This window comes from Amycolatopsis sp. 505, assembly GCF_031625235.1.
GTDB lineage: Bacteria > Actinomycetota > Actinomycetes > Mycobacteriales > Pseudonocardiaceae > Amycolatopsis.
The window spans coordinates 901,071-957,071 of the sequence record NZ_JACKQP010000002.1 but is presented as its reverse complement, the minus strand read 5'-3'; the positions used below and the strand labels follow the sequence as shown (position 1 = coordinate 957,071).

General features: G+C 70.5%; 56 protein-coding genes and 1 tRNA gene (1 of these 57 cut by a window edge). 37 read left to right on the top strand and 20 right to left on the bottom strand.

Annotated elements, in window-relative coordinates:
* The 4 genes from H5965_RS11650 to mug all read right to left on the bottom strand — a co-directional run.
* A protein-coding gene (locus tag H5965_RS11650) for a GlsB/YeaQ/YmgE family stress response membrane protein (RefSeq protein ID WP_176173976.1) crosses the window boundary here: on the bottom strand, nt 1-118 show its 5' portion. Its footprint begins 158 nt before the window's first position; only the first 118 of its 276 coding nucleotides appear in the window; it begins with the start codon at nt 116-118; its stop codon lies beyond the left edge, outside the window.
* Nucleotides 119-255: 137 nt separating this feature from the next.
* Nucleotides 256-2,091: an acyl-CoA dehydrogenase gene (locus tag H5965_RS11645; RefSeq protein ID WP_310969609.1), complete on the bottom strand. Its 1,836-nt coding sequence runs from the start codon at nt 2,089-2,091 to the stop codon at nt 256-258.
* 159 nt (nt 2,092-2,250) lie between these two features.
* A complete protein-coding gene (locus H5965_RS11640) occupies nt 2,251-3,036 on the bottom strand; it encodes a response regulator transcription factor (protein WP_310969608.1) in 786 nt (261 codons plus the stop codon).
* A 261-nt stretch (nt 3,037-3,297) separates the two neighbouring features.
* Nucleotides 3,298-3,858: a G/U mismatch-specific DNA glycosylase gene (gene mug / locus H5965_RS11635; RefSeq protein ID WP_310969607.1), complete on the bottom strand. Its 561-nt coding sequence runs from the start codon at nt 3,856-3,858 to the stop codon at nt 3,298-3,300.
* A 194-nt stretch (nt 3,859-4,052) separates the two neighbouring features.
* On the opposite strand from mug, the gene H5965_RS11630 reads away from it, so the two are divergent.
* Complete coding sequence (locus tag H5965_RS11630) at nt 4,053-4,229, top strand: hypothetical protein (protein ID WP_003058066.1); 177 nt, start codon at nt 4,053-4,055, stop codon at nt 4,227-4,229.
* On the opposite strand, the gene H5965_RS11625 is transcribed toward H5965_RS11630, so the two are convergent.
* On the bottom strand, nt 4,170-4,796 hold the full coding sequence (locus H5965_RS11625; protein WP_310969606.1) for a VanZ family protein: 627 nt from the start codon (nt 4,794-4,796) through the stop codon (nt 4,170-4,172). The two genes, H5965_RS11630 and H5965_RS11625, sit on opposite strands and share 60 nt — an antisense overlap.
* A 208-nt stretch (nt 4,797-5,004) precedes the next feature.
* Between H5965_RS11625 and H5965_RS11620 the strand changes: the two genes are divergently transcribed.
* The 4 genes from H5965_RS11620 to H5965_RS11605 all read left to right on the top strand — a co-directional run bounded on the left by H5965_RS11620 (nt 5,005) and on the right by H5965_RS11605 (nt 9,073).
* Nucleotides 5,005-6,084 (top strand): Gfo/Idh/MocA family oxidoreductase, encoded by a 1,080-nt coding sequence (locus H5965_RS11620; protein WP_310969605.1) that lies wholly within the window; start codon nt 5,005-5,007, stop codon nt 6,082-6,084.
* Nucleotides 6,085-6,122: 38 nt separating this feature from the next.
* Nucleotides 6,123-6,902: an alpha/beta fold hydrolase gene (locus H5965_RS11615; protein WP_310969604.1), complete on the top strand. Its 780-nt coding sequence runs from the start codon at nt 6,123-6,125 to the stop codon at nt 6,900-6,902.
* A gap of 114 nt (nt 6,903-7,016) precedes the next feature.
* Nucleotides 7,017-8,708 carry a bifunctional metallophosphatase/5'-nucleotidase gene (locus tag H5965_RS11610; RefSeq protein ID WP_310969603.1) on the top strand — a complete coding sequence of 564 codons (1,692 nt, stop codon included), beginning with the start codon at nt 7,017-7,019 and terminating at the stop codon, nt 8,706-8,708.
* Nucleotides 8,709-8,746: 38 nt separating this feature from the next.
* On the top strand, nt 8,747-9,073 hold the full coding sequence (locus H5965_RS11605; RefSeq protein ID WP_310969602.1) for an MmcQ/YjbR family DNA-binding protein: 327 nt from the start codon (nt 8,747-8,749) through the stop codon (nt 9,071-9,073).
* Here H5965_RS11605 and H5965_RS11600 read toward each other — a convergent pair.
* On the bottom strand, nt 9,066-9,593 hold the full coding sequence (locus H5965_RS11600; protein ID WP_310969601.1) for a GNAT family protein: 528 nt from the start codon (nt 9,591-9,593) through the stop codon (nt 9,066-9,068). The genes H5965_RS11605 and H5965_RS11600 overlap by 8 nt on opposite strands.
* A 2-nt stretch (nt 9,594-9,595) precedes the next feature.
* Nucleotides 9,596-9,973 (bottom strand): nitroreductase family deazaflavin-dependent oxidoreductase, encoded by a 378-nt coding sequence (locus H5965_RS11595; RefSeq protein WP_310969600.1) that lies wholly within the window; start codon nt 9,971-9,973, stop codon nt 9,596-9,598.
* Nucleotides 9,974-10,059: 86 nt separating this feature from the next.
* On the opposite strand from H5965_RS11595, the gene H5965_RS11590 reads away from it, so the two are divergent.
* Nucleotides 10,060-10,710 (top strand): hypothetical protein, encoded by a 651-nt coding sequence (locus H5965_RS11590; protein WP_310969599.1) that lies wholly within the window; start codon nt 10,060-10,062, stop codon nt 10,708-10,710.
* Here H5965_RS11590 and H5965_RS11585 read toward each other — a convergent pair.
* Nucleotides 10,707-11,906: a cytochrome P450 gene (locus tag H5965_RS11585; RefSeq protein ID WP_310969598.1), complete on the bottom strand. Its 1,200-nt coding sequence runs from the start codon at nt 11,904-11,906 to the stop codon at nt 10,707-10,709. The two genes, H5965_RS11590 and H5965_RS11585, sit on opposite strands and share 4 nt — an antisense overlap.
* A 118-nt stretch (nt 11,907-12,024) precedes the next feature.
* On the opposite strand from H5965_RS11585, the gene H5965_RS11580 reads away from it, so the two are divergent.
* Together H5965_RS11580 and H5965_RS11575 are read left to right on the top strand one after the other, a co-directional pair.
* Nucleotides 12,025-12,375 carry a YciI family protein gene (locus H5965_RS11580; RefSeq protein WP_310969597.1) on the top strand — a complete coding sequence of 117 codons (351 nt, stop codon included), beginning with the start codon at nt 12,025-12,027 and terminating at the stop codon, nt 12,373-12,375.
* The gene (locus H5965_RS11575) at nt 12,372-13,598 is read left to right on the top strand and encodes a DUF6596 domain-containing protein (RefSeq protein ID WP_310969596.1); all 1,227 of its coding nucleotides are present in this window, start codon (nt 12,372-12,374) and stop codon (nt 13,596-13,598) included. Before H5965_RS11580 ends, H5965_RS11575 begins: the two co-directional genes overlap by 4 nt.
* Here the strand turns inward: H5965_RS11575 and H5965_RS11570 are convergent.
* A tRNA-Gly gene (locus tag H5965_RS11570) sits at nt 13,590-13,660 on the bottom strand. The two genes, H5965_RS11575 and H5965_RS11570, sit on opposite strands and share 9 nt — an antisense overlap.
* A gap of 110 nt (nt 13,661-13,770) precedes the next feature.
* On the opposite strand from H5965_RS11570, the gene H5965_RS11565 reads away from it, so the two are divergent.
* Together H5965_RS11565 and dcd are read left to right on the top strand one after the other, a co-directional pair.
* Nucleotides 13,771-14,964, top strand: coding sequence for an oxygenase MpaB family protein (locus tag H5965_RS11565; RefSeq protein ID WP_310969595.1), 1,194 nt, complete (start codon nt 13,771-13,773; stop codon nt 14,962-14,964).
* A 22-nt stretch (nt 14,965-14,986) separates the two neighbouring features.
* Nucleotides 14,987-15,568: a dCTP deaminase gene (dcd, locus tag H5965_RS11560; RefSeq protein ID WP_003058109.1), complete on the top strand. Its 582-nt coding sequence runs from the start codon at nt 14,987-14,989 to the stop codon at nt 15,566-15,568.
* Here dcd and H5965_RS11555 read toward each other — a convergent pair.
* A complete protein-coding gene (locus tag H5965_RS11555; RefSeq protein WP_310969594.1) occupies nt 15,565-16,758 on the bottom strand; it encodes an NAD(P)/FAD-dependent oxidoreductase in 1,194 nt (397 codons plus the stop codon). The two genes, dcd and H5965_RS11555, sit on opposite strands and share 4 nt — an antisense overlap.
* A 73-nt stretch (nt 16,759-16,831) precedes the next feature.
* Here H5965_RS11555 and H5965_RS11550 point away from each other — a divergent pair, with 73 nt between their 5' ends.
* The 3 genes from H5965_RS11550 (at nt 16,832) to H5965_RS11540 (ending at nt 22,631) form a co-directional block, all read left to right on the top strand.
* Nucleotides 16,832-17,308 carry a MarR family transcriptional regulator gene (locus H5965_RS11550; RefSeq protein WP_310969593.1) on the top strand — a complete coding sequence of 159 codons (477 nt, stop codon included), beginning with the start codon at nt 16,832-16,834 and terminating at the stop codon, nt 17,306-17,308.
* A 105-nt stretch (nt 17,309-17,413) separates the two neighbouring features.
* On the top strand, nt 17,414-21,784 hold the full coding sequence (locus H5965_RS11545) for a hypothetical protein (RefSeq protein WP_396136893.1): 4,371 nt from the start codon (nt 17,414-17,416) through the stop codon (nt 21,782-21,784).
* Nucleotides 21,785-21,929: 145 nt separating this feature from the next.
* Complete coding sequence (locus H5965_RS11540; RefSeq protein WP_310969591.1) at nt 21,930-22,631, top strand: CAP domain-containing protein; 702 nt, start codon at nt 21,930-21,932, stop codon at nt 22,629-22,631.
* Nucleotides 22,632-22,638: 7 nt separating this feature from the next.
* Here the strand turns inward: H5965_RS11540 and H5965_RS11535 are convergent, their stop codons facing one another.
* The 3 genes from H5965_RS11535 to H5965_RS11525 all read right to left on the bottom strand — a co-directional run bounded on the left by H5965_RS11535 (nt 22,639) and on the right by H5965_RS11525 (nt 26,618).
* The gene (locus tag H5965_RS11535) at nt 22,639-23,640 is read right to left on the bottom strand and encodes a cation diffusion facilitator family transporter (protein ID WP_310969590.1); all 1,002 of its coding nucleotides are present in this window, start codon (nt 23,638-23,640) and stop codon (nt 22,639-22,641) included.
* A gap of 17 nt (nt 23,641-23,657) precedes the next feature.
* On the bottom strand, nt 23,658-24,086 hold the full coding sequence (locus tag H5965_RS11530; RefSeq protein WP_310969589.1) for a DUF742 domain-containing protein: 429 nt from the start codon (nt 24,084-24,086) through the stop codon (nt 23,658-23,660).
* A 318-nt stretch (nt 24,087-24,404) separates the two neighbouring features.
* Entirely contained in the window at nt 24,405-26,618 is a 2,214-nt protein-coding gene (locus H5965_RS11525; protein WP_310969588.1) for a (Fe-S)-binding protein, read from the bottom strand.
* Nucleotides 26,619-26,774: 156 nt separating this feature from the next.
* Here H5965_RS11525 and H5965_RS11520 point away from each other — a divergent pair, with 156 nt between their 5' ends.
* Nucleotides 26,775-27,335 (top strand): TetR/AcrR family transcriptional regulator, encoded by a 561-nt coding sequence (locus H5965_RS11520; RefSeq protein WP_167384557.1) that lies wholly within the window; start codon nt 26,775-26,777, stop codon nt 27,333-27,335.
* A 21-nt stretch (nt 27,336-27,356) separates the two neighbouring features.
* A complete protein-coding gene (locus H5965_RS11515) occupies nt 27,357-27,794 on the top strand; it encodes a GNAT family N-acetyltransferase (RefSeq protein ID WP_310969587.1) in 438 nt (145 codons plus the stop codon).
* A gap of 27 nt (nt 27,795-27,821) precedes the next feature.
* Here the strand turns inward: H5965_RS11515 and H5965_RS11510 are convergent, their stop codons facing one another.
* Nucleotides 27,822-28,355, bottom strand: a complete 534-nt coding sequence (locus H5965_RS11510) for a YbhB/YbcL family Raf kinase inhibitor-like protein (protein WP_310969586.1) — start codon at nt 28,353-28,355, stop codon at nt 27,822-27,824.
* A gap of 174 nt (nt 28,356-28,529) precedes the next feature.
* Between H5965_RS11510 and H5965_RS11505 the strand changes: the two genes are divergently transcribed.
* From H5965_RS11505 to H5965_RS11475, 7 genes are all read left to right on the top strand, one after another.
* Entirely contained in the window at nt 28,530-29,300 is a 771-nt protein-coding gene (locus H5965_RS11505) for a DUF4097 family beta strand repeat-containing protein (protein ID WP_310969585.1), read from the top strand.
* 28 nt (nt 29,301-29,328) lie between these two features.
* A complete protein-coding gene (locus tag H5965_RS11500) occupies nt 29,329-29,562 on the top strand; it encodes a hypothetical protein (protein WP_310969584.1) in 234 nt (77 codons plus the stop codon).
* A gap of 66 nt (nt 29,563-29,628) precedes the next feature.
* Nucleotides 29,629-31,083 (top strand): alpha/beta hydrolase, encoded by a 1,455-nt coding sequence (locus H5965_RS11495; protein ID WP_310969583.1) that lies wholly within the window; start codon nt 29,629-29,631, stop codon nt 31,081-31,083.
* 216 nt (nt 31,084-31,299) lie between these two features.
* Nucleotides 31,300-33,177, top strand: coding sequence for a molecular chaperone DnaK (dnaK, locus tag H5965_RS11490; RefSeq protein ID WP_310969582.1), 1,878 nt, complete (start codon nt 31,300-31,302; stop codon nt 33,175-33,177).
* Nucleotides 33,174-33,872, top strand: coding sequence for a nucleotide exchange factor GrpE (gene grpE / locus H5965_RS11485; RefSeq protein WP_310969581.1), 699 nt, complete (start codon nt 33,174-33,176; stop codon nt 33,870-33,872). Before dnaK ends, grpE begins: the two co-directional genes overlap by 4 nt.
* 30 nt (nt 33,873-33,902) lie before the next feature.
* On the top strand, nt 33,903-35,072 hold the full coding sequence (dnaJ, locus tag H5965_RS11480; RefSeq protein WP_310969580.1) for a molecular chaperone DnaJ: 1,170 nt from the start codon (nt 33,903-33,905) through the stop codon (nt 35,070-35,072).
* Nucleotides 35,073-35,077: 5 nt separating this feature from the next.
* Nucleotides 35,078-35,503 (top strand): heat shock protein transcriptional repressor HspR, encoded by a 426-nt coding sequence (locus tag H5965_RS11475; protein ID WP_310969698.1) that lies wholly within the window; start codon nt 35,078-35,080, stop codon nt 35,501-35,503.
* Between the two features lie 277 nt (nt 35,504-35,780).
* Here the strand turns inward: H5965_RS11475 and H5965_RS11470 are convergent, their stop codons facing one another.
* The 4 genes from H5965_RS11470 to H5965_RS11455 all read right to left on the bottom strand — a co-directional run bounded on the left by H5965_RS11470 (nt 35,781) and on the right by H5965_RS11455 (nt 39,886).
* Nucleotides 35,781-36,305 carry a DUF305 domain-containing protein gene (locus tag H5965_RS11470; protein WP_310969579.1) on the bottom strand — a complete coding sequence of 175 codons (525 nt, stop codon included), beginning with the start codon at nt 36,303-36,305 and terminating at the stop codon, nt 35,781-35,783.
* Nucleotides 36,302-37,054 (bottom strand): lytic polysaccharide monooxygenase, encoded by a 753-nt coding sequence (locus tag H5965_RS11465; RefSeq protein WP_310969578.1) that lies wholly within the window; start codon nt 37,052-37,054, stop codon nt 36,302-36,304. Before H5965_RS11465 ends, H5965_RS11470 begins: the two co-directional genes overlap by 4 nt.
* Nucleotides 37,055-37,260: 206 nt before the next feature.
* Nucleotides 37,261-38,364, bottom strand: coding sequence for a globin domain-containing protein (locus H5965_RS11460; protein ID WP_310969697.1), 1,104 nt, complete (start codon nt 38,362-38,364; stop codon nt 37,261-37,263).
* A gap of 346 nt (nt 38,365-38,710) precedes the next feature.
* Nucleotides 38,711-39,886: a globin domain-containing protein gene (locus tag H5965_RS11455; RefSeq protein WP_310969577.1), complete on the bottom strand. Its 1,176-nt coding sequence runs from the start codon at nt 39,884-39,886 to the stop codon at nt 38,711-38,713.
* Between the two features lie 244 nt (nt 39,887-40,130).
* Between H5965_RS11455 and H5965_RS11450 the strand changes: the two genes are divergently transcribed.
* The 4 genes from H5965_RS11450 (at nt 40,131) to H5965_RS11435 (ending at nt 45,564) form a co-directional block, all read left to right on the top strand.
* The gene (locus H5965_RS11450) at nt 40,131-40,616 is read left to right on the top strand and encodes a MarR family winged helix-turn-helix transcriptional regulator (RefSeq protein WP_310969576.1); all 486 of its coding nucleotides are present in this window, start codon (nt 40,131-40,133) and stop codon (nt 40,614-40,616) included.
* Between the two features lie 99 nt (nt 40,617-40,715).
* Nucleotides 40,716-41,903, top strand: a complete 1,188-nt coding sequence (locus H5965_RS11445) for an MFS transporter (protein ID WP_310969575.1) — start codon at nt 40,716-40,718, stop codon at nt 41,901-41,903.
* A 98-nt stretch (nt 41,904-42,001) separates the two neighbouring features.
* Nucleotides 42,002-44,599, top strand: a complete 2,598-nt coding sequence (gene clpB / locus H5965_RS11440) for an ATP-dependent chaperone ClpB (protein ID WP_310969574.1) — start codon at nt 42,002-42,004, stop codon at nt 44,597-44,599.
* 161 nt (nt 44,600-44,760) lie between these two features.
* Complete coding sequence (locus H5965_RS11435) at nt 44,761-45,564, top strand: hypothetical protein (protein ID WP_310969573.1); 804 nt, start codon at nt 44,761-44,763, stop codon at nt 45,562-45,564.
* Here the strand turns inward: H5965_RS11435 and H5965_RS11430 are convergent.
* Nucleotides 45,561-46,490 carry a hypothetical protein gene (locus H5965_RS11430; protein ID WP_310969572.1) on the bottom strand — a complete coding sequence of 310 codons (930 nt, stop codon included), beginning with the start codon at nt 46,488-46,490 and terminating at the stop codon, nt 45,561-45,563. The two genes, H5965_RS11435 and H5965_RS11430, sit on opposite strands and share 4 nt — an antisense overlap.
* 69 nt (nt 46,491-46,559) lie before the next feature.
* Between H5965_RS11430 and H5965_RS11425 the strand changes: the two genes are divergently transcribed.
* The 11 genes from H5965_RS11425 (at nt 46,560) to H5965_RS11375 (ending at nt 54,992) form a co-directional block, all read left to right on the top strand.
* Nucleotides 46,560-47,318, top strand: a complete 759-nt coding sequence (locus tag H5965_RS11425) for an SDR family oxidoreductase (RefSeq protein WP_310969571.1) — start codon at nt 46,560-46,562, stop codon at nt 47,316-47,318.
* 75 nt (nt 47,319-47,393) lie between these two features.
* The gene (locus tag H5965_RS11420; RefSeq protein ID WP_310969570.1) at nt 47,394-48,149 is read left to right on the top strand and encodes an ABC transporter ATP-binding protein; all 756 of its coding nucleotides are present in this window, start codon (nt 47,394-47,396) and stop codon (nt 48,147-48,149) included.
* Nucleotides 48,149-50,596, top strand: coding sequence for an ABC transporter permease (locus H5965_RS11415; protein ID WP_310969569.1), 2,448 nt, complete (start codon nt 48,149-48,151; stop codon nt 50,594-50,596). Before H5965_RS11420 ends, H5965_RS11415 begins: the two co-directional genes overlap by 1 nt.
* A 27-nt stretch (nt 50,597-50,623) precedes the next feature.
* Nucleotides 50,624-51,187: an orotate phosphoribosyltransferase gene (pyrE, locus tag H5965_RS11410; RefSeq protein WP_013230857.1), complete on the top strand. Its 564-nt coding sequence runs from the start codon at nt 50,624-50,626 to the stop codon at nt 51,185-51,187.
* A 195-nt stretch (nt 51,188-51,382) separates the two neighbouring features.
* Nucleotides 51,383-51,934: an RNA polymerase sigma factor gene (locus tag H5965_RS11405; protein ID WP_310969568.1), complete on the top strand. Its 552-nt coding sequence runs from the start codon at nt 51,383-51,385 to the stop codon at nt 51,932-51,934.
* Entirely contained in the window at nt 51,925-52,497 is a 573-nt protein-coding gene (locus H5965_RS11400) for an Asp23/Gls24 family envelope stress response protein (RefSeq protein ID WP_310969567.1), read from the top strand. The genes H5965_RS11405 and H5965_RS11400 overlap by 10 nt, the downstream gene beginning before the upstream one ends.
* Complete coding sequence (locus tag H5965_RS11395; RefSeq protein WP_310969566.1) at nt 52,494-52,856, top strand: Asp23/Gls24 family envelope stress response protein; 363 nt, start codon at nt 52,494-52,496, stop codon at nt 52,854-52,856. Before H5965_RS11400 ends, H5965_RS11395 begins: the two co-directional genes overlap by 4 nt.
* A complete protein-coding gene (locus H5965_RS11390; RefSeq protein WP_310969565.1) occupies nt 52,853-53,146 on the top strand; it encodes a hypothetical protein in 294 nt (97 codons plus the stop codon). The genes H5965_RS11395 and H5965_RS11390 overlap by 4 nt, the downstream gene beginning before the upstream one ends.
* A 76-nt stretch (nt 53,147-53,222) precedes the next feature.
* The gene (locus tag H5965_RS11385; protein WP_310969564.1) at nt 53,223-53,627 is read left to right on the top strand and encodes an Asp23/Gls24 family envelope stress response protein; all 405 of its coding nucleotides are present in this window, start codon (nt 53,223-53,225) and stop codon (nt 53,625-53,627) included.
* A gap of 310 nt (nt 53,628-53,937) precedes the next feature.
* A complete protein-coding gene (locus H5965_RS11380) occupies nt 53,938-54,327 on the top strand; it encodes a DUF2784 domain-containing protein (RefSeq protein ID WP_310969563.1) in 390 nt (129 codons plus the stop codon).
* A 14-nt stretch (nt 54,328-54,341) separates the two neighbouring features.
* A complete protein-coding gene (locus tag H5965_RS11375) occupies nt 54,342-54,992 on the top strand; it encodes an RNA methyltransferase (RefSeq protein WP_310969562.1) in 651 nt (216 codons plus the stop codon).
* A 1-nt stretch (nt 54,993) separates the two neighbouring features.
* Here H5965_RS11375 and H5965_RS11370 read toward each other — a convergent pair whose 3' ends face one another.
* A complete protein-coding gene (locus H5965_RS11370; protein WP_310969561.1) occupies nt 54,994-55,962 on the bottom strand; it encodes a cellulase family glycosylhydrolase in 969 nt (322 codons plus the stop codon).
* Nucleotides 55,963-56,001 lie beyond the last annotated feature (39 nt).

The window sequence follows — 56,001 nt, the reverse complement described above, 5'->3', positions numbered from 1 at the left end:
TACCGATCACGATGGTCAGCCAGATCGGGATGTTCTGCTTGCCGGGAGCGACCAGCCGGCCCAGAACGCCGATGATCAGCCCGACGATGATGGCGCTGATGATGCCGGCGACAGTCATCACTTTCTCCTCTCGGTGATCGCGGGTCCGGCCACTCGGTCCCGCGAACTCGCAGACGGAATTCCCCGGCTTCCCGACCCCGAAACGCGAAGGGCCCCTTCCCGGGTGGGAAGGGGCCCTTCGGCCGAACGCGTTGATCAGAACGCGGCTTCGTCGATCTCCATGAGCGCGTTGTCGGCGGCCTCCACGATGGCGCGGCGGGCGGTCAGCTCCGGCAGCACCTGCTTCGAGAAGAACGAGGCCACGGCGATCTTGCCCTCGTAGAACGGGACGTCCTTGGCGGACGCGCCCGCGTCGAGCTTGCCGATGGCGACCTCGGCGTGCTTGAGCAGCTGCCAGCCGATGAGCAGGTCACCGACCGACATCAGCAGGCGGACCGTGTGCTGGCCGACCTTGTTGATGCTCTGCGGGTCATTCTGCGACGCGGTCAGGTAGCCGATCAGCGAGCCGAGCATGCCCTGGGTGTCCTCGAGGGCCTGCTTGAGCAGCGCGCGCTCGTTCTTGAGCCGGCCGTTGCCCGCCTCGGACTCGATGAACTTGGTGATCTCGCCGGCCACAAAGGCCAGCGACTGGCCCTTGTCGCGGACGATCTTCCGGAAGAAGAAGTCCAGCGACTGGATGGCCGTGGTGCCCTCGTACAGCGAGTCGATCTTGGCGTCGCGGATGTACTGCTCGATCGGGTAGTCCTGCAGGAAGCCGGAGCCGCCCAGCGTCTGCAGCGACTGTACGAGCTGCTCGGTGGCGCGCTCGGAGCCGACGCCCTTGACGATCGGCAGCAGCAGGTCGTTGACGCCGTGCGCGAGCTTCTGGTCGCCCTCGCCGGTCCACAGCTGGTCCTGGAAGGAGGCGGTGTACAGGTAGACCGCGCGCAGGCCCTCGGCGTACGCCTTCTGCAGCATCAGCGAGCGGCGGACGTCCGGGTGGTGCGTGATGGTGACGCGCGGGGCGGTCTTGTTCAGCATGTTCGGCAGGTCGGCGCCCTGGACGCGCTCCTTGGCGTACTCGAGCGCGTTGAGGTAACCCGTCGACAGCGTCGCGATGGCCTTCGTGCCGACCATCATCCGGGCGTACTCGATGACCTGGAACATCTGCGCGATGCCGTCGTGCACCTCGCCGAGCAGCCAGCCCTTGGCCGGGGTGCCGTGCTGGCCGAAGGTCAGCTCGCAGGTCGTCGAGGCCTTGATGCCCATCTTGTGCTCGACGCCGGTGACGAAGGCGCCGTTGCGCTCGCCCAGCTCACCGGTCTTGGTGTCGAAGTGGAACTTCGGCACGAGGAACAGCGACAGGCCCTTGGTGCCCGGCTTGGTCTCGATGCCCGGGCCCTCGGGGCGGGCCAGCACGAGGTGCATGATGTTTTCGCTCATGTCGTGCTCGGCGGAGGTGATGAACCGCTTCACGCCGTCGATGTGCCAGGAGCCGTCCTCCTGCTTGGTGGCCTTGGTGCGGCCCGCGCCGACGTCGGAGCCGGCGTCCGGCTCGGTCAGCACCATGGTGGCGCCCCAGGCCCGGTCGATCATGATCCGGGCCCAGTGCTTCTGCTCTTCGGTGCCGTTCTTGTCGACGATCATGGCGAAGTTCGGGCCCGCCATGTACATGAACAGCGGGGCGTTCGCGCCGAGGATGAGCTCGGACGCCGCCCACTGCACCGTCGGGGGGAGACCGAAGCCGCCGAGGTCGTTGGTCAGGCCGAGCCGCCACCATTCGCCCTCGATGAGCTGCTGGTAGCTCTTCTTGAAGGACTCGGGGATCTTGACGCTGAACGTCTTCGGGTCGTACACGGGCGGGTTGCGGTCGGCGTCGGCGAAGGACTCGGCGAGCGGGCCGGTCGCGAGCTTGTTCAGCTCGGACAGCACCCCGCGGGCGGTCTCTTCGTCGGATTCGGCGAGCACACCCTTGCCCAGGCGCTCCTGCACGCCGAGTACCTCGAAGAGGTTGAACTCCAGGTCTCGGACGTTGCTCTTGTAGTGGCCCATGTCGTCACTCCAATGTGTTCGGCTCCCCGGCCGGGCACATGTTCGCCTTACTCGCCGGTAACTTCAGGATATTACCTGCGGGTAACCAGGGCAAGCAGATCCGCACTTCCGAGTATCGGAAATCCACTCGAATGTTGTCTTCTTCCTGGGGATGAGACGTCAGCGGTGGCCCGGGATCGCCGTTGTGTCCGCCGTCACCGGGACGTAGCCGTCTTCGGGCCGGGCGATCAGGATCCCGCTGCGGAAGGCGATCGTCACGGCATGTGTCCGGTCCCGGGCGGAAAGCTTGCGCAGGATGCTCTTCACGTGGGTCCGGACGGTTTCGACGGACAGGAACAGCAGCTTCGCGATCGCCGAGTTTTCGAGCCCTTCGGCGACCAGCTGGAGGACTTGGTACTCGCGCCTGGACAGCGGCATCCCGCCGCGCGGCGACGGCGGGCTGTCGTGGGCGAGGTCGCCCTTCGGGGCGGTCGTGCGCTTCGGCCGGGCGGTCAGGGCGGCCAGCGCCGGGTCGATGTAACGGCGTTCGCTGTGCGCCCGCCGGATCGCTTCGGCGAGCCGGCGTGAATCGATCGACCGCGGCACGATCGCGTGCGCGCCCGCGGCGATCGCGGCGGCGAGGTACTGCTGGGTGCGATTCGTGTCACGGATCAGGGTGACCAGGATCAGCGCCGGGTCGCCGGCGTTGAGCAGCTTGGTCAGGTGGCAGTTGGGGTCCAGCGCCGAGTCCAGGACGACGACGTCCGGTTTGACCTGTTCGCAGAGCTGCAGGGCGGCGTGGTGGCTGGCGGCCTGCCCGGCCCAGTGCAACCCCTGGCTGCGGTGCACGAGCGCGGCGAGACCGTCGCGGAAGATGGGCACCGGATCGACGACCGCCACGCCGAGGCTGCGCGCGCCTGGTCCGGCGGGCCCCGCGGGCCTGCGGGTGGGCTCGATGCCGTGCATCGCGGGCCTCCGTCTCTGCGCCGTCGCTCCTGGGACGCCTCCCGGCGCCGCCCGGTCCCCCTGCCAGGACCGGTCAGAAGTGACTCCTCCTGCTTGGTACGAGTCGCGATTGCGCAGCTCATGACGCCAAATCCCCCTCATGGCCCAATCCGCCGGTCACAGCAAACTTTCCGTAGAAGACGATCTTGGAGAGCTGGCTCGGCCGGGCGGGAAGGGGCCTGAAGGGGCAGTCGGCGCTACTGAGGGTGGCCCGCAGTCCGTTCAACGATTTCGACAGTCTTCGGATGCGGTCCGAAGCAGGGCGAACTCGGCCGCCAGGCCGGCCGGTGTCCAGTGCGCGTTGAGCCCGCTCGGGTTGGGAAGCACCCACACCCGGGTGTCACCTATCCGGTGCTCCTGACGGCCGACGCGCGCCTTCGGGGAGCCGAACGCGGTCCGGTAGGCGGTGATCCCGACAACGGCCAGCCACCGCGGCCGGTACTCGAGGACTTTGGCGGTCAAGATCTGCCCGCCTTCGCGGAGCTCGTCGTCGGTGAGCTCGTCGGCGCGGGCGGTGGTCCGGGCGACGACGTTCGTGATGCCGAGGCGGAGTTCGAGGAGCCGGTCCTGCTCGCTGGGTGCGTAGAGCCGCGGGGTGAAGCCGCCGCCGTGGAGGGCGGGCCAGAAGCGGTTGCCGGGGCGGGCGAAGTGCTGGCCGAGGGCGCCGGAGTAGAGGCCGGGGTTGATGCCGCAGAAGAGGACGTCGAGGTCCGGGGCGATGACGTCGGGGATGGTGGCGTTGTGCGCCGCGGCCAGCTGGTCCTTCGTGGGTCGGGTGCTCACGGATCCAGTTTCCGGCACGCTCGGGACGTGGAGGTCACCGCGGACGGCACGCCCTTCTGACCTCGGCTGATTCGTCTTCGGCGGCCGGCTTCCCGCCCATCGGCCCTGCCCGCCGTCGCGGGGGGTAGCGGATTCGGTACTGACCTGCGTAACCTGTGTGATCTCCCGCACAGCGCCGTACCGAGGAGGATTTCGTGCAGCTTCCGATCGTCCTCGGGCTGGTCGCGCTGGTCCTGGCCGTCGCCGCGCTCGTCGTCGTGCTGGAAGACCGGCGGGCCGCCAAGCGGGCTGCCCTGCAGCGGAAAGCGCGGCTAGCGCGTCTCGGCGAGGTGGACCCGCTCGCTCCGGGCCGGCTGCACGTCGACCGTTGAACGCAGGAGCGTCAGCAGCAACGCCCCGAACACCCAGCCGGCCACCGCGCCGAGCGTGTTGTTCATGAGGTCGTCGACGTCGAAGATGCGGTAGACGTACGGTGCCGTGCCGAAGTTCGCCGTGAGCTGCGTGACCTCGATGAACAGGGACGCCGCGAAGCCGATCAGCGCGGTGCCGGTCAGGCCTCGGCGCCAGAGGATCCGCGCGAACACCCCGAGCGGGACGAACAGCAGCACGTTCAAGCACGCCTGCTGGAACGTCTGCGTCGTTAACCACTCCCCGCCGTGCTTGAGCAGCTCCGTGTGGATGTCGGCGATCCACTGGAACGGGTGCAGCTGCACGGTCTGCGTCAGCCGGCGCGTGCCGGGCCCGGGCAGCGGGAGGAAGACGACCGCGAGCGTCATGCAGCCGTAGAGCAGCACCGCCGCCGTGGTCGCGAGCCCGCGCGGGCGCAGGCGGCCGTGGTGGGCGAGCTGGGTGATCAGCTGCGGCACGAGGACCACGGCCCACAGCGCGAGGAACCCGATGAAGCCGTACTGCAGGGCTGTGAGCTGTGCGTTCGTCATGCCACCGACGTTATGGATCTTGCCGCCGGTGCCGCTTCGGTCGATGAGCCCGCGCTCCTCGGCCACTCGGCCGACCTGTCCGGAGCCGATCGGCGGGCCGCGGGTGACCGATGTCATGTCGGCGTAACCGGATGCGCCTTGCGCCGATACGGGAATGGGCACGACGCTCGGCGCGTCGGACTCTTTGCAGGCAACGAAAGGAACCCCCATGGCACCGGTCCGGGTCGGCATCGTCGGGCTCAGCGCGAACGGCGGCTGGGCCGCGACCGCGCACGTGCCCGCGCTGGCCGCGGTGGACGGCTACGAACTCCGCGCGCTCGCCGGCAGCACCGCAGAGTCCGCGCGGGTGGCCGGGGAGAAGTACGGCGTGCCGCTGACCTTCGGCGACGCCGGGGAGCTCGCCCGGCACCCGGAGGTCGACCTCGTCGTGGTCGCCGTGAAGGTGCCGGAGCACCGGGCGCTCATCGAGCCGGCGCTCGCCGCGGGCAAGCAGGTGCTGAGCGAGTGGCCGCTCGGCGTCAGCCTGGCCGAAACCGAGGCGCTGGCCGAAGCCGCCCGGGAGAAGACGACCGCGGTCGGCCTGCAGGGGCGCTCGGCGCCGGCGTTGCGCTACCTGCGCGACCTCATCAAGGACGGCTACGTCGGCCGCGTGCTTTCGACGTCGCTCATCGCTTCGGGCGCGAATTGGGGTTCCAGCGTGCGGGCCGGCCGCGACTACCAGCTGCACGCCGCGGGCGGGGCGACGATGCTGACCATCCCGTTCGCGCACACCGCCGACACCCTCGCCATGGTCCTCGGCGGCTTCGCCGAGCTCTCGGCGACGATGGCGACCGTCCGGCCGCGGGTGCGCGACGAGGTCACCGGCGAGTCCGTCGAAATGACCGCGCCGGACCAGATCGCCGTCAGCGGCGTCCTGGACGGGGGCGCCGTCGCGTCGGTGCACCTGCGCGGCGGGACGTCGCCGGCCACGAACTTCCACTGGGAGATCAACGGCACCGAAGGCACGCTGGTCGTCGAGGCCGCGGATCCGCTGTTCTGGATCGCGAAGCTGACGCTGCGCGGCAGCCGGACCGGCACGCTCGAGAAGCTCACCGTGCCCGCGCGGTACGAGCTGCCGCAGCTGGCCGGCCGCAGCGCCGAGCCGTCGTACAACGTCGCGCACGCCTACGCCCGCCACCTCAAGGGCGACCTGCCGGACTTCGCGCACGCCCTGCGCGTGCACCGGGTGCTCGACGCCGTCCAGCGGTCGGCCGACAGTGGCGCCAGGGTCGTGCTGGACGCAAAGTAACTGTTACTGCCGGTCGTAGTTTCCGTTACCCTCGGGTCATGGACGACGTTGTCTACGACCGCGCGGGCCGCGGCGAGCCGCTGGTGCTGATCCACGGCATCGGCCACCGCCGCCAGGCGTGGGCGCCGGTGTTCCCGCTGCTCACGGCCCAGCGCGACGTCATCGCCGTCGACCTGCCCGGCTTCGGCGAGTCGCCCGAACCGGCCGGCGGGTACGGCATCGAGCCGGCGCTGGTGATGTTCAAGGAGCTCTTCACCGACCTCAGGCTCGACCGGCCGCACGTGGCCGGCAACTCGCTCGGCGGCCTGCTCTCGCTGGCCCTCGGGCAGGCCGGGCTGGTCCGCAGCGTCACGGCGTTGTCGCCCGCCGGGCTGTGGACCCGGCCCCAGAAGATCTACGCGATCGCGACGCTCAAGGCCCACCGCGCCCTCGCCCGGCGCACGCCGCCGCACGTCGTGCGCCGCATCGCCGCGACGGCGTCCGGGCGCCGCGCCCTCACCGGGATGATCGTCGGACGTCCCGAGCTGCAGACTCCCGACACCGTCGTCGAGGACGCCCACGCGCTCGCCACCGCCCCGGGCTTCGAGCCGACCGCGGCGCAGTCCCGCGGGGACTTCCAGTTCACCGGCCCGGTCACCGGTGTCCCGGTGACCGTCGCCTGGGCCGAGCGCGACCGGATCCTCGCCCGGCCGCGCCTTGCCGACCTGCGGAAAGTCGCGCCGCACGGGGTGTTCCGGCTGCTGCCCGGCTGCGGGCACGTGCCGATGAACGACGACCCGGCGCTCGTCGCGCGGGTGCTGCTCGACGGAAGCCGTTAGGTGACATTCGCTTTACGTCCGTCTTTTGACCCTGGTAGGTGACTGCTCCGCGAGGCAGAATCCTCCGCCGTGCGCCCGTTCGGGGACCCTGGGCGCGAATCGGAGGAAACACTCATGAGGCTTTCGACCCGGCTTGCGGTATTGGCCGCGGCCGCGCTGGCGACGACGGCGGTGACCACCGCACCCGCGTCCGCGGGCCAGCGCCCGGATCCCACCGCCGACGTCCGGATCATCGGGTTCAACGACCTGCACGGCAACCTGGAGCCGCCGTCCGGTTCCAGCGGGCGCGTGGTGCAGTCGGACGGGACCACTGTGGACGCCGGCGGCGCCGCTTACCTGGCCACGCACGTGAAGCAGCTGCGGGCGCAGGTGGCCAACTCGTTCGTCGTGTCCGCCGGTGACAACATCGGCGCGTCGCCGGTGGTTTCGGCGCTGTTCCACGACGAGCCGACCATCGACTTCCTGAACATGCTGGGCGTCAGCACGTCCGTCGTCGGCAACCACGAGTTCGACGAGGGCTACAAGGAACTGCAGCGCATGCAGTTCGGCGGCTGCCACCCGACCGACGGTTGCCAGTTCGAGAAGCCCTTCAAGGGTGCGAACTTCCCGTTCATCGGGTCCAATGTGTACTTCACCAACGGCCTGCCCGCGCTGTTGCCGTTCACCGTCAAGTTCGAGGGCGGCATCCCGGTCGGCGTCATCGGCGCCACGCTGAAGGACCTGCCGACCGTCGTCACGCCGGAGGCCATCAAGGGCCTGAAGTTCGGTGACGAGGTCGAGGCGATCAACCGGACCGCGAACCTGCTCGACTTCTTCGGCGTCAAGGCCCAGGTCGTGCTGATGCACCAGGGCGACGGCACCGAGGTCGAGGGCCCGAACGACTGCAAGCTGCGCCCCGGCCCGGCCGCCGCGATCGCCGCCGCGGTGACGCCGAAGGTCGACGCGTTCTTCACCGGGCACAGCCACCAGCAGTACAACTGCGTGATCAACGACCCGGCCGGCCAGCCGCGCCCGGTCATCCAGGGCTCGTCGTTCGGCCGGCTGCTGTCGGTGGTGGACCTGAAGATCAGCCGCAAGACGCGGGACGTCGTGCGGTCGCAGACCAAGGCGTTCAACGAGATCGTGACCCGCACGGTCACGCCGGACCCGGCCGTGGCCGCGCTGGTCGCCGACGCCAAGACCAAGTCCGCCCCGATCGCGAACAAGCAGGTCGGCACCATCACCGCGGACCTGCCGGCGGCGGGCAACGCGGCCGGCGAGTCGCCGCTCGGCGACGTCATCGCCGACGCGCAGCTCGCGGGCACGCAGGCGAACAACGCGGTCATCGCCATGACCAACCCGGGCGGCATCCGCGCCGACCTGACGTACAAGTCGTCGCCGAACGGCGAGGGCGACGGCGTGGTGACCTACGGCGAGGCGTTCACCGTCCAGCCGTTCGCGAACATCATGCAGACGATCACGCTGACCGGCGCGAACCTGAAGAACGTGCTGGAGCAGCAGTGGCAGGGCTCGGCGACGCGCTTCCTGCAGATCTCGAGCTCGCTGCACTACAGCTACTCGGCGTCGGCGCCGCAGGGCTCGCGGATCTCGGGCATCACGGTCAACGGCACGCCGGTCGACCCGGCGGCGTCGTACCGCGTGTCGGTGAACAACTTCCTCGCCGCCGGCGGGGACGGCTTCACCGAGTTCACCAAGGGCACCAACCTCTCCGGTGGCCCGGTGGACCTCGACGCCCTGATCGCCTACCTGGGTGCTCACCCGAACCTGGCCCCGCCCGCGGCGGACCGGATCACCCGTCTGCCGTAGGTCCGGTTTCTCCAAGACACCGGGTCGACAATGAACCCATGACGACCTGGGAAGACGTCGTCGGCCTCGCCTCCGCGCTGCCGGAGGTCGAGGCGTCGACGTGGTATCGCACGCCCGCGCTGAAGGTGGCGGGCAAGGGGTTCGCGCGGCTGCGCACCGAGGCCGAAGGCGGCCTGGTCGTGCTGTGCGGGCTCGACGAGAAGGCCGCGTTGCTGGAATCCGGCGACGCGGCCTTCTTCACGACCCCGCACTACGACGGGCACGGCTCGATCATCGTCGACCTAGAGCGGGTGGACGTCGATCAGCTGCGTGAGCTGCTCGAAGAGGCGTGGCGGCGGAAGGCGCCACGCCGGCTGCTCACTTGAGTTCGCCGCGCAGCATGCTCATCAGGATCATGTCGTGGCGCTCGCCTTCGGCGTCGATGAAGGACTCGCGGTGGCGGCCCTCCTCGACGAAGCCGATCTTGCGGTAGACGTGCCGGGCGGCCTCGTTTTCCGCGACGACCCACAGCGTGATCTGGTGCAGCCGCATGGCGTTGAAGCCGTAGCGGCACATCATGCGCAGGGCCTCGGTGCCGTAGCCGCCGCCCCGGTATGCGGCGTCGCCGATGTAGACGTCCAGGTAGGCCTCGCCGACCTCGGGCTCGGTGTCCCGCAGGTCGATGACGCCGATGAGCTTGCGCTCGGCCTTGGCCTCGATGCCGAGGACGACCTTTTCGTAGGAGTTGAGCGCGCGTTCTTCGCAGCGCTTGCGCACCTGGGCCAGCGAGAGCGGGTGTTCGTTGTTCATCCAGCGGCCGACCTCGGGATCGTAGGTCCACGGGTGCAGCCGTTCGGCGTCCTCCGGTTCCAGCGCGCGCAGCCGGACGAGTTCCCCCTCGATCATCACTACTCCCGTTTCACCAGCAGAAAGTCGTTGACGTTGAGCAGGCCGAGGAACTGCCGCACGGGGGTCGGCATCGCTCGGCGCGACTCATCATGCACGAGTTCGGGTGAATGCACGCGGTAATTTTTCCGCTGGGTGATGATGGTGCCACTCTCCGCGGCGAGCACGTTCTTCACCCAGTCGGTGTCCGGACCGTAGGTGAGCGCGATGACGAAGCCGTCATCGGTGCGGAAGACGTTCAGTGGCGTGCGGTACTCCTTGCCGGATTTGCGTCCTGTGTGGACGAGCATGCCGAAGCCCGGAGCCCAGTTCACGACGTACTTGTTGATCCGGTTGGTCACCACGCGGTTGAAGCGGGCGAGTCCCTTGGGCAGCACCATGACCCGATAATATCAACGCACGATGAATTAATCGAGCGGTGACCCCGGCTCGCGGCTCGAGGTCGCCCGATGGTGGGATATGGCGCATGTCGACCGCATGGCCGTTGCGCCAGGACCCGGAAGGGCCGGTCATCATCGCGCTGGCCCTGGTGAACGACCCCGACGCGCTGGGCTTCGTCGTCCTGGACGACGAGGACGACTGGTTTATCAGCGACGGCACCGAGCTGTCCGACGACGTGCTGGTCAACCGCGAGAGCTTCGGCAAGATGTCGCTGCGCGAAGCCGTTGAACTGCTGCCGCAGCTGGGCGCGCTGAAGGACCTGCCGACCGGGATGGCCGCCGACTGGGATCCCGAGCGCCGCACGTGGCTGCTCTCGTCCGTGACCGGCTCCGACGACGAAGACGAGGACGTCCGGCTGCTCGCCCAGCGCCGCGCGGCCTGGAAGTTCGAAGGCTCGCCGGACGACGAGGCCCAGATCAGCAGCGGCCTCACCGAGATCCCGACCGGCCCCGAGCAGCCGGTGCGCGCGGTCCGTCAGGTCGTCCGCGAGCAGGACGGCACCTGGCTGTTCGTCGGCTTCGAGGTCCCCGAAGCGGAGGACTTCGAGGTCGAGGGCCTGGAGCTGGAGCACGTCGCGAACCTGTACCCGGACGTCCGCACGGTGCTGAAGGCCGCGCCGGGGCAGGTCTACGACCGCGCGACGCCGGACTCGGACTGGGAGCTCGTCGAAGGTTAGAGCTCGATCGGGAGGTGGAAGAGCCCGCGCGTGATCGGGCTCGGCCACCAGGTCAGCTCCTCTTCGGGGACGGCGAGGCGGGCCGTCGGAAGACGCCTGAGCAGGGTCTCGAAGGCGACGTCGGCCTGCAGCCGGGCCAGGGCCGCGCCGATGCACAGGTGCGGCCCGGCGCCGAAGGCGATGTGCCGCCGTTCTCCGGCACGCTGTCCCGGCCGGAAGGCGTCCGGTTCCGCGAACGCCACGGGGTCGCGGTCGGCGGCCAGCACCGAAACGAGGATCGGGTCGCCCGGCCGCATCAGCCGGCCACCGATCTCGACGTCTTCGGTGGGGAATCGCCAGGTCGCGTTCTGCAGCGGCGCGTGCAGCCGGAGCGTCTCCTCGATGACGGCGGCGCGGTGCCGCGGATCGGTTCTTGCTCTGGCCGCTTCGCCGGGGTGGGTCAGCAGCGCGAGCGCGCCGGTCGCGATCAGCCCGACGGTCGTCTCGTGGCCGCCGATCAGGATGAGGAACGCCGTCGACGTCACCTCGTCCGCGGAGAGCGTGCCGGTGGCCTCCTGGGCGACGAGGTCGCTGATCAGGTCGGTGCCGCGGGTCGCCCGCTTGGCCTCGACGACCTCGGTGACCAGCCGTTCCAGCACGTCGGTGGCTTCGCGGACCTTGGAGCCGTCGGTGTCGTCGGCGGAGTCGATGACGAGCGACCACTCGTGCACGTCCTCGCGGTGGGACCCGGGCACCCCGAGCAGGTCGCAGATGATCGCGATCGGCAGCGGGTAGGCGAGGTCGGCGACCAGGTCGCCCTGCCCGCGCGCTTCGACGACGTCGAGCAGGCCGTCGGTCACCTGCTGGGCGCGCTCGCGCAGGCGCTGCATCCGGCGCGGCCCGAACGCGCCGGCGCAGGCGCGCCGCAACCGGGTGTGCTCGGGCGGATCGGTGTTGATCATGTTGGACGCCAGCGACGGCCGGTGGTCGAGCGGCAGGCCCATGCCCGCGCGCTGCCACTGCTCGTTGCCGGCGGACGGGCTCTTGACCAGGGCCGGGTGGTTGAGCGCCGTGACCGCGTCGTCGTACCGCGTGATCAGCCAGGCCCAGGTGCCGGTGGGGAAGTCGAGCCGGTGCGGCGGTCGTTCGCGCAGCCAGGCGTAGGCCGGTGAGGGGTCGCGATCGAAGTCCGGACCGAACAGCGCGGGCTCTCCCATGCGTCCACCCTGCCCGCCGAACTTTCTCCGCGACAAGTGTCCCGGCGCGGGTGCGCCCGTTCGTCCTTACAGTGAAAGCCGGCGATCGGCGCCGGTCAGGACCTGCGAGGAGCACCTCATGCCCAAGTACGCCGCGATCATCTACGCCACCGACATCGACCCGACCACGCCCGAAGCCACGGACATGATGAAGGACTACGACGAGTTCGGCGCGGGGGCGGCGGCGGTGATCCGCGGCGGCGCGGCCCTGTACCCGACGGCGACGGCGACGACGGTCCGCGTCACCGGCGGCAAGGGCGGCGACGTCGTCACCAGCGACGGCCCGTACGCGGAGACGAAGGAAGCCCTCACCGGCTTCTACCTGCTCGAGTGCGCCGACCTCGACGAGGCGGTCAAGGTCGCGTCGCGGATCCCGGGCGCCTGGGACGGCGCGATCGAGGTCCGGCCGGTCGTCGACTTCGGCAAGTGACCGGCGCCGGGGACGCGGTCGCGCGGCTGGTCCGGGACGAGGGCACCGGGGTACTGGCCACGCTGGTCCGCGTCACCGGCAGTGTCGACCTGGCCGAGGACGCGGTCCAGGACGCCGTCGTGCGCGCGCTGGAGACGTGGCCGCGCGACGGCGTCCCGGCCAATCCCCGCGGCTGGCTGCTGGTGGCGGCCCGCCACCGCGCGGTCGACGTCGTCCGCCGCGAGGCGAAGCGGCAGGGGAAGGAGGCCGTCGCGATGCCGGCGATCGATCCGAGCCCGGACCCGGTGTCGGTCCGCGACGACCTGCTGCGGCTGGTGTTCACGTGCTGCCACCCGGCGTTGTCGCTGGACGCCCAGGTGGCGTTGGCGCTTCGGACGTTGGGCGGGTTGTCGACCGCGGAGGTCGCCCGGGGCTTGCTGGTGCCCGAAGCGACGATGGCGAAGCGGCTGACGCGCGCGAAGCAGAAGATCGCGCAGGCGCGGATTCCGTATCGGGTGCCCGCGGCGGAGGAGTTGCCGTCCCGCTTGGCCGGCGTCGCGTCGACGGTGTACCTGATCTTCAACGAGGGCTACACGGGCCGTGTTTCGTTGCTGGCGGAGGGCGTCCGGCTGGCGCGTTTGCTGGTTTCGCTGATGCCGGACGAGCCGACGGCGCTGGGGCTGCTCGCGTTGGTCCTGCTGCAGGACGCCCGCCGCGCGGCGCGTTTCTCTTCGGGGGTACCGGTGTTGCTGTCCGCACAGGACCGTTCGCGGTGGGACGCGGCGCTGATCAAGGAAGGCGTCGAGCTGGTCGGCCGGGGCCTGCGCCGGACGCCGTCGGTGCCGAACGCGTACGTGGTCCAGGCGGCGATCGCGGCGTGCCACGACCTCGCGCCGTCTTACGAGGAGACGAACTGGGACGCGGTGATTTCCTGGTACGACGTGTTGTTGTCGGTCCAGGACACCCCGGTGGTTCGCTTGAACCGCGCGGCAGCGGTCGCGGAGCGGGACGGACCTGCGTCGGCATTGGCGCTGGTGGACGCGCTGGCCGGGTTGGAGGACTACCCCTGGTGGCACGCGTCACGGGCGGAGTTGTTGCACCGCTTGGGTTCCCCGTCGGCGTTCGACGCGCTGGAGCGGGCGGAGAAAACCGGGCTGCCTGCGGCTCATGTGGCGCATTTGCGAGCCAGAATGGAAAGCGAAAACCCCGGGCAGAACGCCCGGGGTTTCGATGAGAGCGGATGACGGGAATCGAACCCGCGTATTCAGCTTGGGAAGCTGATGTTCTACCATTGAACTACATCCGCAGTGCGTCGTCAGCATACACGGCACCGTGATCCCCTTGTCCAGCGCCCTCCTCCTTGACTCGTGCACGTCAAGTGACAACACTTGTTGTCGACTGGTGGAGGTGAGCGTCATGGACGAGCCCGAACTGTTCCGGCAAGGCGGGTTCCGGCTGGCCCAGCGGCTGTTCATCGAGGGTGACATCCGGGGTGACGAGCGGCAGGTCGCGCGGCTGCGGGAGTTCGCCCAGGTGCAGGACAGGCTCGCGGACGACGTCGTCGCCTGGATGGCGCAGCAGCCCAAGGGGCGGGGGCGAGCCTTCTTCGAAGAGGCGCTGGTGGACCGGGCCGCCGCGGCCGGGCCGCTCAAGGACTTCTTCGACCAGGTCGACGCCAAGCCCTACTGGGTCGACGACGAGCGGCTCGAGCGCGGCGCGAGAGCCATCACGCGGGCCGGGTTGCTGGGGCTCTTCCCGCTCGGGGACATGTCGCTGATGGGCGGCTATCTCGCCTCGCGCGCCACGAAATCGCTGGTCGGGACCGGGGAGATCGAATACAAGGCCACGCGGCGGCTCGTCGAGACCGCCGCCTGGTGGATCGACGTCACCACGCCCGGCGCCCTCGAGCACGGTGAGAAGGGGTACGCCTCCGCGCTGCGGATCCGGCTCGTGCACGCCCACGTGCGCGCCGCCATGAACCGGCGGGACGACTGGGACTACGCCGCCTGGGATCGGCCCGTCAACCAGGTGCAGACCGCCGGGACGCTGCTGCTCTTCTCGCTCGTCTACGTCTTCGGCACGCAGCTGCTCGGCCTCCGTTACTCGGTCCGCGAGCGCGGCGACATCCTGCACCTCTGGCGCTACATCGGCTGGCTCATGGGCGTCGACGACGAGCTGCTGCCCACCTCCGAAGAGGACGCCTGGCGCCTGCTCTGGCTGCTCGCGGCGACCGAGTTCATCCCGGACGACGACTCGAAGCGGCTCGCCAAGGCGTTGATCGAGGCCAACGCCGCCGTCGGCGAGGGGCGCGGGGCCGTGGGAAAGGTGCTTTCGCACGTTTCGGTCGCCGTGCACTCGTCGATCAGCCGGCTCGTGCTCGGGAAGACGAACGCCGACTTCCTCGGCCTGCCGAACGACCCGGTCGCGCAGGCCGCGATCGTCGCCGTCGCGGGGGTCAACTTCGCCGCCGAGACCGTGCGGCGGTTCATCCCCGGGGCCACCGCGCTGCAGGAGCGGATCGGCCAGGCCGGGCGCCGCGGGTACGTGAAGCGGCTCGAGAAGATCTTCGCGCCGGACACGACGTACGCGCAGCACATGCGGGCCGCGTGAACCCACCGGATAGGCTTCGGCCGTGCTGCTCAGTGACCGTGACCTCCGCAAAGAGCTCGACGCCGGCCGGCTCGGCATCGACCCCTTCGATGCCGGCATGGTCCAGCCGTCCAGCATCGACGTCCGGCTCGACCGGTTCTTCCGCGTCTTCGACAACAGCAAGTACACCCACATCGACCCGCAGCTGCAGCAGGACGAGCTGACCTCGCTGGTCGAGAAGGAGGGCGACGAGCCCTTCGTGCTGCACCCCGGCGAGTTCGTCCTCGGCTCGACGTTCGAGCTCGTCACCCTGGCCGACGACCTGGCCGGCCGCCTCGAGGGCAAGTCGTCGCTCGGCCGCCTCGGGCTGCTCACGCACTCGACCGCCGGGTTCATCGACCCCGGCTTCTCCGGGCACATCACCCTGGAACTGTCGAACGTCGCCAACCTGCCGATCACGCTCTGGCCCGGCATGAAGATCGGCCAGCTGTGCATCTTCCGGCTGTCGAGCTCGGCCGAGCACCCGTACGGCTCCAGCGAAGCCGGGTCCCGCTACCAGGGACAGCGCGGCCCGACCCCGAGCCGCGCGTACAAGAACTTCCACCGCGTCGACACCTGGCGCTAAGCGGCGACCTTCTCGTCCCAGTCGATGTGGTGGTTCCACATGAAGGCGTTCGGGTCCTCGTCGAACGGCTTCGAGAACACCCGCTTGATGAAGAAGTCGCGGACCACGCGCCCGACCGGGCCGATCACCTTCTGGTCGCCGTTGCGCTTCCCGGCCGCGACCACCGCTTCGACGCGCCCGCGCCGCAAGCTCTCGTAGGTGGCCAGCGCGCGCTCGACGTCGGGCACGTCGCGGAGGCATTTGCCCAGCGTGACGGCGTCTTCGATGGCCATCGAGGCGCCCTGGCCCGCCGCCGGTGACGTCGCGTGCGCCGCGTCGCCGATGATCACCATGCGGCCGCGGTGCCAGACCGGGACCGTCGGGAAGTCGTACGTCGGCCAGGCCGGGTAGAGCTCCCGCGTCGCGCGGATGATCTCGGTGGCCGGCGTCCGGTCGCGGGCCACCAGGTGCAGGAGCTCGGCGCGCAGCTTCTCCCCGGCGAGCGTGGCCAGTTCGGACGCGGTCGGTTCGGTCTTGCGGGCCGGGTTCGCGAACCACCAGACGCGACCGTCCGCGCTGACGACGTGGCAGAAGAACACGCGCTTGCCGAACACCATGTTCAGCACGCCCGGCTCGTCCGGCAGGTCGAGGCCTTCGGCGAACCCGCCGGTGTTGAGCAGCGGCACGTACCGCGGTGCCGGCGCGTCCGGGTCGATGATCGTGCGGACCCGGGAGCGGAGGCCGTCGGCGCCGATCAGAAGGTCGCCCTCGATGTGCGAGCCGTCGGCGAAGTCCGCTCTGACGTGCGTGTCCGTCTGGCTCGCGCCGATCAGCCGCTTGCCGTACTCGACGCGGATGCCGCGTCGCGCGGCTTCGTCGCGCAGGGCGACGTAGAGGTCGGAACGCAGGACGGTCTGGCTCACCGTGCCGTCCGGGAGAGTGCCGCCCAAGGGGAATTCGGCGAGCTTCGTGCCGTTGCCGAGCCCGATCGACATCCGCGGCGAGTCGAAGCCCGCGCTGCGGACGACGTCCTTGAGGCCCAGCGGGAGCAGCGCGTCCAAGCCGTTGACGGCCAGCGTCAGGAACGCGCCGACGCCCTCGGCGCCGCGGTCGTAGGCCTCGAACAGCAGCGGCTCGTGCCCGGCTTCGTGCAGGGCGATGGCCGTGATCGTGCCCGCGACGCCGCCCCCGATGATCAGTGCCCTTGTCATATCGTTCGCCCCCTCGAATGTCTTAGAAACTAATTCGTTCTGTCGAACTAAAGAGTGGGCTAGGCTGGTCGCCGTGTCAAGCGAGCGAACGGAACTCGTCGAAGAAGTCCTGCTCAGGTCGCGGGAGCTGTCGACGGAGACGGTCATGTTCCACACCGCCATCTCCGAGACCCGGGGGCTGTCGGCGGTGGAGAGCAAGGTCCTGGACTACCTCGCGCGCTTCGGCCCGCAGACGCCGAAGGACCTCGCGCGCCTGTCGGGACTCGCGCCGGCGTCGGTGACGGCGATGATCGACCGGCTGGAGCACAAGGGCATCGTCAACCGCGAGCCGCACCCGGACGATCGGCGCAAGGTCCTCATCGCCCTGGACCTGCGGTCCATCGTGAGCGGCCTGCACCTGTGGGACCACCTGGTGAAAGGCATGTACGAGCTCTGCGACCGCTACACCGACGACCAGCTCCGGACGATCATCGGGTTCGTCCGGGCCGCCACCGTCCTCACCCACGAGTCGACGGCGAAGCTGACCGGCTCCGACTCCACGAACGAGTGAGTTTGAAGGCGTAAAACCGGGTCTCGTGCCACGCTCCCAAGGTCGTCTCGGCCCCGGAGGTGGCGAGGAGTGCCGTTGCCCGAAAGACCGCTTCGCCCGATTCTCGTGCTGGCACTGGTCTTCCTGGCCTCGGCCGTCGTACCGGCGGCGGGCGCGGCCGCCGCCGGTACGTTCGCCGTCGGCTACGACGACGTGGTCTACGGCGACTTCGCCTACGCGGGCAACGGCGTCCTGCGCTGCCCGGTCACCGCCGACGGCGCACCGGCCGGCGGGACGGTCGCGACCCCGGCGGCGTGCGCGAACACCGCCGACCGCAAGGACACCCTGGCCAACGACGACTTCTTCATGCAGTGGGCCGACGTCGACACCGACCCGGCGACGTTCGACTCGGCGAGGGCGTCGGTGGGCATCCCGCCGGGGGCTCGCGTCGTCTTCGCCCGGCTGAACTGGGCCGGCAGCGTGAGCTGCGGACCCTCGGCTGTCGCGCCGCCCGGAACGCCCGCGAAGCAGAACGTCCGGCTTTCCGTCGGCAGTGCGGAATCCGTGGACATCGCGCCGTCGGGGTACGCCGAAGACGGCGGGTATTACTCGGCGCACGCCGACGTGACCGGCCGCTTCGCCGGTGTCCCTTCGGTTTTCGACGTGACGGTCGGCAATGTCTGGGCGTTGAAGGGCTTCGACTGCGTCGGCGGCTGGTCGGTCGCGCTGGTCTACGCCTACCCCGAGCGCAACGCGGACTACGCGCCGCACAAGCGCAAGGTGGTCATCTACGACGGCCACGCCCGGCAGACCCCAGGCGCCCCGCCGGCCGAAACGACGATCGCCGGCTTCCGCGCGGCTGCCGCCGACGCGCACCTCGGCGTCACGGCGTACGACGGCGACTGGGGCAGATCCGGCGACCAGTTCCTGGTCGACGGCACCCCGGCCGCCGAGCCCGCGACCGGCGGCACGTCGAACTTCTTCATCTCCAACGCCGACAACGCCGCGCTACCGAACAACTTCAGCGTCGACGCGAAGGCGTTCAACGTCGACAGCGTCCATGCCGGCGCAACGAGCGTGAAGCTCGGCGTCGTCACCAGCGGCGACGACGTCCTGGCGCAGAACCTGGCGTTTTCGGTGCCGGTGCCCGAACTCCAGATCGCCGTGCGCGCGACCCAGCCGAAGACGCACGCCGGCGAGCCGGTGCCGTTCGCCGTCGTGGTGACCAACCCGGGCGACGTCCCGGCGTCCGGCGTCGAGGTCACCGACCCGGCCGTTCCGGAGTGCGCGAAACCGCTCGGCACGCTCGCACCCGGCCAGACGGTGACCTATTCGTGCACCGGCACCGCACCGCCCGACGACTTCACGAACACCGCGAAGGTCACCGGCACGAGCGCGCTCGGCGACGCCCTTGACGGAGTCGCGAGCGCACGCGTCGACGTCCTGCACCCGGCGCTGGGCATGACGAAGACGGCCGACCGGCCCGCGTACCGCGCCGGCGACCTCGCGACCTTCACGATCAAAGTCACGAACACCGGCGACACCGGGCTCTCCGGCCTCCAGGTGACCGACCCGAAGACGCCGGCGTGCGCGCTCACCGGAGCGCTCGCGCCGGGCGAATCCCGCACGACGACGTGCACCGCGAAGGCCCCGATCGCCGAGGGCGTCAACACGGCGAGCGCGCTGGCCGCCGACGAGCTCGGCAAGCAGGTCACGGCGACGGCCGACGCGCCGGCGCCGACGATCGCGCCCGCGGTCGAGGTCACCAAGACCGCGGACCGGCCGGTGATCCACGCCGGGGACGCCGTCACGTGGACGGTCGCGGTCCGCAACACCGGCGACAGCCCGCTGGCCCCGGTCAAGGTCACCGACGACACGACGACGGCGTGCGCGCGCACGTTCGCCGGCCTACCGGCGGGCGCGACGCAGACGTACACGTGTTCGGCGAACCCCTCCCGCACCACGACGTCCCAGGCGACGGCGACCGGCACCGACCTCTCCGGCCGGCCCGTGACAGCCACCGCGTCGGAGACGGTCACGGTGATCATCCCGGCGCTGACCCTCACCGCGGTCGCCACGCCGAGTGTCGCCCGCGCCGGCGACCCGATCACCTACACGCTGACCGTCGCCAACGCCGGCGACGCACCGCTGACCGAGGTGGCGGTGGCCCACGACGTCCCCGCGTGTGCCAAGGCGATCGGCCCCCTGGCCCCGGGCGGGACGACTACGTACACGTGCACCGCGCCGGCCCCACCGGACGACGTGGCCACCACGGCCACGGCCACCGGCCAGGACCAACTCGGCCGCACGCTGAAGGTCACCGACGACGCGGCGGTGGACGTGATCCACCCGGCACTCCGGCTGGCGGTCCGCGCGACACCGGCCGCGGTCCGCGAAGGCGACCCGGTGACGTGGACGGTCACCGCGGCCAACACGGGCGACGTGCCGCTGACGGAGGTCACGGTCGCGGACGCCGAGGTCCCGTCGTGCGCGAAGCGGTTCGGCACGCTCCAGCCGCAGGCGCAGCAGGAGGCGACGTGCACGACGATCGCGGGCCCGGCTGGGTTCGCGAACAAGCCGACGCTGACCGGCACCGACCCCACGGCCCGCCCGGTGACGGCGGCCGCCGAGGCCACGTTCGCGGTCCAGCACCCGGCTGTCGCGATCGCCGCGGAGGTGACGGGCGGCCCGTTCCGCGAGGGCGACAAGGTGCCGTTCCGGATCACCGTCCGCAACGCCGGCGACGTGCCGCTGACCGGCCTCCGAGTGACGGACACACAGGCCACGGGCGCACGAGCCGCGCCCACCAGCTGCACCCAAACCCTCGACGGCACCCTCGACCCCGGCGCCACCCGGGACTTCGCCTGCACCACGACCGCTCCGGCCGACGACGTCACCCGGACCCTCCGGGTCGTCGCCACGCCGCCCGTCGGACCCGACGTCACCGCCGGTGCCAGTGCCGGCCTCGACGTGATCCACCCCGCCATCGCCGTCACGCGGACCGTCGATGCCGCCGTCGTGCACGTCAGCGACTCGGTGACCTCGACCATCACCGTCACCAACACCGGTGACACCCCGCTCCAGGACGTCTCCGTCGACGATCCGCTGGCCCGGGACTGCACCAAATCCCTGGGCCGGCTCGAACCGCGGGCGAAGCACACCTACAGCTGCACCCAAGCCGCCGGTGACACGGACTTCACCGCCGTCGCGAACGTCACTGGGACCGATGCCACGAACCGGCAGGTGAGCGCCTCCGCCGGCGCCGCCGTCGACGTCATCCACCCCGCGCTCAGCCTCACCAACGACGCCACGCCCACGCGCGTCCGCCAAGGCGATACCGTCACGTTCACCCTCGTCGTCGCGAACACCGGTGACGTCCCGCTGACCGATGTGTCCCTTGTGGACAACCGGACTCCGGCGTGCGCTCACTCCATCGGCACCCTCCTTCCCGGCGCCAGCCAGCGCCGCTCCTGCACGGTAAACGCCGGCACCGACAGTTTCGTGAGCTCCGCCACCGCAAGTGCCACCGATCCGGTGAAACGCCAGGTCAGTGCGACCGACGATGCCTCGTACACGGTCCTGCACCCCGCCCTCGCGCTCACTCAGGACATCCACGGCGGTCCCTTCCGGCCCGGCGACACCGTGACCTCCACCCTCATCGTCACCAACACCGGCGACGTCCCGCTGACCGCCGTCAACGTCCAAGCCGAGTCCTGCACCAAGGCTTTCGACCAGCTCGAAGCCGGTGCCGCGCAGAAGTTCGACTGCACCACGACCGCCCCCGCCGACGACGAAGCCGGCGCCGCGAAGGCGACGGCGGACGCCCCGGTCGGCCCACCGGTCACGGCGACGGACACCGACGAGATCGACGTCATCCACCCGGCTGTGCAGCTCACCGTCGACCCGACACCCAAGACCGTTCGCGCGGGCGACGACGTCACCTTCATAATCACCGCGCGCAACACCGGCGACGTCCCGCTCACCGCCGTGTCTATTGTGGACAAGTTACGCGAGCAATCGACCTGCGCGAACAAGCTGGACACCGTTGAAGCCGGAGCGGTGAAGACCTACACCTGCACCCGCAAAGCAGCCGCCGACGACTTCGGCCAAACCCTCGAGATCACCGGAATTGACCCTACCGGTCGCACCGTGCAATCAGCCGGTGACGCAAAAGTCGACGTCGTCCACCCCGAGATCGCCGTGATGAATGACGCCGCACCTTACGAAGTCCGCGCAGGCGACACCGTCACGTTTTCGATCCTCGTCAAGAACACCGGCGACGTCCCGCTCGCCGGCGTGACGGTCGTCGACGACCACACGCCCTCCTGTGCGCATACCGCAGAGGAACTGGCCGTGGACGCCGAAATCTCGTACTCCTGCACAACGACGGCGGGCAAAGTTGGCTTCACAGGCAAAGCAACCGCCACCGGTCAAGACCCGACCCGTCGTCCGGTGACAGCTTCCGGTGAAGCGACGTTCGTCGTCCGGATGAGCTGAACGGAGTAACGCGCAAGCGGCCGATTGCCCCGAAAACCGTGCCTGTCGCCGACGGGAAATGTGACCAGTGCGTTCGTAGGGTTCTCGCCTTAATTGTTCCGTGATACGTTCCTGCGCCGTGTCCCCCATTGGTGAACGTGCTCACGTGGTGATGGTGTCACTCAGTGTGCTGCTCGGCGTTTTTTCCGCCGCCGCAGGCACCTGGATGGCCACCGCCGAAGGAAACACCGCCGAGCTCGGCGCCGCGGCGCTCGTCCTGCCCAACGCGCCCGCCGGCGCCGGCAGCGGCAGCGGAACCGACCTCGCCGGCGGCCAGGTCCAGACCACCGACCCCGGTCAGCCCGCCGCCCCCACGACCTCGGCCCCCACCCCGACGACGTCCAGCGCGGCACCCACGCCGACCGAGACGTCCGCGGCCCCGCAGCCTTCGACGTCCGAAGCCCCGCCGCCGACCACCAAGCCCGCGGCCCGGGTCGCGCCTTCGGTGGCCGCCCAGGTCGTCACGCTGGTCAACGACGAGCGCGCCAAGGCCGGCTGCTCCCCGCTGGCCGAGGAATCGCACGTCACGAAGGCCGCGCAGGACTTCAGCGACAAGATGTCGGCCGAGGACTTCTTCTCGCACACCAGCCCGGACGGCACGACGTTCGACCAGCGCATCAAGCAGGCTGGTTACTCGAAGCCGGGCGCGGAGAACATCGCGCGCGGGCAGACGTCCGCGGCGCAGGTCATGGACTCCTGGATGAACTCCGAAGGCCACCGCGCCAACATCCTGAACTGCTCGCTCAAGAAGATCGGCGTCGGCGTCACCACCGACGGCTGGTACTGGGTCCAGGACTTCGGTTACTGACGGCCGCTCACGGCTTGCTCCACCGCTCGGCGATGTCGCCGTAGCGCGCCAGCACCGTCGCCCGCAGCTCCGGGTCCGACCGCGGCACCGGCTCGATGAACACCTCGGTGACGTCGTGGAACTTCTCCGTCAGCTCCGACGCGAGCCGGACGCACGCGCGTTCGAGGTCCGCGGCGCCCAGAGAGTCGTCGAAGTCCACGCGCGTACAGACCAGCACCTGGTCGGTCCCCATCAGCATGGTCTGCAGGTCGACGACGGCCTCGATCTCCGGCGCGTCGGTCAGGTGGTCGCGCACGCCGCGGACGATGTTCGGGTCGGCCTGGCGCCCGACCAGCAGGCCGCGGTTGGTGCGGCCGAGCAGGTAGGCGACGCAGGCGAGCAGGAGGCCGATGGCGATCGACGCGATGCCGTCCCAGACCTCGGAGCCGGTGAGCTGGTGCAGCCCGATGCCGCCGAACGCGAGCAGCAGGCCGACCAGTGCCGCCGAGTCCTCGAACAGCACGGTCTTCGGCGTCGGGTCGTCGATGAGCCGCAGGTACGTCCACAGCGAGCGGTTCTCCGCCCGGGACTCCCGGACGACCTGGCGCACCGCTTGCAGCCACGACGTGCCTTCGAGCAGGAACGCCACGGCCAGGACGATGTAGCTGAGCAACGACGTGCTCTGCGCTTCGCCGTGCCCGAACAGCGTCGAGACGCCCTCGTAGAGCGCGAACATAGCACCCGAGGCGAAAATCGAGACAGCGGCGAGCAGCGACCAGAAGTACCGCTCTTTGCCGTAGCCGAAGGGGTGCACGCGGTCGGCCGGCCGCTCCGAGCGCTTCAACGCCGTCAGCAGCAGGACTTCGGTGATCGTGTCGGCCACCGAGTGCGCCGCTTCGGACAGCATCGCGCCCGAGCCGGTGATGATGCCCGCGATCAGCTTCATGATGGCGATCGCCAGGTTCACCCCACCGGCGAGCAGGACGGTCAGGGTGCTTTCGCCGCCGGAGTTCCCGGGTTCCTCGCTCACTCTGGTGAGCGTAGTGCTCAGAGGCGCTGCAGGCCGTTCAGAACGCGTTCCATGAGCGCCATCGCGGGCCGGCCGTCGGCGCCGGTCCGGCTGTCGTGGATGGTGACCAGGCCCTGCTCGGCCATGTCGTCCAGCAGGACGCGCACGACGCCGAGGGGCACGCTCAGCGTGGCCGCGACCTCGGCGACCGAACGCGGGTGCAGGCACAGCGAGTGCACCGAGCGGAACTCCCCGGTCAGCCGGGCGCCGTCCCAGTGCGCCCCGGCGCGCGTCGAGACCATCGCTTCGATCGCGAGGTGCCGCCGCGACTGCGTCCGGCCGCGCGTGAGGACGTACGGGCGGACGAGGGTGCGCTGGATGGGGACGTAGTCCGCCGCGGGCCGCTCGGCGGGTGGGGGGTGGAGTGCGTGTCGGCCGGTCGTCGTGGTCCGCCGGTCCTGGGCCATCCGTGCCGCCCCCTGATTCCGTGATCGTCAATGGTGCCCTCGCTGGCAACGGCGGCGGCGAGGAAAGGCCAGGATACGCCGCTTGTCCAGGGTTCAGGCCGTTGTTTCTCCTTAACCCGATGGGCCATTGCGGTGATTATCATGAACATTTTTCAAGAAAACGATTACCGCGACGAAATCCCAGCTAGCGGGCCTGAAGGACAGGACAAACTTGTGACAACGGGTAGCGGAATGGCTACCCGGGCACCAATCTTTCCGATCACGAAAACGGCCCCGGTCAGGCGTGCTGACCGGGGCCGTGCGTTCTCGGGAAATGTGTCACTCCTCCGCGAGTGACGGCGCTCCGAGCGCGATCGGCTTCGGTTCCGGCTTGCGCTTGACCGACTCCAGCAGCATCTGCGCGACGTCGACGATCTCGACCTTCTCGCTCGCCGTGCCGTCGCTCTGCCGCGCGGTCAGGCCGTCGTTCAGCATCACCTTGCAGAACGGGCAGCCGGTGGCGATCTTCGACGGCGCGGTGCCGAGCGCCTCGTCGACGCGCTCGACGTTGATCCGCTTGCCGATCTTCTCTTCCATCCACATCCGCGCGCCGCCGGCGCCGCAGCACATCGACTTGTCGCCGTGCCGCGGCATCTCCCGCAGCTGCGCGCCGGTGGCGCCGACCAGCTCGCGCGGGGCCTCGTACACCTTGTTGTGGCGGCCGAGGTAGCACGGGTCGTGGTAGGTGACGTCCTCGGCGACCGGCGCCACCGGCACCAGCTGCTTCTCGCGGACCAGGCGGTTCAGCAGCTGGGTGTGGTGCACGACGTCGAACTGGCCGCCCAGCTCCGGGTACTCGTTGGCGAGCGTGTTGAAGCAGTGCGCGCAGGTCACGACGACCTTGCGGGCCTTGCGCTCGCGGCCCTCGAACACCGAGTTCAGCACCTCGACGTTCTGCTGGGCCAGCATCTGGAACAGGAACTCGTTGCCGGCGCGGCGGGCCGGGTCACCGGTGCAGGACTCCTCCGAGCCCAGCACGGTGTACTTGACGCCCGCCATGTGCAGCAGCTCCGCGACCGCCCGCGTCGTCTTCTTCGCGCGGTCCTCGAACGCGCCGGCGCAGCCGACCCAGAACAGGTACTCGGCGTCGCCGAGGTCGCCGTCGAACACCGGGACCTCGAAGTCGAGGTCCTCGGTCCAGGCCAGCCGGTCCTTGGCGTTCTGGCCCCACGGGTTGCCCTTGTTCTCCAGGTTCTTGAACATGCCGTTCAGCTCGCTGGGGAACGACGACTCGATCATCACCTGGTAGCGGCGCATGTCGACGATGTGGTCGACGTGCTCGATGTCGACCGGGCACTGCTCGACGCAGGCGCCGCAGCTGGTGCAGGACCACAGGACGTCGGGGTCGATGACGCCGCCGTCGTCGCCGATCAGCGCCTTCTGCGACTCCGCGATCGCGAGGACGTCGATGCCCGCGTACATGTTGTCGCCGGACAGGCCGACTTCGTCGCCCGCCATGTCCCGCTTGCCGCCGGCCAGCAGGTACGGCGCCTTCGCGTAGGCGTGGTCACGCAGCTGCGTGATGACCAGCTTCGGCGACAGCGGCTTGCCGGTGTTCCACGCGGGGCACTGCTCCTGGCAGCGGCCGCACTCGGTGCACGTCGAGAAGTCCAGCCAGCCCTTCCAGCTGAAGTCCTCGATCTTGCCGACGCCGAAGGTGTCCTCGTCGGGGTCGGCTTCCTCGAGGTCGAGGACCTTGCCGCCGCTCATCATCGGCTTGAGCGCGCCGAGGGCGACACCGCCGTCGGCCTCGCGCTTGAAGTAGATGTTGAAGAACGCGCTGAAGCGGTGCCAGGCGATGCCCATGGTCATCGTGCGCGCGACGACGATCAGCCAGACCGTGGCGCTCATCAGCTTGACGAACGCGAAGATCGTGACCAGGTTCGGGCTGGCCGGCAGCAGCTGGCCGATCGGGTTCGAGACGAAGGACGCCCACAGCGGCCCCTCGTGCGTGTTCAGCGCGGACTTCGCGGCGCGGACGCCGATGATGCCGATGCCCTCGATCAGGACGACGGCCTCGATGAAGTACGCCCACTTGAAGTTGGAGCCGGCGAAGCGCGACTGGCGGTCGGCGCGGCGCGGGTGGTTGCGCTGGCGGATCGCCATCAGCACCAGGATGCCGACGATCGTGCCGAGCCCGAGCAGCTCCATGAGCAGCTGGAACGGCGGGAAGTCGTCGAGGACCGGCCAGCCCCAGGTCGGGACGAAGACCTCGCCGTAGGCCTCGAACAGGGCGAGCGAGCCGAGCAGGAAGCCCCACATCACCAGCCAGTGGGCGGGGCCGACGCTGCGCTTCCGGTTCATCCGCGTGTGCGCGGCGAACTCCTTGATCAGCGTCTTCATGCGCGGCATGAACGGCCCGTTGCGCGTCGAGTCGGGCTGGCCGAGGCGGATCACCCGTACGAAACGGGCGATGGTCGCGGCGAACATGCCCCAGGCGACGAGGCCGAGCACGACGGAGATCCCGCCGAGCGTCAGTTGCAGAGCGCCCATCGTTCGGGTGCCTTTCGTCCGGGAAAAACTGTGGTGGTGCCGGGAGACTAACCGTCCTTACTGATGAGTAACCCGTTGAGGCGCCCTAAGTCCCACCGATGTGGTGTACGTCGCTCTTTGTTTTGGGACGATCGTTCAGGTAGTTTTCACCCTATGGTGAAGCTCCAAGTCGACGGCCGGAAGGCGCGGGGCGAGAAGCGGCGCACCGAACTCATCGAGGCCACGTTGCGGATCATCGAGCGCGACGGCGTCGCGGGCGTCACGCACCGGACGGTCGCGGCCGAGGCCGGCGTCCCCACGACGTCCACGACCTACCACTTCTCGTCGCTGGACGACCTGCTGGTCGCGACGCTCATCTCGTGCGCCCGCGACATGGCGACCGAGGTCTACTGGATGATCGACCGGGCGCGCTCCCGCGGGTCGCGCGGCGCCGAGGAGGTCGCGGCCCTGCTGGCCGAGGCGCTCGGGCCACGGCGCGGGCGCACGATGGCGGAGTACGAGCTGTACCTGCTGGCCGCGCGCAAGCCCGAGCTGCGTCCGGCCGCGCGCCGCTGGCTGGACGTCCTGACGTCGATGGTCCGGCACGACGACGAAGTGGCGTTCCGGGTGTTCCTGGCGGGCATCGACGGGCTGCTCATCCAGGGCCTGATCGACGACGAGCCGCCGTCGGCCGAGGAACTGCGCCCGGTGGTGGACTACCTGCTGAAACCGCGTTGACGGCTGCCTTAGTTTCGGATCATGCGGACCTATGGCGACTACGAACTCGACGACGACCGCGCGCGGCTGGACCTCGACGTGGTGTGGAAGTTCCTCTCCACCGAGGCCTACTGGGGCCGCTGGCGCACGCGTGAGCAGGTCGAAGCCGCGATCGACGGCTCGTGGCGGGTCGTCGGCGCCTACCGCGGCGGCTCGATGGTCGGGTTCGCCCGCGCGTTCTCCGACGGCGTCTCGTCCGCGTACCTCGCCGACGTCTTCGTCGTCGGCTCCGCCCGCGGCAGCGGCCTCGGCAAGGAGATCGTGCGGGAGATGATCGACCACGGCCCCGGTGCGCAGTTCCGCTGGATGCTCCACACCGCCGACGCGCACGGGCTGTACCGGCAGTTCGGCTTCGCCGAGCACACCAAGGGGCACTACCTGGAGCGGGAGGGGCCCAACGCGGCGAACTTCGTGGGCTGACGCCGCGCCGGGCCCGCTCCGGGGAGTTCAGCCCTTGTTCTCGTAGACCGGCGTGATCACCGCGCGGGCCAGGGTGTGCCCGAACATGTTGAAGCCGAGGAACGCCGGCGTCGCGTCGTCCGGCACGTCCAGCTTGTCCAGGTCGAGGGCGTGCACGGCGAAGTAGTAGCGGTGCGGGCCGTGCCCGGGCGGGGGCGCGGCGCCGAGGAACCGCTTGACCCCGCCGTCGCCCTTCAGCGTCACCGCGCCTTCGGGGAGGCCGGAGCCGTCTCCCGCGCCGGACGCCAGCTCCGTCACCGAAACCGGGACGTTGAACACCGCCCAGTGCCAGAACCCGCTGCCGGTCGGGGCGTCCGGGTCGTAGCAGGTGATCGCGAAGCTCTTGGTCTCCGCCGGGAAGCCGTCCCACGCCAGGTGCGGCGACCGGTCCTCGCCACCGGCCCCGAAGATGCCGGACAGGTGCGGCGTGGCCAGGGTTTCGCCGTCGGCGACGTCGTTGCTGCGGAGGGTGAAGGACGGCACGTCGGGCAGGGATTCGTACGGGCCGGGTGCTTGCGGCATGGATCCTCCTGATCACGGAACTGGAGACTTGCGCCAGGTTAGGCCCCGGACACCACCCCTGCGCCTCAGGGCGGGATCTCAGGGTCTTTCGGGGGGTTACCCCCATGTACCGCCCGCGCACCCCGTCATAACGTTTCTCACGCAGGGGAAACAACACTGAGGGGACCAACGACCATGGCGCGCCCGCTTCTGGCTCTGGGAGGCATCGTCCTGATCGGCGTCGGCCTGGCGACCGCGCTCGGGTGGGGCTGGGGTTCGGACTTCGAAAACACCGACACCCTTTCGCAGACCATCCGCAGCGTGAAGCTGGAGGCCGACTCGGGGTCGGTGAAGGTCCGCACCGGTTCGGGGGCGGCCACGGTGCACGAAGAGGTGGGCTACCACTGGCGCAGCAAGCCGGCCGGGCCCTTCTACCGCGTCGACGGCGACCAGCTGGTGCTCGGTTCGTGCGGGACCAACTGCACGGTCGACTTCGAGGTCGTCGTGCCCGAGGCGGTGCCCGTCACGGGGAACATCGACTCCGGCGGGCTGGACGTCGCCGGGATGTCGACTGTGGACGTTCAGGTCGATTCCGGGCACGCCCGCGTCGAGGACGTCCCCGGCGCGGTGCAGCTGCGGATGGACAGCGGTTCGATCGACCTGCGGGACGTCGGTGCCGTCCGGTTGCAGAGCGAGTCCGGCAGCATCACCGGCGACGACGTGCGCGGTCCGGTCGACGCGACGTCGTCCAGCGGCAGCGTCGAATTCACGCTGGCGCAGGCGAACGACGTCAAGGTGCACGCCGAGAGCGGCAGCATCGACCTGAAGGTGCCGGGCGGGCCGTACCGCGTCCAGGGGGACAGCGACAGCGGGCACCGCGACATCGGCGTCCAGGTCGACGGTTCCGCTCGGCACCTGCTGGACCTGACGACCGAAAGCGGCAGCGTCACGGTCCGCGCGGCCTGACCTTTTCCTTACTACGGGGGCATTTCCGATGGGCAGGATCGAACGGCGCGTGCTGGTGGCCGCGCTGCTGGGGGCACTCGCGATGTTCGGGTTCGCGGGCTTCACGCGGGACGCGCCGCCGGAAACGCCGGCGCAGGGGGTGCCGGTCACCGTGGATTCCCACTATCGAGTGACTTCCTGGGTCGGTACTCCAGCAGAAGTCGTTGTGCGGCAAGGAAATCCCGATTTCTTCCTCTCCTCCTGGACGGCCCGCCGCTCCTGAACTGTCGGGGGTCGCTGTTAGGAAGGAAGCACGCCGAAGGCCGGCGTGCAGGGGAGGAAACACATCATGGACGTGCGCCGGGTCGCCGCGATCATCGCGGCGGTCGTGGTCATGGCGGGGGTACCGGCCGTCGCTTCGGCGTCGGTCTTGACGTGGCGGGCGTGCGCCACGCAGCAGGAGCCGTCGGCCGAGTGCGCGACGATCGAGGTGCCGATCGACCGCGCGCGGCCGGAGCTGGGGCCGGCGCGGCTCGCGCTGGCCCGGCTGCCCGCGCGCGATCCGTCCCACCGGATCGGCTCGCTGCTGGTGAACCCGGGCGGGCCAGGCGGCTCCGGCGTCGGGTTCGCGCAGTTCGGCGGGCTGGCCTCACCGGAGCTCGCGCAGCTGCGGCAGCGTTTCGACGTCGTGGGGTTCGACCCGCGCGGCGACTGGTTCAGCACGCCCCGCATCACCTGCGACGCGGCGACGCTGTTCGACCCGGCGCTGGACCGGTTCCCGTCGACGCGGGCGGGGTTCGACGCGCTGGTCGCGCACAACCGGAAGGCGGGCGCCGACTGCCTGGCCCGCACCGGGCCGCTGCTGGCGCACGTGGACAGCCGAAGCGCGGCCGAGGACATCGAGACGATCCGGGCGGCGCTCGGCGAGTCCGAGATCTCGTGGCTGGGCCTCTCCTACGGCACCGAGCTGGGCACGATCTACGCGTCGAAGCACCCCGGCCGGGTGCGGGCGATGGTGCTCGACGGCGCGATCGACCACGCGCGGCCGATGACCCAGGCGATCCTCGAGGAGGCCGCGGCCACTGAGGACGCACTGGTCCGGTTCGCGGACTGGTGCCGCGCTTCGGCCGGCTGCGCCTTGCACGGCCAGGACGTCCTCCGCTTCTACGACGACGTCGTGGCCAGGGCGGCGCGCGGCGGGATCTGGTCGAGCGACCTGGGCCGTCCCGCGACGGCCGACGAGGTCTCGGCGGGCGTGTACGGCCACCTCTACCTGCGCGACGATTGGCCTGCGCTGGGCAAGGACCTGGCCGCCGCGGGTGGGGAGTTCCCGGACGCGCGCGGGCTGACCGGGCGGAACCAGTTCGGGTCCGAGAGCTACGCGGCCTACCGGGTGATCGGCTGCCACGACTTCCCGTCGCCGTTCACCGGGCCGTCGGAGATGGCGTGGACGGCCCGCCTGGTCCGCGCGGCGGCCCCGCACAGCTGGCGGTACTCGGAGTATTGGGACTTCGCCGGCGGGTGCACCGGCTGGCCGGTCCCGGCGAATAACCCACCACAGCCGCATCCGGTACGCGGCGCCCCGCCGATCCTGGTCGTGGGCGGCGCCCATGATCCGGCGACGCCGCTGGCCTGGGCCCGCGGCCTGGCGGCGAGCATCGAGGGAGCGGCCCTGCTGACGCGCACCGACGACGGCCACACGGGGCTGTTCAACTCCGCGTGCGCGCGGGCGGCGAGGTGGCGTACCTGGTCGACGGGGTCGTCCCTGGTCGTGGAGCGGTGTGCCGGTGAGCTGCTCACGTGAGCGGCGTCACAGCCGATCCGGGCACACTCGGTCGCCGGACCCGGGAACAAGAAGCCGAGCCGCCTCGTTAGGCTGGGTACAGAGGTTGAGCGCAGTCGACTCAAGTCCGGCTTGACGGGGTGCGCGAAGGCCCGATAAAACTTGCCAGGGCCTCGCTCAAGGCGAGAACGAACCTGCAGGTCACGAACATAGCAGCCGTACACAGGAGGAAGCACCATGGCGCGAGCGGTCGGCATCGACCTCGGCACGACCAACTCGGTCGTCGCCGTCCTTGAGGGCGGCGAGCCGACGGTCATCGCCAACTCGGAAGGCTCCCGGACCACCCCTTCGATCGTCGCCTTCGCCAAGAACGGCGAAGTGCTGACCGGCCAGCCGGCGAAGAACCAGGCCGTCACGAACGTCGACCGGACGATCCGGTCCGTGAAGCGGCACATCGGCACCGACTGGAAGACCGAGATCGACGGGAAGAACTACACCTCCCAGGAAATCAGCGCGCGCGTGCTGATGAAGCTGAAGCGCGACGCCGAGGCGTACCTGGGCGAGACGATCACCGACGCGGTCATCACCGTCCCGGCGTACTTCGAGGACGCCCAGCGGCAGGCCACCAAGGAAGCCGGCCAGATCGCGGGCCTGAACGTGCTCCGCATCGTCAACGAGCCGACCGCCGCCGCGCTGGCGTACGGCCTGGACAAGGGCGAGAAGGAGCAGACCATCCTGGTCTTCGACCTCGGTGGTGGCACCTTCGACGTCTCGCTGCTGGAGATCGGCGAGGGCGTCGTCGAGGTCCGCGCCACCTCCGGTGACAACCACCTCGGTGGTGACGACTGGGACGAGCGCATCGTCAAGTGGCTGGTCGACAAGTTCAAGGCCACGAACGGCATCGACCTGACCAAGGACAAGATGGCGCTGCAGCGCATCCGCGAGGCGGCGGAGAAGGCGAAGATCGAGCTGTCCAGCTCGAACTCGGCCAGCATCAACCTGCCGTACATCACCGTGGACGCGGACAAGAACCCGCTGTTCCTCGACGAGACGCTGTCGCGCGCCGAGTTCCAGAAGATCACCTCGGACCTGCTCGACCGCACCAAGGCGCCGTTCAACAACGTCATCCGGGACGCGGGCATCTCCGTCGGCGACATCGACCACGTCGTGCTCGTCGGTGGTTCCACCCGCATGCCGGCCGTCGCCGAGCTGGTCAAGGAGCTGACCGGCGGCCGCGAGCCGAACAAGGGCGTGAACCCGGACGAGGTCGTCGCGGTCGGCGCGGCGCTGCAGGCCGGTGTGCTGAAGGGCGAGGTCAAGGACGTCCTGCTGCTCGACGTGACCCCGCTGTCGCTGGGCATCGAGACCAAGGGTGGCGTCTTCACCAAGCTCATCGAGCGCAACACCACGATCCCGACCAAGCGCTCGGAGATCTTCTCCACCGCGGACGACAACCAGCCGTCGGTGCAGATCCAGGTGTTCCAGGGTGAGCGCGAGATCGCCGCGCACAACAAGAAGCTCGGCATGTTCGAACTGACCGGTCTCCCGCCGGCCCCGCGTGGCGTGCCGCAGATCGAGGTCACCTTCGACATCGACGCCAACGGCATCGTGCACGTGACCGCGAAGGACCTGGGCACGAACAAGGAACAGTCGATGACGATCACCGGTGGCTCCGCGCTGCCGAAGGACGACATCGAGCGCATGGTCAAGGACGCCGAGGCCCACGCCGAGGAAGACAAGAAGCGCCGCGAGGAAGCGGAAACCCGCAACCAGGCGGAGACGCTGGTCTACCAGACCGAGAAGTTCGTCAAGGACAACGACGACAAGCTGCCCGAGGACCTCAAGGGCAAGGTCAAGTCCGCGATCGACGAGGCCAACGAGTCGCTCAAGGGCACGGACTCGACCAAGATCCGCGAGGCGATCGAGAAGCTGAACGCCGCTTCGCAGGAGTTGGGCACCGCTCTGTACGCCAACGCCAACGCGAACGCCGCTCAGCCGGGTGCCGAAGGCGCCGCGGGTGCGGGGGCGGCCGGGGACGCCGGTGCGGCCGGTGGCCAGGCCAAGGCCGATGACGTGGTGGACGCCGAGATCGTCGAAGAGGACCCGAAGAAGTGACCCACAGCTACGACGAATCCGAGAACCAGGGCCGAGGCCCCGAGGAGCCGGTGGTCGTGCGGGACCGTCGCCGGGTGGACCCCCAGACCGGGCAGGTCCGTCCGCCCGGTCCGGCCCACGCGGCGCCGGACCCCGACGAGGCGCCCGTGGAGCACGCGGGCCCCTCGCTGGGTGAGTCCATTGTGGACGATTCGGTGTCGGTCGTCTCCGACGTGGAGAAGGAGCTGGCCGAGCGCACCGCCGACCTCCAGCGCCTGCAGGCCGAGTACGCCAACTACCGCAAGCGCGTCGAGCGTGACCGCGAGGCGGTCGTCATCGGCGCGAAGGCGACGGTGGTGAACGACCTGCTGCCGCTGCTCGACGACCTCGAGCGGGCCGAGCAGCACGGTGACCTCACCGGCGCGTTCAAGGCGGTCGGCGACAAGCTGATCAGCGGTCTTCAGCGCGCGGGCCTGGAGTCGTTCGGCGCCGAGGGCGAGCCCTTCGACCCGAGCGTGCACGAGGCCGTGCAGCACAACACCTCGCCCGACGTGGCGGGCCCGACGGTCACCGTGGTCATGCGCCGCGGGTACCGCTTCGGCGACCGCGTACTGCGGGCCGCGCTGGTCGGGGTGACCGACCACGAGCCCGGTGCGGCCCCGTCCGTCGGTGGCGAGCTGCCACTCGACGGCGGAGCCGATGAGCAGCAGCAGTAAGAGGAACCAAGTGGGAGGAGGAGACGCCCGATGAGTGCACGGGAATGGATCGGTAAGGACTTCTACCGTGAACTGGGCGTCTCCTCCGACGCCACCGCGGACGAGATCAAGAAGGCCTACCGGAAGCTGGCCAAGGAGAACCACCCGGACGCGAACGCCGGCAACGCGCAGGCGGAGCAGAAGTTCAAGGCGGTCTCCGAGGCCTACGGCGTGCTCTCCGACGCGAGCAAGCGCAAGGAGTACGACGAGGCGCGGCGCCTGTTCGGCGGCGGGGGTGGCTTCAACTTCCCCGGCGGCGGCGGTGGCGGCAGCTTCGACATGGGCGACATCTTCGGCCAGGCCGGCGCCGGTCAGCAGGGCGGTTTCGGCGGGCTCGGCGACATCCTGGGCGGGATCTTCGGCCGCGGCCGGTCGTCGGCGGGCGCGACGGCCAACCGGCCGCAGCGCGGCGCGGACGTCGAGACGGACGTCCGGATCGACTTCGTCGAGGCGGTCAAGGGTGCGACCCTGCCGCTGCGGCTGTCGAGCCCGGCGACCTGCGCAACGTGCAGCGGCAACGGTGCCCGGCCGGGGACGTCGCCGCGGACCTGCCCGACCTGTTCCGGGTCCGGGCTGGTCAGCCGCAGCCAGGGCGCGTTCGCGTTCTCGGAGCCGTGCCGCGACTGCCGCGGCCGCGGGACGATCATCGACGACCCGTGCCCGGAGTGCGGCGGCGAAGGCATCAGCACGAGGACGCGCACGCTGACCGTCCGGATCCCGCCGGGCGTCGACGACGACCAGCGCATCCGGCTGGCCGGCCAGGGCGAGCCGGGCCGGGGCGGGGCGCAGGCGGGCGATCTGTACGTCCGGGTGCACGTGGCGCCGCACGCGCTGTTCGGGCGCAAGGGGCTCGACCTGACGATCACCGTGCCGGTGGACTTCACGGAGCTGACGCTCGGCACCACGATCACGGTGCCGACGCTGGAAGGCAAGGTCTCGCTCAAGGTGCCGCCCGGCACGGCGAGCGGACGGGTGCTGCGCGTGCGCGGCAAGGGCATCGCCAAGCGCGACGGTTCGCAAGGTGACCTGCTCGTCACCCTCCAGGCGGCGATTCCCGCCAAACTGGACGACAAGGCGCGCGAAGCACTGCAGGCGTACGCCGAGGCGATGGCCGGGCACGACCCCCGGCCCGAGATCACCGAGCTGCTGCAAGGTAGGTGAGAGTGGTGTTCGGCGGGATTCCCCAGGAAGGGGACGAAGAGACCCCGGTGTTCGTCATCTCGGTGGCGGCCCAGCTCGCCGGGATGCACGCGCAGACGTTGCGCACGTACGACCGGCAGGGCCTGGTGTCACCCGGCCGCACCCCCGGCGGCGGCCGGCGCTACTCGATGCGGGACATCGCACTGCTGCGCGAGGTCCAGCGCCTCTCGCAGGAGGACGGCGTGAACCTGGCCGGCATCAAGCGCATCATCGAGCTGGAGAACCAGGTGGACGCGCTCCGAGCCCGCATCACCGAGCTGACGGAGGAACTGGCCGCGGCCTACGTCGCGGCAGAACAGGCAACAGCGGCGGCGCACGCGTCGTACCGCCGAGACCTGGTCCCCCTCAACCAGCAGACGGCAATGGTGGTCTGGCGCCCCAAGCGCCGCTGACCTCAACGCGACAAAGGCCTCCCCGGGCAACCGGGGAGGCCTTTCGCGCGCTTGGGGATGCTTTCGGCCCAGGCACCCGCTGGCCGGCCGCGGCCGCAGGGGTCGATTTCCAGCGGCGGCTGATGGGCGCCGCCGACGGCGGTGGTTTCGCCGCCGCGCGGCTCGGCGGCTGCTGAGCGCGTTCGACTTCGCCGCCGGCGGGTGGCCAACTCGCTGCGAAGTCCCGGGATGGGCCGCGAGCAGTCCCTCCCGGCTGCTCGCGGCCGCGCCGCGGGGACTACGCCTTCACGTTCAGGAGCTGCTTCACCTCGGCCGTCCGGGACTCGATCACTCGGCGGGCCAAATCGCGGGCCTGGGCGTTCACTCCGCCGTTCGGGCCGTTCTCCGTCTGGGCCAGCTCGACCGCTGCCTGCTGCTGTCCCGTCAGGACGTCCAGGAACCGGCGGGTGAACTCGGCGTCGGCCGCCGTTCGGAGGGCTCCCACCAGGTCCGGTGACGTCATCTTCATTCCGCCGTGGCCGGCGTGGGCCTCCGGGGCCACCGTCTCCGGCTCGTTCCACTCGCGGAGCCAGCGGCGCATGTCGTCGACCTCGGTCTGCTGGGTCACCTCGATCGCTGCCGCCAGCTCCTTCAACGCGGCCGGGACCGGGCGGGCCGCCGCCAGGCGGACGATCTCGATCCCCTGCTGGTTCTGGGGAATCAGCATCTGCAGGAACATCACGTCGGCCGCGTTGTGCTGGGGCGGGGCCGCCGTCGCGCAGCTGGTCAGGAGCAGCGCGACGACGGCCAAGACCACTCTCACTGGCGCTGCCAGAGCGCCGGGGTGTTCGGCGGCTCCCAGCCCGCGATCGCCGTGTGCGGCTGGAGGCAGCGGTAGGTCGCGCCGCCGTACGTCACGACGTCGCCCGCCTTATACGCCGTTCCCGCCGACCAGGTTCCGCCCGTCGGCGGCTTGGTGGTCGTCGTGGTGGGCGGCGGGGTTGTGGTGGTCGGGGGCGGCGTGGTCGTCGTCGGCGGTGGGGTGCCGCCTCCGCCGACCTGGAGGTCGACACAGCTGTAGAACGCGTTGCTCGTGTCCGAGATGTTCCAGATCGCCAGCACCTTGATCCGGCCCGAATACCCGGCCAGGTTCACCGTGTGCGACAGCGTGGGCGGCGGCTGCTGGTTGTTGCCGTTGAACACCGCGACGCGGGTGCCACCGACGTAGTACTCGTAGTTCGACGTCGAGTGCCGGGCGGTGAACACCCAGTTGAACGTCACCGTGCTGCCGACCGACTTGGCCGGCCACGGCTTCGACTCGTCGGTCAGCTCGGCGAACTGCGACAACCCGCCGTTGCAGCTGCGCAGCCCCTTCGGTCCTTCGACGCTCTGCGGCTCGTAGACGATGCTGCCGCAGTTGGGGACCTTCCCGGCCGCGCAGTTGGCCTGCCGGCTGGGCGGATCGGACACGTAACCGTGGGCGCTCGCGGAGGTGGCGGGGAGGACGACGACCAGCACCGGCGCGAGCAGGGCTCCGGCAGCGGCCGCGAAGAGCTTTCGTTTCCAGGTCATTTCGGCTCCTCGAAGGGGAACAGCGTTGTTCCGGAGGGGAGGACGAACGAGCACATCCGGGGAAGATGTGGTCTAGACCATAAGTCGATTCGGGCACAACGGTCAACGAACTACCGCCGTTCGACGAGTTCGCTGCTCCACTCGGCCCAGTGCGAAGGTCGGGACCGGCTGCTGCAGGCGTTCGCCGGAGAAGGTCCCTTCGGCGCTCAGTCCAGGGTGAAGGGGTCGTACGATATTCGCTCCAGCTCGATCCCCCTGGCCAGCAGCTTCGCCACCGTCGCCTGGATCATCGGCGGCGAACCGGACACGAGCACCTCGTGGTTGCGCCACGTGCCACGCTGCGTCACGGCGTGGGCGAGCGTGCCGCGGTCGCCGCCGGCCAGGGCACCCTCCTCGGTGACCGGGGTGACCGTCAGCCACTTCGACGTCGCGGCCAGCCGGCGCAGCTCCTCCAGCGCGTACAGGTCCTGAGGCCGTCGGCCGCCGAAGAACAGGTGCACCGGCGGGTTCCGCTTCCAGCGGGACAGGTCGTCGAGGATCGCCAGCAACGGCGTGATCCCGGTGCCGCCGCCGATCATCAGCAGCCGCCGTTTCGTCGACGTCGGGCGCACGTTCAGCACGCCCATCGACGGCCCGAGGCGCCAGACGTCGCCCGGTTTCGTGTGGTTGACGATGCTGCCGCTGACCCAGCCGCCGGGCACCGCGCGCACGTGGAAGGTGAGCTGGCCGTCTCCACGCGGCGCGTTGGCCGGCGAAAGGTACCGCCAGAACCGTGGCCGTTGGGGCACTTCCACGCTCACGTACCCGCCGGCGCGGTACGGCAACAAACCTTCGGTGCGCACCTTCACCAGTGCGACGTCGCGGCTGAGTTTCCGGTGTTCGAGCACGGTCGCCGACCACGCCGCCGGCCCGGTTTCCGCCTGGGCGGCTTCGCGCATCGTCTTGGCGATGAGCCCGTAGGCCGACGTCCACGCCGATTCGACTTCGGTGGTCCACTTCTCCTTGAGAAATCGTTTCAACGCGGCGATCAGCGCGACGCCGACCGCGTCGTAGTGGCGGGAGACGACGGCGAATTTCCGGTGGTCGCGGCCCAGTTGCCCCAGGAAGGTGACCAGCTCGTCGGGCCGGTCGACCATCTGCACCACATACACCAGCGCTCGCAACAGCCTGCTCCGCTGCGTCGTCATGGTCACCGGGAACAGCTCCCGGCAATCGGGGGCGACCACGAACAACGCACCGTAGAAGTACTGCGCCAGTTCATCTGCTTTCGGTTCGACCTCCGCAAAACTTTCACGAATCAACCGGGCCATCTCTCGACCTTCCACGGCCGAAACGGGCAGCGTCTCGGGCATGGTGGAGATCTTCACGGATTCAGCACTCATCGGGAACGGTAATCTCCAGTCGTGCCAAGGTTTTCGCGCCGTGCATGCGGCGTCGCTGTGGCGGTGCCGCCCCCGAGGGTTCCCGACTGTAGGCGAATTCCCGTGCAGATGCGCGTGATTCCGCGCGTTCCCGCTCGAACGGAGCAATTCAGGTACGCCCGGTCAACCCCGCCTGTCGCAGCGTAAAAATGATCACGACGTCGGATTCATCCGTTACTGGTTGCCGATTTCCGAAGCGTAACGAAACCATTCACCGGACGGCGGATTGCCGTGGCTAGTCGATCGTGAACGGGTCGTACTGGATCTGGTCCAGGGCGCTGCCCGCCACCAGCATCCGCGACACCGTCGCCCGGATCATCGCCGGCGAGCCGGACACCAGGATGCGGTGGCCGGGCCAGGAGCCGTACCGCGTGACGGCTTCGGCCAGCGTCCCCTGCTCGAACCCGGGGACGTCGCCGCCGCGCTCGACGACCGGTGTGACGGTCAGCCAGGGGTTCGTCGCGGCGAGCGCGCGCAGCTCTTCGAGGTCGTAGAGGTCCTCGCGGGCGCCGCCGCCGTAGAACAGGTGCGTCTTCGGGTTCTCGCCCCACAGCGCGAGGTGGTCGAGGATCGCCCGCAGCGGCGCCACCCCCGTTCCCCCGGCGACCATCAGCACGGCCCGCGAGGCCTCGCGGTCGACCGTCATCCGGCCCAGCGGCGGGCCGAGCCGCCAGACGTCCCCGGGCTGCGTGTGGCTGACGATCGCGCGGGACACCCAGCCGCCGTCGATCGCACGGACGTGGAACTCGATGCCGCCGTCCTCGCGTGGCGCGTTGGCCGGCGAGAGGTACCGCCACAGCCGTGGCCGCTGCGGCACTTCCACGCTGACGTACTGGCCGGGGTGGTACGGCACCGGCTGGTCGGGCACCAGCCGCACCAGTGCGAGGTCCCAGGTCAGCCGCCGGTGCTCGACCACGGTGGCCGACCACGACGGCGGATTCGTGTCGGACGCGGCCGCGTCCTGCATGGCCCGCGCGGCGATGGTGAACGCCTCGGCCCAGGCCCGTTCGACCTCCGGTGTCCACGCCGGGCCGAGGTGGTTCTTGAGCGACGCCAGCAGCGCCGTCCCGACCGCTTCGTAGTGCCGCGGCACCACGCCGAACTTGCGGTGGTCGCGGCCCAGCTGGCGCAGGAACGGCGCGAGGTCGTCGGGCCGGTCGACCATCTGCACGATGTGCACCAGCGCGCGCACCAGCCTGCCGCGCTGGATCTCCATGTTGATCGGGAAGAAGTCGCGCGTGGTCGGGGCGAGGGTGAACAGCATCCCGTAGAAGAACTGCGAGATGTCCGCGATGTACGGCTCGGACCTGGCCCAGCTGTCCCGGATGAGCCGGACCATCGCGGTCACCGCCGCGGGGGCTTCCCGCGGGGCCGACGACCTGGGGAGCGGGCTGACGGAATCGGCTGTCATGAGGGGTTGTTCACGGGTCGGGGACCGCCTCCTGGGTCCTTCGCCACTGCTGCCACCTCGTCACTCAACGTCACTCGCCTGCGGTGCGCGCACCGCCCGTCCGCAGGGTAGCCGCCGGGCGCCCTTTTGCCCGCATTGTTGCTCCGACCGGGTGTATTCCCGCGTGGGGGACCTCACCGGCCAGATGGTTGTTCGCGCAAGTGTCCGGCAATATACTTGTATGGCGCAACCAAGGAGGTGCCGAATGGGCTTCGACAACACCGACGACGACGTCCGGGTCGAGCTCATGCGGGAGCTGAAGACCGCTTCGCAGCTGCAGCACGCCTGGATCATGCAAGCCTGGCAGAGCGAGCCCGGGCTGCACCCGGCGGCCGCGATGCTGCTGTCCGACCTGGCGAAAAACGGCGAGACGCGGCCGTCCGAACTCGCGAAACGCCGGTTCGTCGACCTTTCGGTCGTCAGCAGGCAGATCGCCCAGCTCTCCGCGGCCGGACTGGTCGACCGCCGCCCCGCGCCCGAAGACGGCCGGGCGTCGCTGGTCAGCGTGTCCGAGAAGGGCCGGGCCGAGCTCGCCCGCTGGCGCGCCAACTACATCGAGTTCATGGAGAAGGCGCTCGGCGGCTGGGACGACGAGCGCGTCACCGACCTCACCGCGCGGCTGGCGGAGATGAACACCGATCTCCGCCGCGCGCTCGGCAGCGACGCCTGCCTGGCTGACACGAACAAGTGACACCGCGGCCGAGAGGCACACCGCAAGTGTCCCTTGGCCTTGGGGAAAGTGTCCGTTCGGTCCTGACTTGACGGCATTCATCAGGGTTAACGTCGGTGGGTGACGCGTGACCGGGTCGCACTGCTGTGCGCGCTGGGAATCGACAACTTCGGCTCAGGTCTGTTCCTCCCGTTGGCGCTGGTCTACGTGACGCAGGTGGTCGGCGTGCCGCTGGCCGTCGCCGGCACCGCCGTCACCCTCGGCGCCATCGGCGGGCTCGTCGTGCCGCCGCTCGCCGGCCGGCTCGTCGACCGCGTCGGGCCGCGGGCCGTCGTGATCTGCGCCCAGCTGCTGCAAGCCGCGGGCGTCGGGGCCTACGTCGTCGCCGGCAGCGCGGGCCCGGTGGTGGTCGCGGCCGTCCTGTCGTCCGCCGGGCAGCAGTTCTTCTACAGCTCCCTGTACGTGCTCATCGCCGACGTCGCCGGCGACGGGCCCAAGGACCGGCCGTTCGCCGAGGTGGGGATGGTGCGGGCCGCGTCCTTCGGCCTGGGCGGGCTGGTCGCGGGGGCGTTGCTGACGTGGCTCGGGAACGCCGGCTACCGCATCGCGCTCGCCGCGGACGCGCTGACGTTCTTCGTGGCCGCGCTGATCCTCGTCTTCTTCGTCCGGCTCGCGCGGCCGCACCGGCCGGTGCGCGAGCGGTCGGTACGGGTGCTGCGCGACCGGCCGTACCTCGCCCTCATCCTGTTCAGCGGGCTCTTCGGGCTCTCGCTGGACTTCTTCCTGATCGGGACCCCGGTGTTCGTGCTCGACCGGCTGCACGGGCCGGCCTGGCTGCCGGGCACGATCCTCGCCCTGCTGACCGTGCTGACCAGCGTCGGCGGCACGATCGCGCTGCGGCTCACCGCCCGGCTGACGCGGATCGCGGCGATGCGCGTGGGCTCGGCGCTGTTCTCCGCGTGGTGCCTGGTCAGCCTGGGTGTGCTGCTCGTGCCGCAGGGCTGGCAGGTGGTGTACCTGCTGGGGTCGACGCTCGTGTTCGCCGCCGGCGACCTGGTGTTCGGGCCGCGGTCGGGGGCGCTCGCCGAGGCCGCGGCACCTCCGGTCGCCCGCGGACGTTATCTCGCTGCGTACCAGTACGCGTTCACCGTGGCGCAGGTGATCGCGCCCGCCGTGGTGGCCTTGTTCTCGGTCGCCGACTGGTTACCCTGGGTGCTGGTCGGGGCGTGCGCCGGTCTCGCCGTGGCCGGGCTCGGCACCCTCGGCTCGCGGCTCCCGGCGAGCGCTGTGGCACCCGGCCGAAGTTGAGCGGAACAGACTCAAGTTTTCCTGCGTTAGAGATAGTGACGGGTCACGGTCAGGCCTGTCACCAGGACTTTCTCGCAGTACCGAGCATGAGGTGAGGGATGGACGCTTTCAACCCGACCACGAAGACCCAGCAGGCGATCTCGTCCGCGGCGCAGGCGGCCACCATGGCCGGCAACCCGCACGTGTCGGCCGCCCATCTGCTGGGCGCCCTGCTGGCGCAGGGTGAGGGGCTGACCGCACCGCTGCTGACCGCGGTCGGGGCCGACCCGGAGGTGGTGCACAAGGAGCTCGAACCGCTCATCGCGGCGCTGCCGTCCGCGACCGGCGCGACCGTGTCGAGCCCGCAGTTCGACACCTACGCCGTGAAGTCGCTGACGCGCGCCCAGAAGCTCGCCACCGAGCTGGGTGACGAGTACGTCTCGACCGAGCACCTGCTCGTCGGGCTCGCGACCGAAGGCGGCCAGGTCGCGGACCTGCTCAAGCGCCACGGGGCGACGCCGGACGCGCTGCAGGAGGCGTTCGCCAAGGTCCGCGGCTCGGCCCGGATCACCAGCGCGGACCCCGAGAGCACGTTCAAGGCGCTCGAGAAGTACGGCGTCGACCTCACCGAGCGCGCCCGCGCCGGCGAGCTCGACCCGGTCATCGGGCGTGACACCGAGATCCGCCGCGTCGTGCAGGTGCTGTCGCGGCGCACGAAGAACAACCCGGTCCTGATCGGCGAGCCGGGCGTCGGCAAGACGGCCATCGTCGAAGGGCTGGCCCAGCGCATCGTCGCCGGGGACGTGCCGGAGTCGCTGCGCGGCAAGCGCGTCGTCGCCCTCGACCTCGGGTCGATGGTGGCCGGCGCGAAGTACCGCGGCGAGTTCGAGGAGCGGCTGAAGGCCGTGCTCAAGGAGATCACCGACTCCGCGGGCGAGGTCATCACCTTCATCGACGAGCTGCACACGATCGTCGGCGCCGGCGCGACCGGCGAGGGCGGCGCGATGGACGCGGGCAACATGATCAAGCCGATGCTCGCCCGCGGCGAGCTGCGGATGGTCGGCGCGACCACGCTCGACGAGTACCGCCAGCACATCGAGAAGGACGCCGCCCTGGAGCGGCGCTTCCAGCAGGTGCTCGTCGGCGAGCCGTCGCCGGAGGACACCATCGCGATCCTGCGCGGGCTGAAGGAGCGCTACGAGGTGCACCACGGTGTCCGGATCACGGACGCCGCGCTGGTCGCCGCCGCGACGCTGTCCGACCGCTACATCACCGCGCGCTTCCTGCCGGACAAGGCGATCGACCTGGTCGACGAGGCCGCGTCGAAGCTCCGCATGGAGATCGACTCGCGGCCGGTGGAGATCGACGAGGTCGAGCGGGCGGTCCGCCGGCTCGAGATCGAGGAGATGGCGCTCGCGAAGGAGAGCGACGCGGCCTCGAAGGAGCGGCTCAACGCCCTGCGTGCGGAGCTGGCGGAGAAGCGCGAGACGCTGACCGCGCTGACCGCCCGCTGGCAGAACGAGAAGGGCTCGATCGAGCGCGTCCGCGAGCTCAAGGAGCAGCTCGAGCAGCTGCGCGGCGAGTCCGAGCGCGCCGAGCGCGACGGCGACCTCGGCAAGGCCGCCGAGCTGCGCTACGGCCGGATCCCCGCGCTGGAGAAGGAGTTCGAAGCGGCCACCGCGGCGAGCGAGGCCAGCCAGCAGAACGTGATGCTCAAGGAGGAGGTCGGCGCGGACGACGTCGCGGACGTGGTCAGCGCGTGGACCGGCATCCCGGCGGGCCGGCTCCTGGAAGGCGAGACGGGCAAGCTGCTCCGGATGGAGGAGGAGCTGACCCGGCGCGTCATCGGGCAGGCCGAGGCCGTGCAGGTCGTCGCGGACGCGGTGCGCCGCGCCCGGGCCGGCGTCGCCGACCCCGACCGGCCGACCGGCTCGTTCCTCTTCCTCGGCCCGACCGGCGTCGGCAAGACCGAGCTGGCCAAGGCCCTGGCCGAGTTCCTGTTCGACGACGAGCGCGCGATGCAGCGCATCGACATGAGCGAGTACGCCGAGAAGCACTCGGTGGCGCGCCTGGTCGGCGCCCCGCCGGGGTACGTCGGCTACGACCAGGGCGGCCAGCTGACCGAGGCCGTCCGGCGGCGCCCGTACTCGGTGGTGCTGCTCGACGAGGTGGAGAAGGCCCACCCGGACGTCTTCGACGTGCTGCTGCAGGTCCTCGACGACGGACGGCTGACCGACGGTCAGGGCCGGACGGTGGACTTCCGCAACACCATCCTGATCCTGACGTCGAACCTCGGCTCGCAGGCCATCGCCGACCCGTCGCTCGACGAGCGGCAGCGGCGGGACGCGGTGCTCGACGTGGTGCAGCGGCAGTTCAAGCCGGAGTTCCTCAACCGGCTCGACGACATCGTCGTGTTCCACTCGCTCGGCACCGAGCAGCTGACGTCCATTGTGGACATCCAGGTCGCCCGGCTCGCCAAGCGGCTGGCCCAGCGGCGGCTGAACCTGGAGGTCACCGACGGCGCCCGCGAGTGGCTCGCCCTCAACGGCTTCGACCCGATCTACGGCGCCCGCCCGCTGCGGCGGCTGGTCCAGTCGGCGATCGGTGACAAGCTGGCGAAGGAACTGCTCTCCGGCGAGATCCGGGACGGCGACACCGTGCGCGTCGACGGCCCGGACCTGGAGACCGGCGACTCGCTGACCGTCACCCGGGTCTGACCGGTCGTGAAGGCCACCTCACCCGAGGTGGCCTTCACGGCTGTCCACAGTGGTTCGTGCCGATTTGTCGACCCGCGACCGAGCAAAATGCTCCGAATGGGCCCGGCGACACGGGTACCGGCGATCATCCCTCCGGCGTAACAGGCGATACCCTGGCCGACGTGGGTATTCCGGCGTGGATCTGGTTCGTCATCGCGGCCGTCGCCCTGGTGGCGGGGCTGGGGCTGCTCGCGGCCGACCGGGCGAAGGAGGGCTCGCGCAACCGCGAGCGAATGCGCTGGGCACAGTTGCGCGGCTGGCAGTTCGTCGAGGAGGACGAGCGCCTGCCGCAGCAGTGGTCGAACGGCGCGATCGGCTACTTCGGCGCGGACGCGGCCGTGAACGTCGTCGCGGGTTCCACCTTCACTTCCGACGGCCGCCGCCCGGTGTTCATATTCGACATCGAGACCGAGGGCCAGATCCCCGCGGTCGTCGTCGCGGTGCGCTGCAACAAGAAGCACCGCATCCCGATCGAGATGTGGCTGTCCAGCGTCCCGTTCCAGCGCGCGGACATGCCCGAGATGCTCGGCCCGATCGGCGCCCGCTACGCCTTCGCGGACGACGCGGACGGCGCCCGCGTGGTGATCACGCAGGAGCTGGTGGACGCGGCCGACCAGCTGGGCGGCGACGTGGGCGTGGCCTGGCTGGAGAACGAGTGGGTGCTGGCCAGCGTGGTCCCGACGGCCGGGCCGTCGCGGCTGGAACGCCTGCTGCGCGACCTCGGTGAGATCGCGGACATCGTCGACCCGTTCGACGAGGACTACGACGCGGGCCGCCACCAGGCGAGCGCCCCGGTCCCGTCCGAGGCCACGACCCCGGCGACGGCCCAGGCCCAGGCCCAGGCTCCGGCCCCGGGCACCCCGGCGGCGGGGACGCCGGCCCAGCAGCCGCCGGCGGACGCCGAACCGAAGCCGAGCGAGAGCTAGAAGCCGAGCACCGGCCGGTCGAGCGCGCTGAGCGCCACCGACCGGTCCAGGGTGCCGCGCACCGACGTCGTGCCGCCTTCGGCGTGGATCACGTGGTCCACGCCGAGGTCGCCGCGGATCGACCCCGCCGGGCCGGCCGGGCCGACGGACTGGCTCGTCGTCACCAGGCCCCACGCCGGGCCCAGCTGGCCGCCGGCTTCGTGGCGCTGGCCCACGTCCAGGACGCCGGTGATCTGGCCGGTGGCGTGCTGCTCGGACGTCGCGCCGACCGCTCCGAGGCGGCCCACGTCGACCGCCTGGCCCGATGACCTGCGGGCCGACAGCGCTCCCTGGAGGTCGCCGGCGAAGGTGCCGTACAGGCCCGTGTCCAGCTGTTCCGCGTTCTGGCTCAGGACGTCGACGCCGTCGGCGGGCCAGATGCCGTGGCTCGTGCCTTCGCCGAGGCCGATCCGGTGCTCGGCGCCGCCGCCGAGAGGCGCCAGCGACAGGTCCCGCGACGCGCCTTGGCCGAGCCGCTGGTTGTTCGCGGTGACCGCGCGGACGTCGCCCAGGCGCAGGGTGTGCCGGCCGGCGCGGGCGAGCGACTCGGCCTCCTGCGACGCGGCCGTGGTCTCCGTCTGCCGCTCTTCGCGGCGGGTGATCGCGGACTCGGCGAGGTCGTTGGTGAGCACCGCGCCGGCGATCTCCTTCGCGAGGAAGTCGTGGCGGGTCGTGGTCAGGGTTTCGCGGACCACCGACGAGCCGTCCTCGCCCGAGGTCGCGACGTCGCGGCGGAACGTGCTGTCGTCGCGGTGGTCGATCGGCAGGGTCACCTCGGCCGGGCTCGCCAGCGCCGCGGCGGGGGCGGCGAAGAGCAGCGCGACGGGCGCCGCGCCCGCGGCGACTTTGGGCAGATAGCCGCTTTTGCGCCTGCTGTGCTTACCCATGCGGCGGACGATACTTCCCCGCCGAATCGAACGCACGTCCACCCGTGAGCAGCGAGTATGTTCACCCACATGACCACCACCGCTCTCATCACCGGAGCGACCGCGGGCATCGGGGCTCAGTTCGCGCGGACGCTCGCCGCCCAGAAATACGACCTGGTGCTCGTCGCCCGCGATGCCACGCGGCTGGAGGCGTACGCCGCTGAGCTGCGGGAAACGCACGGCGTGGCCGTCGAGGTGCTGCCCGCCGATCTGTCCGAAGTGGACGGCCGGACGGCGGTCGAGGAGCGGCTCGCCTCCGGGCCGGTCGACCTTCTGGTCAACAACGCCGGCTTCGGGCTGAACGGCGATTTCTGGACCATCCCGCCGGACGCGCTGCAGCGTCAGCTCGACGTCAACGTCACCGCGGTCCTGCGGCTCACCCGGGCCGTGCTGCCCGGCATGATCGAACGCGGCCACGGCGAAATCATCCAGGTCAGCAGCGTGGCGGGCTTCTTCAGCGGCCGCGGATCGACGTACACGGCCAGCAAGAACTGGGTCACGTCGTTCAGCGAAGGCATCGCCGCGTCGCTGCCCGAGGGCATCCGGATGATGGCGCTGTGCCCCGGCTTCACGGCCACTGAGTTCCACGAACGGGCCGGTATCGGGAAATCCGGCCCGAAAATCGCCTGGCTGGGTGTCGAACAGGTGGTCGGCGAGGCGCTCAAGGACCTGCGCCGCGGGAAGGTGATCTCCGTGCCGAGCCTGCAGTACAAGGCCGTCGTCGCGATCGGCGGCCTGCTGCCGCGCGCGGTGCTGCGCCGGATCAGCGGCGGCCGCGGCCGCACCTGAGTAGGGCTGTCCCTACTCGCAAGACGCACGCGCGCACCAGGGTGGTCCGGGGGTGCGCTCAATAGCGTTTTCCCCATGACAACTGGGTGGCACGAGGCAGCCGACGCGGTCCGGCTCGAGGCCGTGCGCAAGGAGTACGGCGACGGTGTGGTCGCGCTGGACGGGGTCTCGATCTCCTTCCCGCGCGGCGGGTTCACCGCGGTGATGGGCCCGTCCGGCTCGGGCAAGAGCACCTTCCTGCACTGCGCGGCCGGTCTCGACCGGCCGACGTCCGGCCGGGTCGTGCTCGACGGCCAGGACCTCGACGGCAAGAAGGAGACCTATCTGACGAAGCTGCGGCGTGACCGCGTCGGCTTCGTCTTCCAGGCGTTCAACCTGCTCCCGGCGCTGACGGTCGAGCAGAACGTCGTGCTGCCGCTGCAGCTGGCGGGTAAGCGCCCGGACAAGCGGCTGGTGGCGCGGATCCTCGCGCACGTCGGGCTCGACGGGCGCCGCAAGCACCTGCCCGGGCAGCTCTCCGGCGGCCAGCAGCAGCGCGTCGCGATCGCGCGGGCCCTGGTCACCAGCCCCGCCGTGCTGTTCGCCGACGAGCCAACCGGCGCGCTCGACACCCGCACCGCCGCCGAGGTGCTCGGCCTGCTGCGCGACTCCGTCCGGTCGTCGGGCCAGACGGTGATCATGGTGACGCACGACCCGGTCGCCGCGTCCTACGCCGACGAGGTCGTGTTCCTGGCCGACGGCCGGATCGCCGGGCGGCTGGCCCGGCCGACCGCGGAAGCCGTCGCCGAGCGGATGACCCACCTCGGGGCCTGGGGCCGGGTGGCGGCCTGATGTTCAAGCTGGCACTGCGGACCCTCCGCCTGCGCAAGGGCGGTTTCCTGGCGACGTTCGTCGCCGTGTTCTTCGGCGCGCTGGTCGTCTCGGCGTGCGGTGGCCTGATGGAGACCGGCATCCGGTCCGAGACGCCGGTGCAGCGGCTGGCCGCGGCGCCGATCGTGGTCGGCGGGCAGCAGACGATCGAGCTGCCCGAGGACGACCCGGCGACCCTCGAGCCCGACGACAAGCACAAGTTCGAAAACGCGCCCCTGCCCGAGCGCGTCCGGCTCGACGCGGCGCTGGCCGGCCGCCTGCGCGCGGTTCCCGGCGTCACCGGCGTCGTCGGCGAGCTCAGCTTCCCGGCGCAGATCGGCGCGGCGAGCGCCCTCGGGCACGCGTGGGATTCCGCCGTGCTGACGCCGTACACGCTGACGGGTGCCGCCCCGAAGCCGGGCGAAGTCGTCGCCGACGCAGGGCTCGGGCTCGCCGTCGGGGACACGCTGCCGATCGCCGCGCACGGCAGCGTCAGCCCGTTCCGGATCTCCGGGATCGCCCAAGCTCCGCAGCCCATGCGGGACGCGGCCGTGTTCTTCGCGGCTTCGGACGCCGAACGGCTGTCCGGCCACCCGGACCGGTTCGACACCATCGGCGTCTTCGGTGGCGACGTCGCTGCCGTGACCGCGGCCGTCGGGGACGCCGGGGTCGTGGCGACCGGCGTCGACCGTGGTGCCTTCGAGTTCCCCGAGACGGGCAAGAGCGGGGAGAACCTGATCGTGCTGGCCGCCGTCTCGGGCGGACTCTCGGCGATGGTCATGGTGTTCGTGGTGGCGGGCACGCTGACCCTGTCGACGCAGCAGCGGCAGCGGGAACTCGCGTTGCTGCGGGCGATCGGCACCACCCCGCGCCAGCTGCGGCGGATGGTGCTCGGCGAGGCGCTGGTCGTCGCGCTGCTCGCCGTCGGTGGCGCGGTGGCGCTCGGCCCGGTGCTCGGGGAGTGGCTGTTCGGCCAGCTCGCCGACCACCACGTCGTCCCCGACGTGCTGCGGTTCGAGCAGGGCTGGGTGCCGGCGGTGGTCGCCGCGGGCGCGTCGCTGCTGGCTGTCGTGGGTGCCGCCTTCGTGGCGGGACGCCGTGCTTCGCGGATCCGCCCGACCGAGGCGCTCGCCGAAGCCGCCGTCGAACGCCGCTGGCTGACACCGATCCGGCTGATCACCGCCATCCTGTGCTTCGGCGGCGGGACGGCGCTCGGCATCGTCACGGTCGCGGTGATGACCGGCCCGGTCGCGGCCAGCACGGCCGGCCCGGCCGTGATGCTGTGGGCGTTCGGGCTCGCGGCGATCAGCCCCGGCGTGACGAAGCTGATGGCGACGCTGCTCCGCTGGCCGGTGACGGCGCTGACCGGCGTCAACGGCCGGGTCGCGCTGCGCAACACCCGGGTCGGCGCGGTGCGGGCGGCGGGCGCGGTCACCCCGATCATGCTTGCGGTCGGGATCGCGACCGCCAACATCTACCTGCAGACCACCCAGGAAGCCGTCTCGAACCAGGCCTACACCGAGGACCTGCGCGCGGACGCCGTCGTGGCCGGCCCGAGCGGGCTCGACCCGTCCGTGCTGGGCCGGGTGCGCGCCACCCCCGGGGTCGCGAGTGCGTCGGAATACGTCACGAGCACGGTGTTCGTCGAGAAGCCGTTCGACTCGGGCCAGCACGACGACGGCCGGCCCGCGCTGGGCGTCAGCGAGCTGACCGAGAACGCCGTCGAGGTGCCGTCGACGCTGGGCCACCGCGTCGGCGACACGCTGTCGCTGCGGCTCGGCGACGGCACGCAGGTGGACGTGCGGGTCACCGCCGTCGTCGACCAGCGCCCCGGCTTCGAACGGCTCGTGCTGCCCGCGGACCTGCTGGCCCCGCACACGTCCCTCGGGCTCGCCCCGCAGCTGCTGGTCCAGGCCGCTCCCGGCGTCGACAGTGCGACGCTGACGGCACGCCTGCGCGAGGCGACCGCCGGGCTGCCGGTGCTCGTCGGCGACCGCGGCACGCTGATCGCGGCGCACGCGAAGGGCAACGAGGTCGGCGCCTGGGTCAACTACCTGCTCGTCGGGATGATCCTCGCGTACACGGTGATCTCCGTGGTGAACACGCTGGTCACGGCCACCGCGCGGCGGCGGCGCGAGTTCGGGGTGCAGCGGCTGAGCGGCTTCACCCGCGGCCAGGTGCTGCGCATGGCGGGTGTCGAAGGCGGCCTGATCGCGACCATCGCGGTGCTGCTCGGGACGCTCGTCGCGGCCGGCGCGATCGTGCCGTTCTGCCTGGTGGTGACCGGCTCGGTGCTGCCGTCCGGCCCGGTGGCGATCTACCTGGCCGTGCTCGCCATCGCCGTGGTGCTCGCGCTCGTGGCGATCCTGGTCCCGGCCTGGGCCGCGACGCGCGGGCGTGCGGTCGACGCCACATCCGTCGGTGAGTGAATCCGGCCGTGTGTAAGACTCACGGCCGTGGCGAACCCCGGGTTGGATCAAGCGGCGAAACTCGAACTGGCCAGGCTGGTCACCGATCTTTCCGTGGTGCACGGAAAAGTGACCCTGGCGTCCGGCAAGGAAGCCGACTACTACATCGACCTCCGGCGGGCGACGCTGCACCACGCGGCCGCGCCGCTGATCGGCAAGCTCCTGCGCCAGCTCACGGCGGACTGGGACTACGTGGCGGCCGGCGGCCTGACGCTCGGCGCCGACCCGGTCGCGCTGGCGATGCTGCACTCGGCGGCTTCCGACGGCGTCGTGCTGGACGCGTTCGTCGTCCGCAAGGCGGTCAAGGAACACGGCATGCAGCGGCGCATCGAGGGCATGGAGGTCCGCGGCCAGCGCGTGCTGGCGGTCGAGGACACGTCCACGACGGGCGGCAGCGTCCTGACGGCGGTCGAGGCGCTGCGCGAAGCGGGCGCGAACGTCGTCGGCGTGGTGACGGTCGTCGACCGCGACACCGGCGCGCGCGAGGCCATCGAGAAGGAAGGCCTGGAGTACCGGTACGTCCTCGGCAAGGACGACCTCGGCCTGGACTGAGCGCCGCCGGACCGGGGACCGCGCAGGTCGGTCCCCGGGGCGCTCCGACGGCAGGTTTCGCGACCTCCGCGGCGCTCGCCCCGGAAGGACCACCGCGACGCGTGAACCTCACGGAGTCGCCCCGGTGACAGCCGTCACCCAGAATCACTGCGTGACGTTTTCCGCCCGCCGGTGTCCTCCCTGCGAGGAGGTGCCGTGACGACGACTACGCCGCTCGACGACGTGACCCTCGTCGGCCGCGCGCGGGACGGCGACGTCCGGGCGTACGAACAGCTCGTGCTGCGCTACCAGGGCCCGATGTTCCGGCTCGCGGTCAAGATGCTCGCCCACCGCGGCGACGCCGAGGACGTCGTGCAGGAGGTGTTCCTGAACGCCTGGCGCAAGCTGAGCCAGCTCACCGAGGACGCCGCGTTCGTCGGCTGGCTCTACCGGGCCACCACGAACCGCTGTCTCAACACGATCCGCTCGCGCAAGCCGCAGGCCGACGTCGACCTCGACACCGCCGAGTCGCCGCGGGCCGATCTGCAGCCGGAGCGGGCCGTCCAGGTGAGCAGTCAGCTCGCCGCCTTGAACGCGGCGCTGGCGCAGCTGACGCCCGAACAGCGGGCGTGCTGGCTGCTGCGTGAAGTGCACGGCCGGTCCTACGACGAGATCGGCGAGATCGTCGGCGTCAACGCGACCGCGGTCCGCGGCCGGATCGCGCGCGCCCGTGCCCAGCTGGCGGAGGTGATGAAGCCATGGCGATGACGGACTACGAGCTGCCCTGCGAACGCGATGTCGAACAGGTGTGGGAACGGCTGGACTCGGCAGCCGACGAGCACGAGCTGACCTGCCCGCACTGCGCGGCCGCGCGCGAGAGCCTGCTGGCGTTGCGCGAAGCGACGTCCGAGCTGGTGGCCGAGGAGGACGCGCCGTCGCCGGACCTGTTCGGGCGGATCATGTCGGCGGTGCGGGCCGAGGTGCGGCGCGGCTCGATGGTGCCGCTGCCCACCCCGGAACCCGGGTTCGTCGAGGTCAGCGAGCAGGCGGTGGCGGCCGTGCTGCGGTACGCGGCCGACACGGTCGACGGCGTCCGGGCGCGGCGCTGCCGGGTGCGAACCGTCCCCGGCGGGGTCGAGGTGGACCTCACCCTCGCGGTCAGCCTGCGGAACGCCGCGGGCGGCGAAGCGTTGGCGAAGGTGCGGGAGCGGGTGACCGCGGCGGCCGCGGCCCGGGTGGGCCTGACGCTGGTGAAGCTCGACCTGCTCGTGGCCGACCTTTTTGAAGAAGGCACTGTCGAGGACGACACGGTCGGGGGTCCAGGGGAATGAGCGTGGACTACGTCATCGCCGATCCGGTGATCGCCAGTGTGGCGGCGCGGGCGGCGATCACGACGCCGGGCGTGGTGCGCCTCGAACCGGGCCTGCGCGGCCTGGTGACGGCGTGGACGCGCGCGGCCCGCCGGCGCTGGAAGGGGCTCGACCCGGCGCCGTCGGACGGCGTCCGGGTCCGCACCACCGACGGCCGGGTGACGGTCCAGATCGACCTGGTCACCGCGGCGGCCGACCAGGCGGCCGCGGTGGGCCGCGCGGTCCAGCGCGCGGTGACGCGGTCCGTGGCCGAGCAGACCGGCCTGGTCGTCGCCGAAGTGTCGGTGTCCATTCTGGACATCGAGCCGGAAACCCGGTGACCGCCGACGAAGCCGTCGAGAAGATCGTCGGCGCCCTCGCGGACGTGGCCGGCCTCCGCCCGGCGACCCCGGTGCTGCCGGTGAGCCGGGAGAGCCTGGCGGTGGACCTGAGCCCGGAGGTGGTCCGGATCCGGCTGATCGCGACCCGGCTACCGATCCCGCCGCTGCTCGACCGGGCGGCCGGAGCCGTGCGCGAGGTGCTGGCCGGCACGGCGTGGGAAAGCGCGCGGCTGCGCCTGGAAGTCACCGATCTCGACGGCGCGGCGTTCGCGAGACCCACGTCACAGTGAGGGTCTCCAGTCCTTTGTGTCCTTAGCTACGAACAAGGCGGAAAGCCTTGCCGCGCAGGACATCCAGGGAGGAACCATGACCGAGACCGCACTCGTCACCAAGCAGGGCAGCACGACCATCGCGGACACGGTGGTCCAGAAGATCGCCGGCCTGGCGACGCGCGAAGTCCACGGCGTGCACGACCTCGGCGGCGGCGCGGCCCGCGCGTTCGGCGCCCTCCGCGACCGCATCCCGGGCGCGTCGGCCAGCGTCGGCCAGGGCGTGTCGGTGGAGGTCGGCGAGAAGCAGGCGGCGGTCGACCTGCAGGTGCTCGTCGAGTACGGCGTGCCCATCGCGGAGCTGGCGCGCTCGGTGCGCCGCAACGTGGTGACGGCCATCGAGCAGATGACCGGCCTGCAGGTCGTCGAGGTGAACATCAACGTCACCGACGTCCACATCGCGGGCAACGAGGAGCCGGCCGTCAGCGATCGCGTCGAGTGAAATCCGGCTGCCGGGCGGGGGACCCGGGCGTACCGTCGGGGTATGGAGGAGCCGCCGGAACCGCAGCGCCCAGCCGACCCGAACCGGAAGAAACCGGACGGTGCGCCGGACCAGTACCCGCACGAGGAGCCGACGCGGTACCCCGCCAAGCGGCCACCGGAATTCCCACCCGGTGTAACCCCTCCGTCACCGCGCAGGTGAATGGGTTGCTCCGCTGGGTTAAAAATCACAGGCCGGGGCACTCTTGAGGGCGGCCGGATCCACGTAGCGGAGTAAAGTCGCTGGTAGGGGGATCGGTGGAGGGGGTGCGATGGCGAAGTTCCTGGCCGACGTGACCGTCGTGGTGCACATCCTGGCCTTGGTGCTCATCGGGTTGGGCGGCTTCGTCGCCTGGCGCTGGCCGAAGCTGATCTTCGTCCACATGTTCGCCGCGGCCTGGGGCGTGCTGGTGAACGTGAGCCCGGTGCCGTGCCCGCTCACCGCTCTGGAGAACTACTTCCGCCACCAGCAGGGCCTCGGCGACCTGCCCGGCGGGTTCAACGCCTACTACCTCTACGGCACGGTCTTCCCGCAGTCGTGGCTGCCGGCGATCGGGATCATCGCGATCGTGCTGGTCGCGTACTCGTACGTCGGCGTCTACCACCGGTGGCGCCACCGCCACGACGAGGAAACCCACGTGCGCCCGGTCCACCTGGGCTGAGCGACAATCACCGGGTGAACTCCATACCCGGACCCACCGAGTGGGTGAGCCGCGAAGAGGTCGGCGTCGGCCCGTGGCCGGGTGAGTGGCCCGCGGACGAGCGGTACGACCCGGAGCTGCTGCGGGACGGCGACCGCCGCAACGTCGTCGACGCCTACCGCTACTGGCGCCGCGAGGCCATCGTGTCCGATGTGGACAGACGACGGCACCCGTTCCACGTCGCGATCGAGAACTTCCAGCACGACCACAACATCGGCACCGTGGTCCGGACGGCCAACGCCTTCGCCGCGGCCGAGGTGCACATCGTCGGCCGCCGCCGCTGGAACCGGCGCGGGGCCATGGTGACCGACCGCTACCAGCACCTGCGCCACCACGACGACGTCTCCGGATTGGTGGCTTTCGCCGAGGAGCGGGGGCTGGCCGTCGTCGGGGTCGACAACACGCCGGGGTCCCAGCCGGTCGAGACGGCCGAGCTCCCGCGCGAGTGCGTCCTCCTGTTCGGCCAGGAAGGTCCCGGCCTCTCCGCGGAAGCGCAGGCGGCGTCGGCCCGCACCGTGTCGATCGCCCAGTTCGGCACGACCCGCTCGATCAACGCCGGGGTCGCGGCCGGGATCGTCATGCACGCCTGGATCCGGCAGCACGCCGATCTCGGCCGCGCGTGGTGACCTACAGGCCCCAGCCCCAGCGCAGCTGCACCACCCCGGAAGCGTTGTTCGTCTCGAGGCCGCTGCCGCTCTGGCGCGTGATCGAGTAGGTGTCCCCGGAGCGCAGGCCGGGCCAGTAGACGACGCCCATCTGCCGGGACCGCGCCAGGTCCGTGGTCGCGGCGAAGTACGCGGTGAAGTTGTTGCCGTCCTGATGGCCGGCGGAGTAGTCCAGGCCGGTGGTCATCGGGGCGCCGGCCTCGTCGATGATCGTCCGCGACGAGTACGCCCCGAGCCGGTTGCTGAGGTTCGCCGTCCACGCCGAGCGGGTCGTGTCGGAGGCCCAGAAGCCGTAGAAGTGCAGCGAAAGCAGCGTGCCGGTCAACGCGCTCGCCGCGCCGACGCCGGTCACGTTGTCGTTGTAGCCGGTGCCGCTGATCAGCACCCGGCCGCGCGGGATGGCCGAGTGCCGGGACAGCCAGGTCGAGCACAGCGACACCCAGGCGTTCAGGCTGTAGCCGAACGGCTCGTTCATCGGCTCGAAGTACACGTTCCCGTTGCCGCCGTAGTCGGCGATCACCTTGTCCCACATGGTGTTCCAGGCGTTCGTGTCGTCGACGAAGCCGTCCTTGTTCGCTTCCCAGTAGCCGAAGATGACCTTCATGCCGTGGGCCAGGGCCGAGTCGGCGGCGCCCTTGTACCGCGCCCACCAGTCCGAATTGACGCTCTGCGGGTTGATCGGCAGCCGCACGGTGTTCGCGCCGAGCTTCTGCTGGAAGCCGGTGATGATGCCGTCGGCCTTGCCGCGGACGCTGTCGTAGCTGTCCCCGGCGGTCAGGCCGGTCGGGATCACCCAGCCGTCGACGTAGTTGTCGCGGGCGTCCGCCCAGTTGACGCCGCGGAAGCTGTTCGTGGCCGCGGACGCGCTCTGCGGGACGGCGAAGAGGGGAACGAGCAGGAGGGCGAGCAGCAATCGACGAAGGCGAGCCATGCGAACTCCGATGTTCACGTAAACATGCCGGTCGCAGAA

Coding starts and splice junctions, on each gene's coding strand:
- H5965_RS11645 (WP_310969609.1), bottom strand. CDS start 2,091: ATGGGCCACTACAAGAGCAACGTCCGAGACCTGGAGTTCAACCTCTTC.
- H5965_RS11640 (WP_310969608.1), bottom strand. CDS start 3,036: ATGCACGGCATCGAGCCCACCCGCAGGCCCGCGGGGCCCGCCGGACCA.
- H5965_RS11625 (WP_310969606.1), bottom strand. CDS start 4,796: ATGACGAACGCACAGCTCACAGCCCTGCAGTACGGCTTCATCGGGTTC.
- H5965_RS11620 (WP_310969605.1), top strand. CDS start 5,005: ATGGCACCGGTCCGGGTCGGCATCGTCGGGCTCAGCGCGAACGGCGGC.
- H5965_RS11615 (WP_310969604.1), top strand. CDS start 6,123: ATGGACGACGTTGTCTACGACCGCGCGGGCCGCGGCGAGCCGCTGGTG.
- H5965_RS11610 (WP_310969603.1), top strand. CDS start 7,017: ATGAGGCTTTCGACCCGGCTTGCGGTATTGGCCGCGGCCGCGCTGGCG.
- H5965_RS11605 (WP_310969602.1), top strand. CDS start 8,747: ATGACGACCTGGGAAGACGTCGTCGGCCTCGCCTCCGCGCTGCCGGAG.
- H5965_RS11600 (WP_310969601.1), bottom strand. CDS start 9,593: ATGATCGAGGGGGAACTCGTCCGGCTGCGCGCGCTGGAACCGGAGGAC.
- H5965_RS11595 (WP_310969600.1), bottom strand. CDS start 9,973: ATGGTGCTGCCCAAGGGACTCGCCCGCTTCAACCGCGTGGTGACCAAC.
- H5965_RS11590 (WP_310969599.1), top strand. CDS start 10,060: ATGTCGACCGCATGGCCGTTGCGCCAGGACCCGGAAGGGCCGGTCATC.
- H5965_RS11585 (WP_310969598.1), bottom strand. CDS start 11,906: ATGGGAGAGCCCGCGCTGTTCGGTCCGGACTTCGATCGCGACCCCTCA.
- H5965_RS11580 (WP_310969597.1), top strand. CDS start 12,025: ATGCCCAAGTACGCCGCGATCATCTACGCCACCGACATCGACCCGACC.
- H5965_RS11565 (WP_310969595.1), top strand. CDS start 13,771: ATGGACGAGCCCGAACTGTTCCGGCAAGGCGGGTTCCGGCTGGCCCAG.
- H5965_RS11555 (WP_310969594.1), bottom strand. CDS start 16,758: ATGACAAGGGCACTGATCATCGGGGGCGGCGTCGCGGGCACGATCACG.
- H5965_RS11530 (WP_310969589.1), bottom strand. CDS start 24,086: ATGGCCCAGGACCGGCGGACCACGACGACCGGCCGACACGCACTCCAC.
- H5965_RS11525 (WP_310969588.1), bottom strand. CDS start 26,618: ATGGGCGCTCTGCAACTGACGCTCGGCGGGATCTCCGTCGTGCTCGGC.
- H5965_RS11515 (WP_310969587.1), top strand. CDS start 27,357: ATGCGGACCTATGGCGACTACGAACTCGACGACGACCGCGCGCGGCTG.
- H5965_RS11510 (WP_310969586.1), bottom strand. CDS start 28,355: ATGCCGCAAGCACCCGGCCCGTACGAATCCCTGCCCGACGTGCCGTCC.
- H5965_RS11505 (WP_310969585.1), top strand. CDS start 28,530: ATGGCGCGCCCGCTTCTGGCTCTGGGAGGCATCGTCCTGATCGGCGTC.
- H5965_RS11500 (WP_310969584.1), top strand. CDS start 29,329: ATGGGCAGGATCGAACGGCGCGTGCTGGTGGCCGCGCTGCTGGGGGCA.
- H5965_RS11495 (WP_310969583.1), top strand. CDS start 29,629: ATGGACGTGCGCCGGGTCGCCGCGATCATCGCGGCGGTCGTGGTCATG.
- dnaK (WP_310969582.1), top strand. CDS start 31,300: ATGGCGCGAGCGGTCGGCATCGACCTCGGCACGACCAACTCGGTCGTC.
- dnaJ (WP_310969580.1), top strand. CDS start 33,903: ATGAGTGCACGGGAATGGATCGGTAAGGACTTCTACCGTGAACTGGGC.
- H5965_RS11465 (WP_310969578.1), bottom strand. CDS start 37,054: ATGACCTGGAAACGAAAGCTCTTCGCGGCCGCTGCCGGAGCCCTGCTC.
- H5965_RS11460 (WP_310969697.1), bottom strand. CDS start 38,364: ATGGCCCGGTTGATTCGTGAAAGTTTTGCGGAGGTCGAACCGAAAGCA.
- H5965_RS11455 (WP_310969577.1), bottom strand. CDS start 39,886: ATGACAGCCGATTCCGTCAGCCCGCTCCCCAGGTCGTCGGCCCCGCGG.
- H5965_RS11450 (WP_310969576.1), top strand. CDS start 40,131: ATGGGCTTCGACAACACCGACGACGACGTCCGGGTCGAGCTCATGCGG.
- clpB (WP_310969574.1), top strand. CDS start 42,002: ATGGACGCTTTCAACCCGACCACGAAGACCCAGCAGGCGATCTCGTCC.
- H5965_RS11430 (WP_310969572.1), bottom strand. CDS start 46,490: ATGGGTAAGCACAGCAGGCGCAAAAGCGGCTATCTGCCCAAAGTCGCC.
- H5965_RS11425 (WP_310969571.1), top strand. CDS start 46,560: ATGACCACCACCGCTCTCATCACCGGAGCGACCGCGGGCATCGGGGCT.
- H5965_RS11420 (WP_310969570.1), top strand. CDS start 47,394: ATGACAACTGGGTGGCACGAGGCAGCCGACGCGGTCCGGCTCGAGGCC.
- H5965_RS11415 (WP_310969569.1), top strand. CDS start 48,149: ATGTTCAAGCTGGCACTGCGGACCCTCCGCCTGCGCAAGGGCGGTTTC.
- H5965_RS11400 (WP_310969567.1), top strand. CDS start 51,925: ATGGCGATGACGGACTACGAGCTGCCCTGCGAACGCGATGTCGAACAG.
- H5965_RS11395 (WP_310969566.1), top strand. CDS start 52,494: ATGAGCGTGGACTACGTCATCGCCGATCCGGTGATCGCCAGTGTGGCG.
- H5965_RS11385 (WP_310969564.1), top strand. CDS start 53,223: ATGACCGAGACCGCACTCGTCACCAAGCAGGGCAGCACGACCATCGCG.
- H5965_RS11380 (WP_310969563.1), top strand. CDS start 53,938: ATGGCGAAGTTCCTGGCCGACGTGACCGTCGTGGTGCACATCCTGGCC.
- H5965_RS11370 (WP_310969561.1), bottom strand. CDS start 55,962: ATGGCTCGCCTTCGTCGATTGCTGCTCGCCCTCCTGCTCGTTCCCCTC.